Origin of the sequence: Corynebacterium sp. HMSC05C01, assembly GCF_001807155.1 — a bacterium.
GTDB classification, from domain to species: Bacteria; Actinomycetota; Actinomycetes; order Mycobacteriales; family Mycobacteriaceae; genus Corynebacterium; species Corynebacterium coyleae.
This window is the reverse complement of the sequence record NZ_KV787954.1, coordinates 1-51214: the sequence shown is the minus strand read 5'-3', so window position 1 is coordinate 51214 and position 51214 is coordinate 1. Positions and strand designations below refer to the sequence as shown.

The 51214-nt window shown below is 63.3% G+C and carries 47 protein-coding genes, 1 tRNA gene, 1 other RNA gene and 1 pseudogene; 23 read left to right on the top strand and 27 right to left on the bottom strand.

Annotated features, from left to right (window positions below):
* The 8 genes from sucB to HMPREF3145_RS05010 form a co-directional block, all read left to right on the top strand.
* On the top strand, nucleotides 1–1288 hold a 1288-nt coding region (sucB, locus tag HMPREF3145_RS12005), incomplete at its 5' end, for a 2-oxoglutarate dehydrogenase, E2 component, dihydrolipoamide succinyltransferase (RefSeq protein ID WP_246817512.1).
* A gap of 73 nt (nucleotides 1289–1361) precedes the next feature.
* Nucleotides 1362–3062: a dihydroxyacetone kinase family protein gene (locus tag HMPREF3145_RS05040; protein ID WP_246817510.1), complete on the top strand. Its 1701-nt coding sequence runs from the start codon at nucleotides 1362–1364 to the stop codon at nucleotides 3060–3062.
* Between the two features lie 97 nt (nucleotides 3063–3159).
* Entirely contained in the window at nucleotides 3160–6012 is a 2853-nt protein-coding gene (gcvP, locus tag HMPREF3145_RS05035) for an aminomethyl-transferring glycine dehydrogenase (protein ID WP_070422156.1), read from the top strand.
* A gap of 17 nt (nucleotides 6013–6029) precedes the next feature.
* Nucleotides 6030–7133 (top strand): glycine cleavage system aminomethyltransferase GcvT, encoded by a 1104-nt coding sequence (gcvT, locus tag HMPREF3145_RS05030; protein WP_070422155.1) that lies wholly within the window; start codon nucleotides 6030–6032, stop codon nucleotides 7131–7133.
* A 2-nt stretch (nucleotides 7134–7135) separates the two neighbouring features.
* Nucleotides 7136–7522, top strand: a complete 387-nt coding sequence (gcvH, locus tag HMPREF3145_RS05025) for a glycine cleavage system protein GcvH (protein ID WP_070422154.1) — start codon at nucleotides 7136–7138, stop codon at nucleotides 7520–7522.
* Between the two features lie 33 nt (nucleotides 7523–7555).
* A complete protein-coding gene (gene lipB, locus HMPREF3145_RS05020; protein WP_070422153.1) occupies nucleotides 7556–8341 on the top strand; it encodes a lipoyl(octanoyl) transferase LipB in 786 nt (261 codons plus the stop codon).
* Between the two features lie 5 nt (nucleotides 8342–8346).
* The gene (lipA, locus tag HMPREF3145_RS05015) at nucleotides 8347–9390 is read left to right on the top strand and encodes a lipoyl synthase (protein WP_070422152.1); all 1044 of its coding nucleotides are present in this window, start codon (nucleotides 8347–8349) and stop codon (nucleotides 9388–9390) included.
* A gap of 43 nt (nucleotides 9391–9433) precedes the next feature.
* Nucleotides 9434–10225, top strand: a complete 792-nt coding sequence (locus HMPREF3145_RS05010) for a DUF4191 domain-containing protein (RefSeq protein WP_070422151.1) — start codon at nucleotides 9434–9436, stop codon at nucleotides 10223–10225.
* 28 nt (nucleotides 10226–10253) lie between these two features.
* Here HMPREF3145_RS05010 and HMPREF3145_RS05005 read toward each other — a convergent pair whose 3' ends face one another.
* On the bottom strand, nucleotides 10254–10733 hold the full coding sequence (locus HMPREF3145_RS05005) for an RDD family protein (protein WP_070422150.1): 480 nt from the start codon (nucleotides 10731–10733) through the stop codon (nucleotides 10254–10256).
* Nucleotides 10734–10778: 45 nt separating this feature from the next.
* Between HMPREF3145_RS05005 and glnA the strand changes: the two genes are divergently transcribed.
* The 3 genes from glnA to HMPREF3145_RS04990 all read left to right on the top strand — a co-directional run bounded on the left by glnA (nucleotide 10779) and on the right by HMPREF3145_RS04990 (nucleotide 14189).
* Entirely contained in the window at nucleotides 10779–12245 is a 1467-nt protein-coding gene (gene glnA, locus HMPREF3145_RS05000; RefSeq protein ID WP_209272854.1) for a type I glutamate--ammonia ligase, read from the top strand.
* 212 nt (nucleotides 12246–12457) lie between these two features.
* Nucleotides 12458–12988 carry a VIT1/CCC1 transporter family protein gene (locus HMPREF3145_RS04995; protein WP_208856598.1) on the top strand — a complete coding sequence of 177 codons (531 nt, stop codon included), beginning with the start codon at nucleotides 12458–12460 and terminating at the stop codon, nucleotides 12986–12988.
* A gap of 214 nt (nucleotides 12989–13202) precedes the next feature.
* On the top strand, nucleotides 13203–14189 hold the full coding sequence (locus HMPREF3145_RS04990) for a TDT family transporter (RefSeq protein ID WP_083279394.1): 987 nt from the start codon (nucleotides 13203–13205) through the stop codon (nucleotides 14187–14189).
* Here HMPREF3145_RS04990 and HMPREF3145_RS04985 read toward each other — a convergent pair.
* Nucleotides 14186–14749, bottom strand: a complete 564-nt coding sequence (locus HMPREF3145_RS04985) for a glycoside hydrolase family 25 protein (RefSeq protein ID WP_070422148.1) — start codon at nucleotides 14747–14749, stop codon at nucleotides 14186–14188. The genes HMPREF3145_RS04990 and HMPREF3145_RS04985 overlap by 4 nt on opposite strands.
* Nucleotides 14746–15270: an NUDIX hydrolase gene (locus tag HMPREF3145_RS04980; protein WP_070422147.1), complete on the bottom strand. Its 525-nt coding sequence runs from the start codon at nucleotides 15268–15270 to the stop codon at nucleotides 14746–14748. Before HMPREF3145_RS04980 ends, HMPREF3145_RS04985 begins: the two co-directional genes overlap by 4 nt.
* A gap of 27 nt (nucleotides 15271–15297) precedes the next feature.
* Between HMPREF3145_RS04980 and HMPREF3145_RS04975 the strand changes: the two genes are divergently transcribed.
* Nucleotides 15298–16062, top strand: coding sequence for a hypothetical protein (locus HMPREF3145_RS04975; RefSeq protein WP_141740820.1), 765 nt, complete (start codon nucleotides 15298–15300; stop codon nucleotides 16060–16062).
* Here HMPREF3145_RS04975 and HMPREF3145_RS04970 read toward each other — a convergent pair whose 3' ends face one another.
* The 6 genes from HMPREF3145_RS04970 to HMPREF3145_RS04950 form a co-directional block, all read right to left on the bottom strand.
* Complete coding sequence (locus HMPREF3145_RS04970; RefSeq protein WP_246817509.1) at nucleotides 16063–17136, bottom strand: S1 family peptidase; 1074 nt, start codon at nucleotides 17134–17136, stop codon at nucleotides 16063–16065.
* Nucleotides 17137–17145: 9 nt separating this feature from the next.
* Nucleotides 17146–17304 (bottom strand): hypothetical protein, encoded by a 159-nt coding sequence (locus tag HMPREF3145_RS11815; RefSeq protein ID WP_168161888.1) that lies wholly within the window; start codon nucleotides 17302–17304, stop codon nucleotides 17146–17148.
* A 16-nt stretch (nucleotides 17305–17320) separates the two neighbouring features.
* Nucleotides 17321–18760 carry a threonine synthase gene (gene thrC, locus HMPREF3145_RS04965; protein WP_070422145.1) on the bottom strand — a complete coding sequence of 480 codons (1440 nt, stop codon included), beginning with the start codon at nucleotides 18758–18760 and terminating at the stop codon, nucleotides 17321–17323.
* A gap of 323 nt (nucleotides 18761–19083) precedes the next feature.
* Nucleotides 19084–19350: a hypothetical protein gene (locus HMPREF3145_RS04960; protein WP_070422144.1), complete on the bottom strand. Its 267-nt coding sequence runs from the start codon at nucleotides 19348–19350 to the stop codon at nucleotides 19084–19086.
* 35 nt (nucleotides 19351–19385) lie between these two features.
* Nucleotides 19386–22394 carry a bifunctional [glutamine synthetase] adenylyltransferase/[glutamine synthetase]-adenylyl-L-tyrosine phosphorylase gene (locus HMPREF3145_RS04955; protein ID WP_070422143.1) on the bottom strand — a complete coding sequence of 1003 codons (3009 nt, stop codon included), beginning with the start codon at nucleotides 22392–22394 and terminating at the stop codon, nucleotides 19386–19388.
* Complete coding sequence (locus HMPREF3145_RS04950) at nucleotides 22394–23728, bottom strand: glutamine synthetase family protein (RefSeq protein WP_070422142.1); 1335 nt, start codon at nucleotides 23726–23728, stop codon at nucleotides 22394–22396. Before HMPREF3145_RS04950 ends, HMPREF3145_RS04955 begins: the two co-directional genes overlap by 1 nt.
* Before the next feature lie 142 nt (nucleotides 23729–23870).
* Between HMPREF3145_RS04950 and HMPREF3145_RS04945 the strand changes: the two genes are divergently transcribed.
* Nucleotides 23871–25472 carry a CYTH and CHAD domain-containing protein gene (locus tag HMPREF3145_RS04945; protein WP_070422141.1) on the top strand — a complete coding sequence of 534 codons (1602 nt, stop codon included), beginning with the start codon at nucleotides 23871–23873 and terminating at the stop codon, nucleotides 25470–25472.
* A 28-nt stretch (nucleotides 25473–25500) separates the two neighbouring features.
* On the opposite strand, the gene HMPREF3145_RS04940 is transcribed toward HMPREF3145_RS04945, so the two are convergent.
* Nucleotides 25501–25707: a hypothetical protein gene (locus tag HMPREF3145_RS04940; RefSeq protein WP_070422140.1), complete on the bottom strand. Its 207-nt coding sequence runs from the start codon at nucleotides 25705–25707 to the stop codon at nucleotides 25501–25503.
* Nucleotides 25708–25791: 84 nt separating this feature from the next.
* Between HMPREF3145_RS04940 and HMPREF3145_RS04935 the strand changes: the two genes are divergently transcribed.
* Nucleotides 25792–26973, top strand: coding sequence for a galactokinase family protein (locus HMPREF3145_RS04935; protein WP_070422139.1), 1182 nt, complete (start codon nucleotides 25792–25794; stop codon nucleotides 26971–26973).
* Nucleotides 26974–26987: 14 nt separating this feature from the next.
* On the opposite strand, the gene HMPREF3145_RS04930 is transcribed toward HMPREF3145_RS04935, so the two are convergent.
* The 10 genes from HMPREF3145_RS04930 to HMPREF3145_RS04885 form a co-directional block, all read right to left on the bottom strand.
* On the bottom strand, nucleotides 26988–28373 hold the full coding sequence (locus HMPREF3145_RS04930) for an RNB domain-containing ribonuclease (protein ID WP_070422138.1): 1386 nt from the start codon (nucleotides 28371–28373) through the stop codon (nucleotides 26988–26990).
* 26 nt (nucleotides 28374–28399) lie between these two features.
* An RNA gene (rnpB, locus tag HMPREF3145_RS04925) (RNase P RNA component class A) lies at nucleotides 28400–28801 on the bottom strand.
* Between the two features lie 61 nt (nucleotides 28802–28862).
* Entirely contained in the window at nucleotides 28863–29231 is a 369-nt protein-coding gene (locus HMPREF3145_RS04920; protein WP_070422137.1) for an RbsD/FucU domain-containing protein, read from the bottom strand.
* Nucleotides 29231–30154, bottom strand: a complete 924-nt coding sequence (locus HMPREF3145_RS04915) for a D-ribose ABC transporter substrate-binding protein (protein ID WP_070422136.1) — start codon at nucleotides 30152–30154, stop codon at nucleotides 29231–29233. The genes HMPREF3145_RS04920 and HMPREF3145_RS04915 overlap by 1 nt, the downstream gene beginning before the upstream one ends.
* 45 nt (nucleotides 30155–30199) lie before the next feature.
* On the bottom strand, nucleotides 30200–31171 hold the full coding sequence (locus HMPREF3145_RS04910; RefSeq protein WP_070422135.1) for an ABC transporter permease: 972 nt from the start codon (nucleotides 31169–31171) through the stop codon (nucleotides 30200–30202).
* Complete coding sequence (locus HMPREF3145_RS04905) at nucleotides 31168–32715, bottom strand: sugar ABC transporter ATP-binding protein (protein WP_070422134.1); 1548 nt, start codon at nucleotides 32713–32715, stop codon at nucleotides 31168–31170. Before HMPREF3145_RS04905 ends, HMPREF3145_RS04910 begins: the two co-directional genes overlap by 4 nt.
* Nucleotides 32712–33728 carry a LacI family DNA-binding transcriptional regulator gene (locus tag HMPREF3145_RS04900; RefSeq protein WP_070422133.1) on the bottom strand — a complete coding sequence of 339 codons (1017 nt, stop codon included), beginning with the start codon at nucleotides 33726–33728 and terminating at the stop codon, nucleotides 32712–32714. Before HMPREF3145_RS04900 ends, HMPREF3145_RS04905 begins: the two co-directional genes overlap by 4 nt.
* Before the next feature lie 220 nt (nucleotides 33729–33948).
* Nucleotides 33949–35109 carry a bifunctional RNase H/acid phosphatase gene (locus HMPREF3145_RS04895; RefSeq protein ID WP_070422132.1) on the bottom strand — a complete coding sequence of 387 codons (1161 nt, stop codon included), beginning with the start codon at nucleotides 35107–35109 and terminating at the stop codon, nucleotides 33949–33951.
* A complete protein-coding gene (locus tag HMPREF3145_RS04890; protein WP_070422131.1) occupies nucleotides 35110–35799 on the bottom strand; it encodes a zinc ribbon domain-containing protein in 690 nt (229 codons plus the stop codon).
* Nucleotides 35800–35809: 10 nt separating this feature from the next.
* The gene (locus HMPREF3145_RS04885) at nucleotides 35810–36946 is read right to left on the bottom strand and encodes a Nif3-like dinuclear metal center hexameric protein (RefSeq protein WP_070422130.1); all 1137 of its coding nucleotides are present in this window, start codon (nucleotides 36944–36946) and stop codon (nucleotides 35810–35812) included.
* 36 nt (nucleotides 36947–36982) lie between these two features.
* Between HMPREF3145_RS04885 and HMPREF3145_RS04880 the strand changes: the two genes are divergently transcribed.
* The 5 genes and pseudogenes from HMPREF3145_RS04880 (at nucleotide 36983) to HMPREF3145_RS04860 (ending at nucleotide 40815) form a co-directional block, all read left to right on the top strand.
* Nucleotides 36983–37618, top strand: a complete 636-nt coding sequence (locus tag HMPREF3145_RS04880; RefSeq protein WP_070422129.1) for an HAD hydrolase-like protein — start codon at nucleotides 36983–36985, stop codon at nucleotides 37616–37618.
* On the top strand, nucleotides 37605–38072 hold the full coding sequence (locus HMPREF3145_RS04875; protein WP_070422128.1) for a low molecular weight protein-tyrosine-phosphatase: 468 nt from the start codon (nucleotides 37605–37607) through the stop codon (nucleotides 38070–38072). Before HMPREF3145_RS04880 ends, HMPREF3145_RS04875 begins: the two co-directional genes overlap by 14 nt.
* Before the next feature lie 6 nt (nucleotides 38073–38078).
* Complete coding sequence (locus HMPREF3145_RS04870; RefSeq protein ID WP_224213669.1) at nucleotides 38079–39044, top strand: SURF1 family cytochrome oxidase biogenesis protein; 966 nt, start codon at nucleotides 38079–38081, stop codon at nucleotides 39042–39044.
* 30 nt (nucleotides 39045–39074) lie between these two features.
* Nucleotides 39075–39470, top strand: coding sequence for a hypothetical protein (locus HMPREF3145_RS04865; RefSeq protein WP_141740819.1), 396 nt, complete (start codon nucleotides 39075–39077; stop codon nucleotides 39468–39470).
* Nucleotides 39471–39730: 260 nt separating this feature from the next.
* Nucleotides 39731–40815 (top strand): annotated as a pseudogene (locus tag HMPREF3145_RS04860) (IS1249 family transposase).
* Between the two features lie 294 nt (nucleotides 40816–41109).
* Here the strand turns inward: HMPREF3145_RS04860 and HMPREF3145_RS11665 are convergent.
* The 3 genes from HMPREF3145_RS11665 to HMPREF3145_RS04850 form a co-directional block, all read right to left on the bottom strand.
* Entirely contained in the window at nucleotides 41110–41721 is a 612-nt protein-coding gene (locus HMPREF3145_RS11665) for a hypothetical protein (RefSeq protein ID WP_141740818.1), read from the bottom strand.
* Between the two features lie 281 nt (nucleotides 41722–42002).
* Nucleotides 42003–42078: transfer RNA gene (locus tag HMPREF3145_RS04855), tRNA-Val, on the bottom strand.
* A 64-nt stretch (nucleotides 42079–42142) separates the two neighbouring features.
* A complete protein-coding gene (locus HMPREF3145_RS04850; RefSeq protein WP_070422126.1) occupies nucleotides 42143–42592 on the bottom strand; it encodes a DUF3052 domain-containing protein in 450 nt (149 codons plus the stop codon).
* A 150-nt stretch (nucleotides 42593–42742) separates the two neighbouring features.
* On the opposite strand from HMPREF3145_RS04850, the gene aceE reads away from it, so the two are divergent.
* On the top strand, nucleotides 42743–45538 hold the full coding sequence (aceE, locus tag HMPREF3145_RS04845; protein WP_070422371.1) for a pyruvate dehydrogenase (acetyl-transferring), homodimeric type: 2796 nt from the start codon (nucleotides 42743–42745) through the stop codon (nucleotides 45536–45538).
* Between the two features lie 377 nt (nucleotides 45539–45915).
* Here aceE and HMPREF3145_RS04840 read toward each other — a convergent pair whose 3' ends face one another.
* Together HMPREF3145_RS04840 and HMPREF3145_RS04835 are read right to left on the bottom strand one after the other, a co-directional pair.
* Nucleotides 45916–46773 (bottom strand): alpha/beta fold hydrolase, encoded by an 858-nt coding sequence (locus tag HMPREF3145_RS04840; RefSeq protein WP_083279393.1) that lies wholly within the window; start codon nucleotides 46771–46773, stop codon nucleotides 45916–45918.
* Nucleotides 46770–47579 carry a YPDG domain-containing protein gene (locus tag HMPREF3145_RS04835; RefSeq protein WP_070422124.1) on the bottom strand — a complete coding sequence of 270 codons (810 nt, stop codon included), beginning with the start codon at nucleotides 47577–47579 and terminating at the stop codon, nucleotides 46770–46772. The genes HMPREF3145_RS04840 and HMPREF3145_RS04835 overlap by 4 nt, the downstream gene beginning before the upstream one ends.
* 17 nt (nucleotides 47580–47596) lie before the next feature.
* On the opposite strand from HMPREF3145_RS04835, the gene HMPREF3145_RS04830 reads away from it, so the two are divergent.
* Together HMPREF3145_RS04830 and HMPREF3145_RS04825 are read left to right on the top strand one after the other, a co-directional pair.
* Nucleotides 47597–47872, top strand: a complete 276-nt coding sequence (locus HMPREF3145_RS04830; protein WP_070422123.1) for an acyl carrier protein — start codon at nucleotides 47597–47599, stop codon at nucleotides 47870–47872.
* Nucleotides 47869–48669, top strand: coding sequence for an HAD-IIA family hydrolase (locus HMPREF3145_RS04825; protein WP_070422122.1), 801 nt, complete (start codon nucleotides 47869–47871; stop codon nucleotides 48667–48669). Before HMPREF3145_RS04830 ends, HMPREF3145_RS04825 begins: the two co-directional genes overlap by 4 nt.
* Nucleotides 48670–48680: 11 nt before the next feature.
* On the opposite strand, the gene HMPREF3145_RS04820 is transcribed toward HMPREF3145_RS04825, so the two are convergent.
* Nucleotides 48681–50072, bottom strand: coding sequence for an NAD-dependent succinate-semialdehyde dehydrogenase (locus tag HMPREF3145_RS04820; protein WP_070422370.1), 1392 nt, complete (start codon nucleotides 50070–50072; stop codon nucleotides 48681–48683).
* Entirely contained in the window at nucleotides 50062–50271 is a 210-nt protein-coding gene (locus HMPREF3145_RS04815; protein WP_141739398.1) for a hypothetical protein, read from the bottom strand. The genes HMPREF3145_RS04820 and HMPREF3145_RS04815 overlap by 11 nt, the downstream gene beginning before the upstream one ends.
* 463 nt (nucleotides 50272–50734) lie before the next feature.
* On the opposite strand from HMPREF3145_RS04815, the gene HMPREF3145_RS04810 reads away from it, so the two are divergent.
* Nucleotides 50735–51214 carry a hypothetical protein gene (locus tag HMPREF3145_RS04810; protein WP_070422120.1) on the top strand — a complete coding sequence of 160 codons (480 nt, stop codon included), beginning with the start codon at nucleotides 50735–50737 and terminating at the stop codon, nucleotides 51212–51214.

The following is a 51214-nucleotide window of genomic DNA, read 5'->3' as shown; positions in this document are numbered from 1 at the left end:
GGTCGACGAGCCGCTGCTCGAGGTCTCCACCGACAAGGTCGACACTGAGATCCCGTCTCCGGTCGCTGGCACCATCATCGAGATCCTCGCTGAAGAGGACGACACCGTAGAGGTCGGCGACGTCATCGTGGTCATCGGTGACGCTGACGCGGCTGCTTCCTCCGACGACTCCAACGAAGACGAAGCCGAGGTCGAAGAGGCTGAAGAAAAGGCCGAGGAGAAGGCTGAAGAGAAGAAGCCGGAGCCGAAGGAAGAGCCGAAGCAGGAGGCTCCGAAGGCTGCTTCCACCGAGTCCAAGAACGCTTCCGCGAAGGTGAACAACGGCGACAACGTCCCGTACGTCACCCCGCTGGTGCGCAAGCTGGCTGAGAAGCACGGCGTTGACCTGAACACGGTTGAGGGCACTGGTGTTGGTGGCCGCATCCGTAAGCAGGATGTCCTGGCTGCCGCTGAGGGTGGTAAGGCTGAGGGCACCACCGCTGCGTCTGCGACGAAGGAGCAGACGCAGCAGCCGAAGGGCGAGCGCGCTAACTGGTCCACCAAGTCTGTGGATCCGGCGAAGGCGGAGCTCATCGGCACCACCCAGCGTGTGAACCGCATCCGCGAGATCACCGCTGCGAAGATGGTCGAGTCGCTGCAGACCACTGCTCAGCTCACCCACGTGCAGGAAGTCGACGTCACCCGTGTGGCGGAGCTGCGCAAGAAGGTGAAGCCGGCGTTCGTCGAGAAGCATGGCGCAAACATCACGTACCTGGCCTTCTTCATCAAGGCCACGGCAGAGGCGCTTGTGTCCCACCCGAACGTGAACGCTTCCTACGACGCGGATGCGAAGGAGATCACCTACCACGAGGACGTCAACATCGGTATCGCTGTTGATACCCCGATGGGGCTCCTGGTGCCGGTGATCAAGCAGGCGCAGAAGAAGAACCTTGCGGAGATTGCGAAGGCGATCACCGACCTGGCCGAGCGCGCACGCAACAAGAAGCTGCGTCCGGACGACCTGTCTGGCGCAACCTTCACGGTGACCAACATTGGTTCCGAGGGTGCGCTGCTGGATACTCCGGTGCTGACACCGCCGCAGGCTGGCATTCTGGGTACGGCTGCGATTGAGAAGCGCCCGGTCATCGTGACCGAGGATGGCATTGACTCCATCGCGATCCGTCAGATGTGCTACCTGCCGTTCACCTACGATCACCAGCTGATCGACGGTGCGGACGCTGGTCGTTTCGTCACGACCATCAAGGACCGCATCGAGGAGGGTGACTTCGAGGCTGACCTCGATATCTAACCTCTAGCAGGCGAAAGCCCGGCACTGATTTATGTCAGTGCCGGGCCTTCTTTTTATGTTTACACTGGCGCGCATGACAGGCACATTCAAATCTTTCCGCAACAACACTGAACATTTCATGCGCGAGGCACTCGGCGGCCTTGTGGCCGCGCATCCTTTTGCGGAGTGGCACAACGAGGGGTTCGTGGGGCTTTTGCGTGACGACGACTCCCCCGCCCGCGTCGCCGTCATCTCCGGCGGCGGGTCGGGTCACGAGCCGATGCACGCCGGGTTCGTCGGCGAGGGGATGCTGGACGCGGCTTGCCCGGGGCTGCTGTTTACGTCCCCGAACGCGGTGCAGATTGGCGCGGCAACGGAGTGGGCAGATCGTGGCCGTGGTGTTGTGCATGTGGTGAAGAACTACACGGGCGACGTCATGAACTTCACCGTGGCGGGCAACCACGCCGATGCGGAGGTGAAGCAGGTGTTGGTGGCTGACGATGTGGCCACTGAGATCGATAACGATGACTCGCCGGGGAGGCGGGGTACGGGGGCGACGGTGATCGTCGAGAAGATTGCGGGTGCTGCTGCGGCTCGTGGCGACGACCTCGGCGCCGTTGCGGAGGTTGCGCAGCGGGCGGCGGATCAGTCGCGAAGCATGGCGGTGGCGCTGCAGCCTGGCCACTCCCCGACGAGTGACCGCGCGACGTTCGACCTCGACGAGGGGCAGATTGAGGTCGGTGTTGGTATTCACGGTGAGCCGGGTGTGGAGCGTCGTGATCAGGCGGGGTCGCAGCCGTCGGCAAAGGCGTTGGTCGAGGAGCTCCTCGATGCGGTGCTGGCCTCGCTCAAGGACAACGGCGTTGAGGTGGATGACGCCATGCTCTTTGTCAACGGCCTGGGTGGCACAAGCGAGCTGGAGCTCGATCTGGTCTTCGGCGAGGCGCTCAAACAGCTGTCGGATCGTGGCGTGACGGTGCGTCGCGGAATGCGTGGCTCGCTGGTGACGTCACTGAACATGGCTGGTATTTCGCTTACGGTGACGGCGCTCGACGATGAACTCATCGACTTGCTCGACGCTGAGACACAGGCGCCGGCGTGGCCTGGTCTGGCGCGTGACCCGCAGTATGCGGACGCCACCATGACGGACGACGAGCAGCAGCCCGATAACGGTGGGGAAAACGTATGGCTTTCGGCCTTTGTGGAGCGCCTCTCAGCCGCATACGACGATCTCACGGCACTGGACCGCGAGGCAGGCGACGGCGACTTCGGCCAGAACATGGAGGCGGCCTTCGGCGACGTGGCTACCCCGATTCGGGGCAACGACCCTGAGGTGCTGAACTTCTTCGCCCACCGGATGTTGGTTCGTGCGGGTGGTACCTCTGGTGCGGTGCTTGGCACGTTCTTCCGCGAGATGGCTGACGTGTTTGAGCGCGCCAATGTGGATTCGCGGGACGCGGACGGCGCTGCGTTTGGCAAGGCGCTGGCTGAGGGCCTGCGAGACGGTGTGGCGGCCATCACCGAACTTGGTGGCGCGAAGGAGGGCGACAACACGCTTATCGACGCGCTCGTGCCCGCCGCAAAGGCCGCCGAATCGCTCGATGGCGCTGCCACTGTGGAGGACGTTCTTGAGCACGTATTCGCAGCTGCCGTCGAGGGCGCAAAGTCCACCCGCGGTATGCAGGCGAAGAAGGGTCGGGCCTCCTACCTGGGCGAAAGCGCAAAGAATGTGCCGGATCCCGGCGCGATTGCGGTGACGTGGTTGCTTGGTGCAGCGGACGTGAGGGAGTTCTAACCCCGATAGACTGCTTTGTCTTATTGGTGGGTGTCACGGACGTGTTTGCCCGCTATGCTTGGGCGTGCTCGTACGCCCCGAGATAAGGAGCCTTCAGTTGGATTACATTTCCCGTCATATTGGCCCAAACCAGGATGAACAGCAGCAGTTGCTGGACGCGCTGGGTTACGAAAGTATCGATGCGCTGATTGCTGCAGCGGTGCCAGGCGGGATCCTGGCTGAGCAGCCGCTTGATCTGCCGGATGCGCTTACGGAGTACGAGGCTCAGGCTCGTCTGCGTGAGTTGGCTGGCAAGAACAAGGTCTTGCGCGCGTTCTATGGCCAGGGCTTTAACTCGACTCTCACGCCACCGGTGATTCGTCGTGGTGTGGTGGAGGATGCTGGCTGGTACACCGCGTATACCCCGTATCAGCCGGAGATTTCTCAGGGGCGCCTGGAGGCGCTGCTGAATTTCCAGACCATGGTGCAGGATCTGACTGGTTTGGATATTGCGAACGCTTCGCTTCTCGACGAAGCCTCGGCCGCCGCGGAAGCAGTTGGCCTGATGGCTCGTGTGGTGAAGAAGGGTCGCCGTGTGCTGTTGGATGCTCGTTTGCATCCGCAGGTGATCAACGTGGCTGCAGAGCGCGCCCGTGCGATTGATCTTGAGGTTGAGGTTGTTGACCTCACCGAGGGTGTTGTCGGCGAGGACCTGGTGGGCGCGGTGTTTGCCTACCCGGGTACCGAGGGCGACGTTGCGGATCCGCGTCCGGTGATCGAGGCGATCCACGAGCGTGGCGGCCTGGTTGCGGTTGACGCGGACATTCTTGCGCTGACGCTGTTGGAGTCCCCTGGTGAGTTCGGTGCGGATATCGCAATCGGCACCACCCAGCGCTTGGGTGTGCCGCTGTTCTACGGTGGCCCGCACGCCGCCTACATGGCTGTGCGCGAGAAGTTGCAGCGTCAGATGCCGGGCCGCCTCGTTGGCGTGTCCAAGGATGCGGAGGGCTACCCCGCATACCGCCTGGCGTTGCAGACGCGTGAGCAGCACATTCGCCGTGAGCGTGCGACGTCCAACATCTGTACTGCTCAGGCACTGCTGGCGGTGACGGCGTCGATGTACGCGGTCTACCACGGTCCGGACGGGCTGACGCAGATCGCTCGCGCGATTCACCAGCGCGCGACGGATTTTGCTGCCGCTCTTGAGAAGGCTGGCGTGAAGGTCAAGCATGCTGAGTTCTTCGACACTGTTGCGGTGGAGGTTGAGAGGGCGCGTGGCGTCGTCGACAAGCTTGCGCAGGCCGGCTACCTTGTCCGCGCGATCGACGACAAGACTGTCGGTGTGTCCTTCGGCGAGGACACCACGGATGCGGATGTTGCGGCGCTGCTGGCCGGCTTCGGCGCTGAGGCTGCAACCGGCGAGTCTCGTATCCCGGCGGCACTCGCACGTAAGACCGAGTTCCTCACCCACGAGACGTTTAACCGCATCCACTCTGAAACCCAGATGATGCGCTACATCCGCGAACTCGGCGACAAGGACCTGGCGCTGGACCGCACGATGATCCCGCTGGGTTCCTGCACGATGAAGCTCAACCCGACCGCGGGCCTTGAGGCGATTACCTGGCCTGATTTTGCCAACGTGCACCCCTTCACCCCGGACGAGTACACCGAGGGATGGCGCGAACTTATCGACGAAATCCGCTCCTGGCTGGTCGAAATCACCGGCTACGCCGAGGTGTCCGTCCAGCCGAACTCCGGTGCGAACGGCGAGTTGGCCGGTCTGTTGGCGATCCGTCGCTACCACGTGGCCAACGGCGACACCGAGCGCGATATCTGCCTGATTCCAGCGTCGGCGCACGGTACGAATGCGGCGTCGGCGACGCTGGCGAACCTGCGGGTGGTCGTCGTCAAGACTGCTGCCGATGGTTCCATCGACATCAACGACTTGGACGAGAAGCTGGCCAAGCACGAAGGCCACGTCGCAGCCATCATGCTCACCTACCCCTCCACGCACGGCGTGTACGAGGAAGACGTTCGCGTGGTCTGTGACAAGGTGCATGCGGCTGGCGGCCAGGTCTACATCGACGGCGCGAACATGAACGCCCTGACCGGCATCGCCCGCCCGGGTGACTTCGGCGGCGACGTGTCTCACCTGAACCTGCACAAGACGTTCACCATCCCGCACGGTGGCGGTGGTCCGGGCGTTGGCCCGATCGGTGTGGCCGAGCACCTCATCCCGTTCCTGCCGTCCAACCCGAACGTGCCGCTGGAGCAGGCCGCTGCGGAGATCGACGGCTCGGCTGGCGTGCCGGTGGCCTCCACCCTGTTTGGCTCGGCTGGTGTGCTGCCGATTTCCTGGTCCTACATCGCCATGTCCGGTGCGGAAGGACTGCGCAGTGCCACGGCACACGCGGTGCTGAACGCGAACTACATTGCGAAGGAACTCAACGACTCCTTCCCGGTCCTCTACACCGGCAACAACGGGCTTGTCGGCCACGAGTGCATCCTGGACCTGCGCGAACTCACCGATCAGTCCGGTGTGACCGCCGCCGATGTGGCCAAGCGCCTCGTGGACTACGGCTTCCACGCCCCTACCCTGGCATTCCCGGTTGCGGGCACGCTCATGGTGGAGCCGACCGAGTCCGAGGACCTGGCTGAGATCGACCGCTTCATCGAGGCAATGCGCTCCATCCGTGCGGAGATCCAGGAGATCATCGACGGCAAGATCGAGTACGAAAAGTCCGTGGTCCACAACGCGCCGTACACCGCGCACAGCGTGGCCCGTGACGAGTGGCCGTACGAGTTCACCCGTGAGCAGGCCGCCTACCCGGTGGATCGTCTCGTCCACCAGAAGTACTTCCCGCCAGTGCGTCGTGTTGACGAAGCATTCGGCGACCGCAACCTCCAGTGCGCATGCCCGCCGCCGGAGGCCTTCGATATCACCGACGACACTAACGGCACCGACAACTAGGAGTAAGGAGAACACCCATGCCACAGACTCCCCTGTTTGCTAAGCACGAGGCGCTCAACGCCTCCTTCACCGACTTCGGTGGCTGGACCATGCCGCTGAAGTACGCCTCCGAGTTGGAAGAGCACCGCGCGGTGCGCAACGACGTTGGCATTTTCGACCTGTCCCACATGGGCGAAATTGACGTCAAGGGCCCGGATGCTGCAGCGTTTTTGGACTACGCGTTGATCTCCAACATGTCCATCCTGAAGGTGGGCAAGGCGAAGTATTCGATGATTGTCGATGAAAACGGCGGCATCCTCGACGACTTGATCACCTACCGCTTCGACGACGACCACTTCATGGTTGTGCCCAATGCTGGCAACACCGCAGCCGTATGGGCGGCGTTCGAGGCACGCAAGGGGGACTTCGACGTCGAGCTGCGCAACGACTCCGAAGCCACCGGCCTGGTTGCCGTCCAGGGTCCGCGCTCCCTCGAGGTGCTCAACCCGCTGCTGGACGGCGATGCTGGCGCGCTTGAGTACTACTCCGGCGCTTGGTTCTCGCTTCGCTCGAACGACACAACAGTCGACGATGCGAAGCGAGTCGACGTGTTTGTCGCCCGCACCGGTTACACCGGTGAAGACGGCTTCGAACTGTTCTGCGCGGCCGAAGACACCGTTGCCGTGTGGGACGCCGTCATCGGCTCCGGTACCCCGTGCGGTCTGGCTGCACGTGACTCGCTGCGTCTCGAGGCATCCATGCCGCTCTACGGCAACGAATTGACCACCGACATCACCCCGGTGGAGGCCGGGATGGGCCGTGCGTTTGCAAAGAAGGAGGCGGACTTCGTCGGTAAGCAGGCGCTCACCGGTCGTGAACCAAGCGTCGTTATCGCTGGTCTGACGTCTGAGCAGCGCCGTGCCGCACGTCAGGGCGCCGAGGTGTACCTGGCGGGTACTGAGGACAAGATCGGCGTGGTCACCTCTGGCCAGCCTTCGCCGACGCTGGGCTACCCGGTCGCACTCGCACATGTGGATCCGGCACACACGGAAGTGGGCACCGAAGTGGAAGTTGATATCCGCGGACGCCGCTACCCGTTTACTATTGCAGCAACCCCGTTTTACACCCGAGAGGACGCATAACTATGGCTCTGAAGCAGGATTTCTACTACTCCGAGGACCACGAGTGGATCAACGCCACCCCGGACACCGCCGTTGGCCAGACCGTACGCGTGGGCATCACCCACGTCGCTGCTGACCGCCTCGGTGAGGTTGTGTTCGCGGAACTGCCGCAGGTCGGCGACACCGTCACCGCAGGCGAAACCTGCGGTGAGATCGAGTCCACCAAGTCGGTCTCTGATCTGTACTCCCCGGTCACCGGCACGGTCACCGCTGTCAACGAGGACATCGACGGCGCGTATGAGGCCATCAACAACGACCCGTACGGCGAAGGCTGGCTCTACGAGGTTGAGGTCGAAGAGGTCGGCCCGCTCATGACCGCCGACGAGTACGGCGCCGCTAACGGCGTGTAGTACACATCTCTGCCGGGGACTAGGGTTGGGCGCATGACTGCGCCACGTGACCCGTTTTTCCCCGCCGAGAAGTCCATCCGAGCCTCAGACTCGCCCATTGACGTGCGCGAGCTGGGGCTCGTGGACTATCAGCAGGCCTGGGACCTTCAGGCCGAGATTGCCGCGCAGCGCGCCAAGGACGAGGTGGGCGACACCATCCTGGTGTTGGAGCACCCCTCCACATTCACTGCCGGCAAGCGCACCCAACCAGAGGATATGCCGGATGCTTCCTACCCCGTCCCGGTTGTGACGGTGGACCGTGGCGGTCGCATCACCTGGCACGGCGAAGGCCAACTCGTGGTGTACCCGATTATTAAGTTGGCCGAGCCGGTAGACGTCGTCGATTATGTGCGCCGCCTCGAAGAAGCCCTCATTCAAACCGTGCGGGCAGCCGGGGTGACCACCGCAGGGCGTATCGACGGCCGCTCGGGCGTCTGGGTACCCGCTGAAACCAAGGCGGCCTCCCCTGAGGCCTCGACACGTGAGCGCAAGATCGCAGCACTTGGCATCCGTATCACCCGTGGCGTGACCATGCACGGGCTGAGCCTGAACTGCGACAACACCCTCGAACACTACGAACACATCGTCGCCTGCGGTATCGACGACGCCGACGTGACCACCATGTCGCTCGAACTCGGACGCGACATCTCGCCTGCCGATATGGCTGGCCCTGTCGTGCCCGAACTCAAGCGAGCTTTGGCTGGTGAACTGGTGGTTGCGGACCATACGTTTGCCACTCGGCCGGACCCGTCGAAGGGTTTGACAAAACATGTACGGTAGGGGGCGTGACTGTAGCACCAGAAGGACGCAAGCTGCTGCGCGTTGAGGCGCGCAACTCGCAGACACCAATTGAGAAGAAACCACGCTGGATCCGCAACTCTGTAAAGACCGGTCCCGAATACGAGGACATGAAGCAAAAGGTCAAGGGAGCGGGGCTGCACACCGTGTGCCAGGAAGCCGGCTGCCCCAATATTCACGAGTGCTGGGAATCGCGTGAGGCAACGTTCCTCATCGGCGGATCGCGTTGCTCGCGCCGTTGCGATTTCTGTGACATCGCCTCCGGCAAACCGGATCCGTTGGACCGCGACGAACCGCGTCGCGTGGCAGAAGAGGTTAAGAGCCTCAACCTGAACTACTCCACCATCACCGGTGTGACCCGCGACGACCTCGAAGACGAGGGCGCATGGCTCTACGCAGAGGTCGTTCGCAAGATCCACGAACTCAACCCACACACGGGCGTGGAAAATCTCACCCCGGACTTCTCCGGCAAGCCGGATCTGCTCCAGGAAGTGTTCGAAGCACGCCCTGAGGTCTTCGCCCACAACCTGGAGACTGTCCCGCGCATCTTCAAGCGCATCCGTCCGGCGTTCCGTTACGAGCGATCTCTGGACGTTATCCGCCAGGCACGTGACTTCGGTTTGATCACCAAGTCCAACCTCATCCTCGGCATGGGTGAGACCCGTGAAGAGGTCCTGGAGGCACTCAACGACCTTGTTGATGTCGGCTGCGACATCATCACCATTACGCAGTACTTGCGCCCAGGTCCGACGTACCACCCGATCGATCGTTGGGTGAAGCCGGAAGAGTTCATCGAGTACCGCGACGCTGCTTACGAGATGGGCTTCGGAGCTGTCATGTCCGGCCCGCTGGTCCGCTCCTCCTACCGTGCAGGCAAGCTCTACGTGGAAGCAATGAAGCACCGTGGGCTCGAACTGCCGGAGAACCTGAAGCACCTCGCGGAAACGTCTCAGGGTGAGACCGCGCAGGAAGCCTCGTCGCTGCTGAAGAAGTACGGCGCGTCTGAGGACCACCCTGTAGAGACCCGTTAGGGGTCTTTGGCCCGCGTCTTAGCTGTGGCATACAGTATTGGCCATGGCTAAGACGCAGGACAAGGCAGCCGCAAAGGCTGCGAAACAGGAACAACGCGCGGCGAAGCGCGCGAAGAGCAAGGCAACGCGCGGGCAAATCGTCCAGGCGTTTAATATTCAGCGCAAGCGCGACAAGGCGCTTATCCCGATCATGCTGGCCTGTGTGCTCGGCGTCGGGTTGCTATTCTTCCTCCTCGGCCTGTGGTGGGGCATGAAGTGGCTCTGGCTCGTCTTCGGCCTCGTTCTGGGTGCCGTGCTGGCAATGTTTGTCTTCTCCCGCCGCCTGGAGCGCTCCATGTACGAAGAGGTCGGCGACACCCCAGGCGCTGCCGGCTGGACGCTGGAGAACATGCGCAACACGATGGGCATCGTGTGGCTGACTAAGACCGGCGTGCAGGCGAATACTTCCATGGACACCGTCCACCGCGTGGTGGGCAACCCGGGTGTGGTCCTGGTCGGCGAGGGTAACCCGAACCGTTTGAAGGCCCTGATGTCCAAGGAGCACAAGCGCGTCGACCGTCTGCTGGCTGGTGTACCGATCTACGAGGTGTATGTCGGTGAAGGCGAAGACCAGGTGCGCACCCGCGACCTGCAGAAGCACCTGCTGAAGCTGCCGAAGAACTACCAGAAGAACGAGGTATACAACCTCGCAGCGAAGTTGGACGCAATGGATTCACGCGCACGCAACGGCCAGATGCCGGGCCTGCCGGGTGGTCCACTGCCAAAGCAGGCACAGAACATGGCGGGTATGAACCGCAAGATGCGCCGTATGCAAGAGCGCAAGGGCGGAAAGTAACCCCCGAATCCCCCCGATGATCCGCTCGCTACCTGGAGCGGATCACTGTTGTGGTGGTGGCGCGGTCATGCATGCCGCGCCCGTCGGCGTCGACAAGCGCTGCGGGCAACACGAAGCCGGTGAGGACGGTGCGCAACGCTGCGCGCCACAGTCCCACCGGCGCTTCTTCGTCTACACGCGCCACCCCCATGCCGAGCGCAGCCATACCTGGGGTGCGGGCGAACAACCAGCCTCCCAGGATTCCCAGCACGATCCACAGCAGGTAGGTCAGCGTGTACTTGTCCCCCAACGCTGAGGTGTTCTGGGTGATCAGGGATGCGGCGATCGCGCAGATTGTCCAGTCGATGAGCACCCCGCCCATGCGTCGCGCCACCGATGCTTGCGAGCCGGCACCTTTCTCCGGCATGCCGAGGAACTCCCCCGGATAGGACGGCAGATGGTCCTCGCCGTTGAATTGATTAGGGATTTCTGGGCCGTTGCGCCAGTCAGGTCGTCGATTAGCAGCCATACTCTATGAGCCTAGCGGTGTACAGGTCTACACTTGTAACCGCTTATGACAGCCGACCGACGAGGAGTACCGCCCGTGTCCTTCGACAACATCGAAGACGTTAAAAAGTTCATTGTCGACGAGGGGGTGGAATTCGTTGACGTGCGCTTCACCGACGTGCCCGGCATCGAACACCACTTCTCCATCCCGGCCTCCATGTTCGACGAAGACGTGATGGAAGAGGGCCTCGCTTTCGACGGCTCCTCCATCCGCGGCTTCACCACGATCGAAGAGTCCGACATGACGCTCATGCCGGACCTGGCCACCGCGAAGCTCGACCAGTTCCGTGGCTCGAAGACGCTAAACGTGAAGTTTTTTGTCAACGACCCGTTCACCCACGAACCGTTCTCGCGCGACCCGCGCAACGTAGCCAAGAAGGCCGAGGAGTACCTGCGCTCCACCGGCATCGCAGACACCTGCTCGATTGGCGCCGAGGCCGAGTTCTACCTGTTCGACTCCATCCGCTACGAGGTGGACGCCCATACTGCGTTCTACGAGATCGACGCGGAAGAAGGCTGGTGGAACCGTGGTGCCGAGGCTGACGTCGATGGCGGCCCGAACCTGGGCTACAAGAACCGTGTGAAGGGTGGCTACTTCCCCGTCCCGCCGCACGACAAGACCGTCGAGGTGCGCGACGCGATGGTGCGCAACCTGGCTGAATCCGGTTTTGAGATCGAGCGTTTCCACCGCGAGGTGGGCAACGGCGGCCAGCAGGAGATCAACTACCGCTTCAACACCCTGCTGCATGCGGCGGATGATCTGCAGGACTTCAAGTACATCGTGAAGAACACTGCCACCCAGTTCGGTAAGACCGTCACGTTCATGCCGAAGCCGCTCGCTGGTGACAACGGCTCGGGCATGCACGCCCACCAGTCGCTGTGGAAGGACGGCGAGCCGCTGTTTTACGACGAGTCCGGCTACGGTGGCCTGTCCGACATCGCCCGCTGGTACATCGGCGGCCTGCTCGAGCACGCAGGTGCCGTACTCGCCTTCACCAACCCGACGCTGAACTCCTACCACCGCCTAGTGCCGGGCTTCGAGGCCCCGATCAACCTGGTGTACTCCCAGCGCAACCGTTCCGCTGCCATCCGCATCCCGATCACGGGTGCGAACCCGAAGGCGAAGCGCATCGAGTTCCGCGCACCGGACCCGTCGGGCAACCCTTACCTCGGCTTCGCAGCCATGCTCATGGCAGGTATCGACGGCATCAAGAACCGCATCGAGCCGCACGCCCCGGTGGACAAGGACCTCTACGAACTGCCACCAGAAGAGGCCAAGGACATCCCGCAGGCACCGACCTCGCTTGAGGCTGCCCTGCAGGCGCTTGAGGCTGACCATGACTTCCTCACCGAGGGCGACGTGTTCACCGAGGATCTCATTCAGACCTACATCAAGCTGAAGTACGACAACGAGATCACCCCGGTGCGCCTGCGCCCAACGCCGCAGGAATTCGAGATGTACTTCGACTGCTAAATCAGAGGCAAAACAGCGGCTCGATGGTGGCTGAAATAGCCTCGTTCTCCGCTAAGCCTTAGATAACTTTGTATAGCCTGACCTGCGGAAGGTCAGGCTATACATGCTTGCGCAGGCAAAACAATGGGTTCATAGTGGGCGCTATGACTGATCTGATGGCACGCCCCAATGACTGCTCCGCCGACTGCCCGGTGGTGTACGACCTGCACCCGATGCAGCACGTTGAGCCTGGCACCAGCGAGCGGCTCAACCGCCTCCGCGCGGCCGTCCTTGGCGCGAACGACGGCATTGTCTCCACGGCGGCTGTCGTCGTGGGTGTAGCGGGCGCGACCGCGAATCAGACGACGATTGCCATGTCCGGTTTGGCCGCCGTCGTTGGTGGTGCTGTGTCGATGGCGCTTGGCGAATACGTCTCGGTGTCGTCGCAACGCGACTCGGAGCGCTCCATGGGCTTTGCGGAGCACCAGCAGGTCAATCCATGGTCAGCCGGTATCGCGTCGTTCCTGTCGTTCATCTTGGGTGCGGTGCTGCCATTTGTGACCGCGATACTGGCGCCGGAGTCCGTCCGCATTGTGTCGATCTTCGCTGTGACGCTCGTTGCGCTTGCACTCACCGGCGCACTGTCGGCAAAGCTTGGCGATTCCCCGGTGCTCCGCCCGGTTCTGCGCATCGTCGTCGGTGGAACACTCGGCCTAGCGATGACTTTTGCGGTGGGTTCGCTCTTCGGCGCCGCTGCACTTTAGTGTCCAGAGTGGCGGTAGCGATTTGGATCGTATCCGTTTGACGTGGGAAAACACCCAAACCACACAACTCCACACAAAGTACACAACTCCACACAAACCACATAACTTCACATAACATCGGTAGTGTCGCCGACATCCTGCGCGTGCCAGAGGATGAGTATCCCGAACTGCCGAATGGCCAGGTACAACAAAAGGGATTACCATACATGGGGTGATGAACAAGCTCCGCCAACTTCCTCCGGCCGGCCCCGCATGGGGCGGCAGCCTCATGGGTACGTCGATCGTGTCGCGACTGCTCGTCGAAAAGAACATGATGCTTGGCGCGAGCATCTTCGCAGCGATCGCCTCCGCAATCCTCGTTGTATTGGTGGTTGGCTTTGTCACATACCGCCAGCCGAGCTTCAAACGCACCTCAATGGCGGAATGGTCGATGTTCTTCATCGGAATCCTCGCGCTCGGCGCCGCACTGTCTGGGTTGACGGATGTGCCGGTGTACCGCCTGGTCGGCTTTTGGATCGGCGCGCCCGTCACCACCTTGACCTGGGCGATCCAACTCACGCGATTCGAAGGAAAACCACGGTTTACGTGGGGGCTGCCGCTTGTCGGCCCGATGATCTCCGCGTCTGTGGCCGGCTGGCTGGCCCGCGACTACGGGCAGATTTACCACGTCATGGGCACAGTGTTTTTCTTCATGTCGCTGCTGACCGCAGTGCCGGTGTTCATGCGCGTCTACTGGGCTGCCTGGCACGGTGAGGTTGATCTGTCGGGCCCGAACTCTGCGACCGCATGGGTGCCGCTCGGCGTGATCGGCCAATCCACTACCGCGTTGCAGATCCTCTACCCCGGCTACTTCTCGGTCCACTACGGCTACGTGGCGCTTATGTTGTCCATCCCGCTGGCCATCTACGCCATGGTCACCTTCTACCCCAACGTCGCACGCTGGGCGCAGTACTCCCCCGCCTGGTGGTCGTGCACCTTCCCGCCGGGCACGGTGAGCATGGGCGGCCACCAAGTTGCCTTGGTCAACGGATCGCAGTGGCTGGACGCCGTTGCCTTGGCAATTCCGTTCCTGCTGCTCGCTCACTGGACGGTGTGCTCGAGCAGGTTTATCAGTTGGGTTATCGAAGGTCGCCGGGACAACAACTCGCAGTCGACGCAGACGCCCCAGACCTCGAAGGCTGCGCGCCAGATGGCGGCCTAGCGCGCCACGTTAAGGTCGACCTCGATCCCGCCAACGCGCCCGCGGGAGGTGAACTGCCACACCGCGGGTTCCGGGAACCCGAGCGGGCGCGGCCACTTCCCCAACTGCGCCGGGTCCGTCACGGTGTTGTCGCCCCAGTGCGCGAGCCACAGTTCCCCAAACTGTGCAGGGCTGGCCAGCCCCATGTGCCGGCGCCAGTACCAGGCGTTGGTGTAAACTCCGGCCACTTCCACGCCAGCTTGGGTGAAGCACTCTACAGCGGTGTGGACGTCGTCAAGCGTAAGCCCCGCGGGTGACTCCACGTCGAGCCACATGGGCAATTGCGTATCGACGAGCACCTCACACGCCACCTCCACCTGCTGCTCGATCGTCGTGCCCTCTGAGGGGGCGCGGAGAAAGTGGTAGATGGAGGTGTCGCAGCCGGCGGTGGTGGCGTCGAGAAGCAATTGCTCAAAACACGGGTCGCGGTAGGTGCCGTCCGTGGTGCGGATGATGGCGAAGTCGAAGCCGGTGAAGTCGAAGCCTCGTTGGTATTCGGAGACGTCGACGCCGAATCTCACCGCTTCTTCAGCCCCATGCGCGGGGTGAAGCTGCCTGGGTGGCGGCGCTGCGCTGCGGCATCGGCGATGGTCAGGCGCCACTTCGGGTCGGTCACCGGCATGTTGGAAATCGGGAACCAGCCGACCTCGATCGACTCGTCGTCACCGACGATGGGCACGGCGGTGGGGTCTGTAGCCTCGCAACGAATCTGCACCGACATGTACGTCGCCTTATCCCCGTTGTCGTGCGTGACCGGGCCAACCACGCCAACGCCGAGGATTGCCGCCGGCTCGACTTCCACACCGGTCTCCTCGAGCACTTCGCGCACCGCGGCCATGTGAGGCTCTTCGCTCGGGTCCGCGATGCCGGTCACCGGGGTCCAGTTCCCATTGTCGGCGCGGCGCACGAGCAGCACGTCTGGCACCGCCCAGTCGGAGGTGTCGGCCGAGTCGCGCAACACCACCGCGCACACGCTTGGCACCCACATCAGGTCGGTGCCGATCTTTTTACGGGTCTCCACAATGAACTCCGGGATAGGCATGGGTGCGAGTGTACAATCCCTTCCGATATGAGCACTTCCGTGACCGAACCCGAACAGCCCACGCGCACCTTCCTGCAGCGCGTGCCCACGCCGGTGTTTGTCACGGTCTACGGCGCACTCGTCGTCGCCGCGGTGGTGGGGGCCGTGTTCGGGCTGCGATACACCGCAGACGCGGAAAGCACCGAGGCGTCCCTGCCACAACCGGTGCGCCCGTTTAACCCGGCCCCGGCCGATCCTTCCAATGTGGCGGCGAGTGTGCGCCCCCACCTGATCCAGAACCTGCAGGTAGGCAAAACCAACACTGGTGTGATGGCGCGTGGCGATCTCGCCGAGTACGTCATGAGCGATTCCACCGAGTTCGCCGGCCACGTCTCACGCCTGCTCGAGCAAAACTGCCTGGACACGCTCGAGCTGACCACCCCAGACGGCATGCGGGTGAACTTCTGGGGCTTTTGCTTTGCGACGATACCCGCTACCACCATCCAAAACACCTTCGATTTCGCGGTGGCCCAAGGCGCTGACTCCGCGTCCTTCGCCGTCTACCCCGCCCAGAACAACTTCCACGAAATCAGGTTGATCTGGACCGACGCGGAAGCAACCGGCTACGACGCGAAGCAACTCGAGCGGCAGTGGAAGCAACTCAACCGCCCCGACGAGATCGACCGCATCGCGTTCTTCGGCTACTACGACGACGAGGTCATCGTGGTGGATAACGACAAGAAGGACGGCAGGTCCACCAAGACGTTCCCCGCCGGTGAGGCGTTCAACGAGAAGTGGGGCCTCGAGCGCTAACTACCAGCGCTGGGGCACGAGATCTGCGTCAGGCACGACGTGGTTGATCACGGCCATCACCTGGTTGATGTTGGAGTAGCTCATCAGCAGCGGATCTTCCATGCCTTCGAAACACTCCTCCCCCGCACGGCCAGCCTCGGTGCCTGAGACCACTCCGATGACCGTGGCCCGGCCGTTGATCTCGGTGAACACCGGCCCGCCCGAGTCGCCCGAAGCGGCGCAGACGGAGGCGATGTCGCCGTGGGTTTGGGCCTCGGCGTCGTCGTCAAGGTTCACGATCTGCACACGCTGGGTCGCCTCAAACTTGCCGCAGGTGTAGCCGGTGGTCGCGCCGGTTTTGCACACGCGGTCGAGATCGTGCAGGTCCTTGGCGATACCGGTTGCGATCGGAGCACCAACGACATCCATGAACCGCTCGGCATCGGTGATCTCGATGATGCCAACATCGATACCTCTCGTTTCCTCATTCGCGTCGCCGTACATGCCGGAATAGATGAACTTGCCCACCTCGTGCGCGTAGTCGAAGGCGGTCTCCGCATTCGTCGGCCACACAAGGTCACCCGCACGCCCGCAGTGGCCCGCAGTCACGGCATAGGCTCGGCCGTCAGCGCCAGTAAACGAGAACGCTGCAGTGCACGACTGAGCGGTGAAGTGCTCACCCGGCTCCGGGTAATGGTCCGTGGACTGAATGCGCGTACCCGGCGCCCACGGCGCGAACGCAGGCACGAGCACATTGCTCTCCTCCACCGGTGCAGGCGGAGCCTCATCCGGCGTTTGCACACGCTCAAGCGCGTGGCGCTCCTCCACCGTGGGAGTTGGGAATTGGCTCGTGGTCAGCCCGAGCCACACCACCATCGCAACAGCAGCAAGCGTTGCGACGATCACCGTAATCCACCCACCGGTCCGCAAACCCGTACGCCGCTGAGTGGGCGGCGCAGACAGAGCAGGCTGCGCGGGCGTGCCGGGCACGCCGGGCACGCCGGGCATGTCCGGGAACTGCCACTGCTGGCCATCCTCCGGCTGGTAGCGCCGCGCCAGGTTGTCGCCGCCTGCCTGATGTTCAGGGAAGGTCAAGCGCGAGCCTTACTTGTCGGCGTCGGAGTTTTCGGCGTCGGTGTCGTCGTCAAGAAAAAACTTGTCACCCTTGGCGGCTTCCTCGGCCTGGATCTTGATGTCGCGCAGGAACTTCTCCGGATCGAACTCCGTGTACTGCTCAGGACCTGCGAACTGCTCTTGTGCCATCGGTGGGGATCCTTTCCTAGACGTCCGTGCGCTCGATTGCGTCGGCGATGAATGCCTTGACCTGCTCGGCGTCATTCGGCAGATCCACAACATGGCGCTCGGCGTCCATAATCGCGGCGAAGCGCTCCGGCACCTCCGGAAGCTCGCCAATTGCCTCCACAATGGTATCCGCGAATTTCACCGGCAGCGCAGTCTCCAGCACAACAATGGGAGTTTCTACGCTGTCTGCCAGCTGCTGCGCCACGAACACGCCGTCGGCGGTGTGCGGGTCAATAACCACGCCGTACTCGTCCTTGATGCGCTTGATCGTGGCAATGCGGTCCGCATGCGTCGAGGTGCCCGAGCCGAAACCGTACTTGTCGGTGATGCGCTCAAGCGTATCGGTGTCCAGCGCGAAGCCGCCCTCTTTGACCTTGGTGCCGAAGAGCTCGCGGGTGGTGTCCGCGTCGCGGTCCAGCGCGTCGAAGATCATGCGCTCAAAGTTCGACGCCTTGGAAATATCCATCGACGGCGACGAGGTGGCGTACGTGTCGGCTGCGGAACGCGGGCGGTAATCACCGGTGGTGAAGAACTCGTGCAGGACGTTGTTCTCGTTCGTCGCCACGATCAGGCGATCAAGCGGCAGCCCCATCTGCTTGGCAATGTGGCCTGCGCACACGTTGCCAAAGTTACCGGTAGGCACGCAGATCGAAACCTGCTCCTCGTTCGTCTTCGTCGTCTTGAGGTATGTGGCGATGTAGTACACCACCTGCGCAAGCAAACGCGCGAAGTTAATGGAGTTGACCGCGCCGATCGAGTACTTCGACTTAAACTCCGCGTCCGCGCTGACTTCCTTGACCACGTCCTGGCAATCATCGAAAACGCCGTCGAGCGCGATGTTGAAAATGTTCGGGTCATCCAGGCCGAACATCTGGGCCTGCTGGAACGGGGTCATACGCCCGGCCGGGGTGAGCATGAACACGCGGATGTTGTCGCGGCCACGCATGGCGTACTCGGCCGACGAGCCGGTATCGCCCGAGGTCGCGCCCAGAATATTGATCTCTTCGCCGCGGCGCCCGAGTTCGTACTCGAAGAGCTCGCCGAGCAGCTGCATCGCCATGTCCTTAAACGCAGCGGTCGGACCTTCGGAGAGGTGCGCGATGTGCAAGCCGTCGTTCAGACGCGTAACCGGCACGATCTCCTCGTCCGCGAACACCGGGGTGCGGTACGCACGCTTGGCAATCGCCTCAAGGTCCGCTGCCGGGATGTCATCGACGAACAGCTTCAATACCTCTGCGGCAAGTGCGGCGTAGCCGTCGTTGGCCAAAAGGGTGCGCCACTCGTCGAGAAGCGCCGGCGAAAGTGTCGGGTACACCGCCGGCATAAACAGCCCGCCGTCCGGACTTAAGCCGGTGAGCAGGATGTCAGTGAAGGAACGGGCCTGGGCAGTTGCGTCGCGCGTCGAAATGAAGTCCACGCCGGGCAGTCTACGTGATCGGTGTATGCCCTTGGTCGGAATGGGCATTTACGTTCAGCGTCGGCAGGCCCGGAAAGCCGCACTTTGGTGCGGTCGTGGGGCCTCGATTCGTTCATATGCAGGGCTCGATATGCGTAACTGCAGGTCAGCGCAAAATTGGGAAAACGGCCCGAAAGGTATCTCCAAAGCCGTGACCAGGACTTACGCATATCGAGCCCTGCATATGAACGTTGGAGGGGCGGTGGCGCGTTAGCGGTGCCGGGGCGCCGGGGGCGGTGGCGCGTGAGCGCGCACCGGCGGGGTGCTGCGGCGGTGCCGGGGTGCTAGTGGCGCGGGGGCTCCTGGCGGCCGGTGAGGATGTCCACGACGGAGCGGATTGCGGCGTCGCCAAGCGGTGCCACCGAGCGCTCCTTCGGCTGCTCCGGTGTGGATGCCCGGCGCGGGCTCGGCTCGACGGTGACGTTAAGCGTCGTGTCGTCGAGTTCGAGCTTTGCGGACGGGTCGATGCCGGCGACGCGGGCGGCGTCGACGAGTGCGACGAGGTCGGCGAAGGTTGCGTTGTCAAGGTCGATAGTCATGTTCACTGCCATGCCCACAGAGCTTATTGATTCCGCAACCGCCGCGCCTAGTCGAATTCCAAGGACTGCTTTTCGCCCCAGAACACTTCCTCCACCACGCGGTGGGCGCGCCGGGTGATACGCAGGTAGTCCTCGAGGAACTCTTGCTGGTCGTCGGGGTCGTATCCGGCAGAGCCAGCGACCTGAGCCAGTTGCGGGCCCGGTGCGGGGAGCTGGTCCTCACGCTTGCCGGAGACGAGCACAATGGCGTTGCGGGCGCGGGTCGCGGTGAGCCACGCGGTGCGCAGGGTTCGCGCCTTGTCGGCGGAAAGCACCTCGGGGTCGTCGAGCTCCACGAGGAAGTCCAGTGCGTCAAGTGTGGACGGGGTGCGCAGTTCGTGATGACGATGCGCGTGCGCCATGGTGATCAGTTGGACGGTCCACTCCACATCGGCAAGTGCGCCGCGGCCAAGTTTGGTGTGGGTGGCCCGGTCGGCGCCACGGGGCAGGCGCTCGTTATCCACGCGGGCTTTGATGCGGCGGATCTCGCGAATATCGGCAGGTGTTGCGCCGGCCTCGGGGTAGCGGAACTCGGCGATGGCCGAAAGGAAGCGCTCCCCTACCTCGCGGTCGCCGGCGACGACGTTGGCGCGAAGGAGTGCTTGGTGCTCCCAGACTTCGCCCCACTCGCGGTAGTAACGCACGTAGGAGGCAATGGTGCGCGTCACCGGTCCGGAGCGACCCTCGGGGCGCAGACCCAGGTCCACCTCCAGCGGCGGGTCGCCGGATGGTTTGGACAGGCGGGTACGGATCTGGTCGAGCACCTTCGTGGCCCAAGCGATGGCTTCTGTTTCGTCGACGCCGTCTGCTGGTTCGGTGACCACCATGACGTCGGCGTCAGAGCCGTAGCCCAACTCGGCGCCGCCAAGCCGGCCCATCCCGATCACTGCGATTCGTGCGGGGGCCTCGTCGAGACCAGCGGCGGCAGTGGTCGAATACACCTCTGCCTGCAGCGCGGCCTCAAGGACCGCGTCCCACACATACGTCAGTTCCAGACAGACCTGGCGTACCTCCATCAGGCCCAGCAGATCAGCCGCAGCGATACGGGCCAACTCGGCCCGGCGCAGGGAACGCGCCACCGACACCGCTTTCTCCGGGTCGGCTTGGTGGCGCTTCGCCGAGGCAATGATCGCCTTATGCACCTGATCCGGAGCCACCTCAAGCAGGCGCGGACCGGCGGAGCCATCCCCAAGCAGTTTCACCACGTCAGGTGCGGAAATGATCAGGTCGGAGGTGTACGGGGAGGTGCCGAGGATGTGCATGAGGCGTTGGGAGGCCACGCCTTCGTCGCGAAGCATGCGCAAGAACCAACTGCGATCCACCGCTGCCTCGGAGAGTTTGCGGTAGTTGAGTAGGCCCTGGTCGGGATCGGCGGTGTCGGCCAGCCAGTGCATGAGTGTGGGCAGCAGGATCTCCTGCAGTTTCGCCTTGCGGGAGGTGCCCTTGATCAGCGCGGTCAGGTGGTCAAACGCGCGCGCCGGGTGGCGGTAGCCCAGGGCTGCCAACTGGTCCTTCACACCGGCGGCGGAAAGTGTTGCTTCACCGACGGTGAGGTCCACCACGGCGTCCAGCAGCGGGCGGTAGAAGAGACGCTCGTGCAGCGTGGCCACCTCGTGGCGGATGGCCTTGAGATGCCGGTTCATCGCCTCAGGGGCGGTACCGCGTGGCCCGGCTGAGAAGCCTGCGGCGCGGGCGAGCCACCGGTTGCGCTTCTCGTCATCGGCATCTGGCAGTTGGTGGGTGCGCTTGAACCGCTGCAGTTGGAGACGGTGCTCGAGCAGGCGTAAAAACTCGTAGGCATCGGTGAGCACTTTGGCGTCCTCGCGGCCCACGTACCCGCCCTTGGCCAGGTCGGCGAGGGCTTCGAGGGTGTTGCGGGCGCGCAGGGTGTCGTCGATACGCCCGTGCACGAGTTGGAGCAGTTGCACGGCGAACTCAACGTCCCGCAGCCCACCGGGGCCGAGCTTGAGTTCACGGTCGCGCACGTCTGCGGGCACGTTTTCCAGCACGCGGCGGCGCATGGCCTGGACGTCTTCGACGAAGGAGTCGCGCTGGGACGCCTCCCACACCAGCGGCGACAACGCGTCCGAATACGCCTGGCCCAGGTCCATCGATCCGGTCATCGGACGGGCCTTGAGCAGTGCCTGGAACTCCCAGGTCTGCGCCCACTTTTTGTAGTACGCCACGTGCGAATCAAGCGTGCGCACCAGGGCTCCGGCTGCCCCTTCGGGCCGCAGGTTCGCGTCCACTTCGAAGAAGCAGGCGGAGCCGATGCGCATCATCTCGCTGGCCACGCGCGTGATCTTGGTGGTCACAGGCTCGGCGACGAACACGACGTCCACATCCGAGATGTAGTTCAGCTCCCACGCGCCGCACTTGCCCATGGCGATCACGGCCAGGTCAGCGTCGATGTCCTCGTCGCCGTAGACTTCCCGCACCGCGACCGCAAGCGCAGCCGTCAGCGCCGCGTCCGCCAGGTCCGTGAGCCGGTCCGTGGTGTAGGCGTACGTCATCGGCTCGCCCTCGCCGAAGCCCTTCACCGCGGCGAAAGTGCCGGCCAGGTCTGCGGCTGCAACGCGCATCACGAGGTTGCGGTGGGCTGTACGGAGCTTTTGCTTTGCGACGCCAACCTCACCCACCTCAGCCCTATACAGGCCCGGCCCGTCCGCATCCACGCCAACCGCGCCGAGCATGGTGCGGAACATGTCGGGGCGGGACGGGAGGTCGTCGCAAAGCAAACGCCACTGCTCAGGGTTGGCAATGAGGTGATCCGACAGCGCTGTCGAGCCGCCGAGCAGCGCGAAGAAGCGCGTGCGGAAAATCGAGTTCGCGCGCAGTTCGGCAAGCAGCTCGTCCCACGAATCCAGTGCCTCATGCAAGCGGTAAGCGTTGTTGAGCGCCAGATCCGGATCCGCGGCACCCGCCAACGTGTAGCCAAGCTCCTCGGCATCAAAACCGAGCTCGGCTAAGTCCTCGGCGGCGCGCGGGCTGGTCAGGCCAAGTTTCGCGGGCTTCACTACAGATCAATCCCGGTTTCGATCTCCCACGGGGTGATCTTCGAGGTGTACTCGTGCCACTCCTGCCATTTTGCACGTAGGAAGAATTCGAAGACCTGCTCGCCAAGCACCTCGGCCATGAACTCGGAGCGCTCCAGGTGGCGCAACGCCTGATCGAGCGAGGTCGGCAGGTCCCGGTACCCCATGGCGCGGCGCTCGCGGCGGGTCAGCGCGAACACGTCGTCGCGTGCTGGCTCGTCGAGCTCGTAGCCTTCCTCGATCCCCTTCAGGCCAGCGGCGAGGATGGCTGCGTATGCCAGGTATGGGTTGCAGGCCGAATCCAGCGAGCGCACCTCCGCCCGGCGCGATTCCGCCTTGTGCAGGCGGTAGGTGGGCACGCGCACCATCGCGGAACGGTTCGAAATGCCCCAGGTCGCGGCGGTGGGTGCCTCGGAGCCGAACTGGAGGCGCTTGTACGAATTCACCCACTGGTTGGTCACCGCGGAGATTTCGCTGGCGTGCTCGATGATGCCGGCGATGAACTGGCGGCCGGTGGCAGACAGGCTGATTTCGTCATCAGGATCGTGGAACGCGTTAGTGTCGCCTTCGAACAGGGAGAAGTGCGTGTGCATCGCCGAGCCTTCAAGGTCCGCGAACGGCTTAGGCATAAATGTTGCGTGCACCCCGTTGATCTCCGCGACGGTCTTGACCAGATAGCGGAAGGTCAGGATGTTGTCCGCCATGGTCAGCGCGTCGGTGTGGCGCAGGTCGATCTCCTGCTGGCCTGGGGATCCCTCGTGGTGGGAGAACTCGGTGACAATGCCCATGTACTCCAGCGCGGATACCGCCATCCGACGCAAGCGCGGGGCCTCGTTGCGTTTGGCTTGGTCGAAGTAGCCGCCCTTGTCCGCAGGGGTTGGTGGCTGGTCGCCCTGGCCGGGTTTGACCACGTAGAACTCGATTTCGGGGCTAGCCAAAAACTCGAATCCCATGTCGCGGGCGTTATTCATCTGGCGGCGTAGTACCTGGCGCGGATCTGCAAACAGCGGACCGCCGTCGGGCATGGTGATGTCGCAAAACATGCGAGCGGTCTGTAGGCCGGAATCTTCGTCAAACGGCAACGGCTGGTACGTCGACGGGTCCGGGCGCAGCAACGTGTCCGATTCAGAGACCCGCGAGAAGCCTTCGATGGAAGAACCGTCAAACCCCACGCCTTCCTCGAAAGCACTCTCGAGTTCCGCAGGCGACATCATCACCGTTTTCAGCGAGCCGAAAATATCGGTGAACCATAGGCGGATAAAGGCAATGTCTTGCTGCTCGACGAGTCGCAGCACGTTGTCGGTTTGGGCGCTCATGGCACATAACTGTAGCGGGCGCCGCGATTCGAAAACGGGCCAAGCGCAAATCGGCGTGCGCGCTAGACTCGGAGGCATTACATGCGCTGAAACTGCGTCGATCACATGTCGAACCCGCGTCGGTGAGGAGAACACACGCACCATGTCCGAACAGGCTGAACAGACACCCCAGAACTTCCTTGAGGTGGAGATCAAGTTGGCGGTGGACGAGGACACCGGCATTCCAGATCTCATCCAACTGCCGGGGGTGACGTCGATTGAGTCCACGCAGGAGCACAACCTGTCCGCGGTCTACTACGACACTGCGGATCTACGCCTGACGCGTTCCAAGATCACGCTGCGTCGCCGCACCGGCGGTTCGGATGACGGCTGGCACATGAAGTTGCCGCAGGAAGGTGGCCGCAAGGAGGTGCGCATGCCTCTCGACGACCCAACGACCGTGCCCGAAGCCCTCCTTTCGGAAGTTCGTGCCATTGTGCGCACGGAACCGCTAGAGCCGATCGCCCAGGTGGATAACCGCCGCGTAGAGATCACGCTTGCAGGCGAGGGCGGCCCTGTTGCGGAGTTTTGCGACGACCACGTCACCGCCTGGTCGCTGCTTCCAGGTGGTGAGCGCACGAACTGGCGCGAATGGGAGCTCGAACTCGCCGACGCCCTTGCGGACACCGAGGCGGGCGATGACCTGATTACCCAGGCAGGGTCTTTCCTGATCTCTGCGGGCGCGCGCAAGTCCTCCTCGCCGTCGAAGTTGGCCACGGCGCTTGGGGATTCGATCAAGTCCGCTCCCCTGCCCCCACACGTCCAAGGCGAAGTTGAGGAGGGGACGCCGGCTGCGGCGGTGGTGTCGTCGCTACGCAAACAGCGCGATGCGATCGTCGGTTGGGAGCCACGCGTGCGTGCCGATGACTTCGATTCCGTCCACCAACTGCGCGTGGCCACCCGCGAGATGCGTTCCCTGCTGGAAACGTTCGAGGGCATCCTCGAAGGCGAAGCGCTTGCGACGTTGGAGGACGAACTGAAGTTCTCCGCCGGCGTGCTCGGCATCGCCCGTGACGCTGAGGTTGTGGAGGAGCGTTTCCTCGCCCTGCTGGATTCCGACGAGTCTGGGCTTATCGACGACACCGCGCGCACCCACATCGAACACGACATGCGCCGCGACTACGAGGCCGCCCACGCCGACATTGTGGAAATGCTGGACTCCGAGCGGTTCATGTCGCTGCTGGATGCCGTAGATGCGTTGCTTGCGGAGCCGCCGGTGGCGGTTACTGGCGGCGCTGGGGATGCCGATGGTGCCAAGTCGGAGAAGAAACAATCCAAGGAGGTCCTCTACGACCACCTCAAGCGCGGCTACAAGAAGTTGAAGAAGCGCCACAAAAAGGTCGCCGAATACTACGACGACACCACCCTGCCGCTGCACGAGCGCGAGGAGTACGTCCACGACGTGCGCAAGGCCGCGAAGAAGCTGCGCTACTCCGCAGTCGCAGCCCAGGAAGCTGGTCTGAAGGCAGGGCGTTTGGCCAAGGCGTGCAAGGCGCTGCAAAGCCAGTTGGGTGACTTCCAGGACGCGGTGACCTCACGCGACCGCATCGAGCGTCTTGCACGACAAGCCCGCGAGCGCGGCGAGGACACCTTCTCCTACGGCATGCTCTACCAGCGCGAACTCGACCGCGGCGAGGCGTCGCTTCGCGATTACGACGACACCGTGCGCGAAGTGCGCAAGGCGTTTAAGAAGATCAAGCCGTAACACCGGCTAGACCGGCTGGGCACGGGGCTTACTTCTCCCAAGAAGGGGTCTCGCCCCAGTCATCGTCGGCTTCGTCGGCGGCATCCGCTGCTTTGTTGCGCTGCGCTGCAATCGCCAGGGCGTTTTCAGCTTCCTCGCGCGTGGCGTACGGGCCCATGCGGTTATCCCAGGAGGCTTCCTTGCCCTGGGTGACCTCGCCGGTAGACGGGTTGTAGTAGTACTGCTCGTCAGCCATGATCTGCTCCTTTATGTTCGTTGCTTTTACCGCCCCTACCCTACCGAGACGGTTGGTAGTGTGGTGGCCGTTAAGGAGCGTGTAATGGCAGCATTTCAAACCCCCAAAACTTCCCCCGCCCAGCGCGTCCGCGCAGCTCACCCAGGTGACGGACATGTGGCGTCCGCACCGGCGACGTGGGTGTTGATCGGCGAGAACGTTGACCACTTTGGTGGCGTGACGTTGGCTGGGACGGCGTCGCTACGTGCGGCTGCGGCGGCGAGCCCGCGTGACGACGACACCATCGCCCTGACCGCCCGCGGCCCCTTCGGCGACTTCACCGCCAAAACAACCCTGGCCGCGCTGCACGAGGACGAGATTGAGGACCCGCTCGCACGACGCTGGACTGGGCTGGTGCAGTCGCTGATCCAACGCCAGGTTCTCTCCCGCGACACTGCAGGCCTGGACATTACGGTGGAGTCCGACGTGCCGCTCGGTGCCGGTCTTGGCTCACTGTACGCCGCCGACGCCGCGATCGCGCTGGCGTTGGCGGGCGGTCACGGCGACATCGATACCGCACCCTTCCGCACCCGGCTCGCGGAGATCTGCTCGCACGCCGTAGCCACCTACTCATCGCTGGCGGTGCTGCGCGCTCGCCACTCCGTGGCCCTGCGTGGCGGTGGCACAGGCGTAAGTGTTCTCGACTACGCCGACGGGTCACTGACCGAAGCGCCCCACCCCGCCCGCCACGGCGTGCGCGTGTTCTCCCTGGCCAAGGAATTGGGCAAGCCGTACGACGTGCAGACTAAGGCGATTGCGCACCGCCGCGAGTTTATCGACGCCGCCTGCTCCAACTTCGGCGTCGAATCCCTTCGCCAACTGCCCGACGCCACCAACCGCGTCGTCCAGTGGGTCGAGGCACGCCGCTCCGTTGGCGACGAGACCGCACCCGATCCCGACGTCGCCCGCCAGTGGGTGCAGTTCTGCGAAACCGAAACGCTTCGCTCCCTCGCCGCCGCCAAGGCGCTGCGCTCCCGGCGCGCCAACGAGCTGTTCACGCTGCTGAACTCCCCGTCCGAGGCCCACGACCTGACCACCCCGGACGCGCTGGTCGCCCTGGCGCGCGAGCGTGGTGCCGTCGCTGCCCGCCCAGCCGCCACGGGCACCTCCGACGCGGTGATCGCGTTCGTGCCGGTGCAAGACGCCGACACGTTCGCCGCCACCATGGCGAAGGACCTCGAGGTCGTGGAGATCATCCCGGGTGAGGTCGCCCGCCTCGAGGTGTAAGCGCTAGTCCAGCGCTAGTCCGCGGGCCAGGCGAAGCCGACCTCGCGGGCGTCGATGTCGGCGTGGACGAGTGAGAACTTCGTGGATACGCCTTCCTCGGGCGCACCGGCGGAGGGTGCGAGCACTGGCGGGTCGACGATGAACACGCGGGACTGCTCCTCGCCAGATTTGAGCGTCACACCGTCGAAGTTGTGGCCCACCCACGGCTCGAGCACCGTCGCTTCGGTCAGATGCAGGCAGGCTTTTTCCACCGTGTTGGCGAGCTGCGAGGAGCGGCCCATGGTTTTCAGCATGCGTCCGGCGTCGCGGGTGACCCACTCCGGCACGGGTGTGCCGGCGCAGATGGCAAGGCAGACTTCGGTGGCGAAGCGGTCGATAAGCCTGCGCAGCGGCGCCGTAACGTGGGCGTAGTAGCCACCGATCCCGGCGTGGACCTCGGGAACGTCCTCGGACAGGTCAACGTAGCCGGAGCCGCGCAGGAGTTTCTGGGCTTCGCGCATGACGGCCATGCCGTGCGGGGTGTCCGCGTCCACGCCGGCAAGGAACTCACCGATGTCGCCGGTGACGTCGAAGCCGAGGTTGCGTGCCTCGCGGCGAAACTCGGCTTCACTTTCCGCAGACGCCGGCTGGAGGGTGCGCAGGAAGCCCACCCCGGCGTCCACCATCATCTGTCCTGCGACCATGCCGGTGAGCAGGGAGATCTCCGAGTTGTAGTCCATGATCGGGTGGCGCGGCTCAATGGCGAGTTCGTAGGCGTCTCCGTCGCGGGCCACGCGCACGGACGGCACACGCAGGTTGATCGCGTGCCTGCGTAGCGACGACTGCTGACGCAACCGGCCAACCTCCGGCAACAGCGCAATCGAGGGGTGTATTGAGCCATCCTCCAGGGAGGCGTGCACGCCCTCGTAGTCCAAACGCGCCACCGAGTGGACGAGTGCGCGCTCGACGTGGGCCGAGTCGACCTCCCCTTCCCCGTCCAGGTCGAAGGTCCACAGCACGGCGGGCCTATCCGCGTCCGGCAGCAGCGACGCCGACCCTTCGGAGACTTCCTCCGGGTGCAGGCGTGCCGGCTCGTCGGGCAGATAGATCGTCTGGCCGCGCTGCAGCGACTCCTCGTGCACAGCGGAGTCACTGTCCACGAACGCCGCCACGTCCGCAATCGCATACCGCACCCGGTACCCGCCACCGGCACGCTGCTCCACGAACACGGCCTGGTCCAAATCTTTAGAGCCGGCCGGGTCGATGGTGACAAAGGGGATATCGCGGGCGTCGATACGCACATCTGCGAAACGGTCCACCAACTCCGAGGCCTCTGCGTGCAACGATGGCGCAAAGTCGGTGGGCACGTCGAATTCGCGCGCAATGGCGCGGAAGTTCAGGGGTGCGGCGTAGAGCTTCATAAAACGCCATCGTGCCACGAAGTGGGCGAATGAGTCGGCCTATGAGCCGGATTCTGTCCCCCGCAAGCGGAGTGGCGACCATCCATCTGGGTCACCCATCGCTGGGTGCCTCAAGCAGCTACCTTCGGACTGGGCGGGCAGCCTCATCACATCCGACGACCTCTGCGCACGCGCAGGGGTTCTTGCCTTGCTCCCGGTGGGGTTTACCTGGCCACACGTGTTGCCACGCATGCCGGTGCGCTCTTACCGCACCCTTTCACCCTTACCCCGCACAAGGCGGGGCGGTCTACTCTCTGTTGCACTTTCCCGCGGATCGCTCCGGGTTGCTGTTAGCAACCACCGTGCCGTGTGGAGTCCGGACTTTCCTCGACGTGCGCCTGCCTCAATGCTGAGGTGGTTCGCGCCGCCGCGGCCGCCCGGCCGGCTCATTCGCGGTCTAAAGCATACGCCTTTAGGGCGTGAGAGCGGAACCGCCACAAACACGCCGGGTTAGAACGGGACCCCGCTGCGGAAGATGATGTTGGCGTACGGGGTCGTCTCCCCCGTGCGGACCACGAACTTGCAGTCCGCAAGGGCCTGTTTGAGGTGTTCGTGGTCGACGCGGGTGGGGTCGTCGCAAAGTAATGCGACCTCATCGGGCGCTTGCGTAGCGACGACCGCACCTTCCACCACAACCTCATCCAGAATCGCTTCGACGACATCGGCAAAGCGGGGCACGCCGAAGACCAGCGCGAGGTCCACGACCTCTACCCCGGCGGGGATGGGCAGGCCGCAGTCCGCCACGGCGAACGTGTCGGTGTGGCCGAGGCCGTTGATCGCGCGGGCCAGTTGGGCGTTGAGAATGCCTGTCTTGCGCATTACTCGAAGTCGCCTACGTTTTCCTTGGTCACGGTGACAACGTCGACCGGGACGATGGCGGTGGCGTCTTCGTCGCGAAGCAGCTTCGCTGCCTCCTCAACCGCCCGGGCGCCGAGCTCACCCGGCTGCTGAGCGATGGTGGCGTGCATGCGGCCGTCGGTGACTGCCTTGAGCCCGTCGATGGTGCCGTCGAAACCAATGACCTTCACATCTTTACCGGCACGATCACCAAGCGCCTCGATAGCGCCGAGAGCCATCTCGTCGTTCTCCGCGAAGATGGCCTTCACGTTCGGGTACGCCTGCAGCAGGTTGGTGGCCACGTTCAGGCCTTCGGTGCGGTCGAAGTTAGCGGTCTGCTCGCCGACAACCTTGATGTTCGGGTAGTTGGCAATGCCCTCCTTGAAGCCCTTGCCGCGGTCGCGGGAGGCAGAGGAACCGGCGATGCCCTGCAGGATCAGGATCTCGCCTTCTTCGCCGATGGCCTTGGCCAGCTCGTCGGCTGCCTGCTTGCCGCCGGCGACGTTGTCGGAAGAGATGAAGGAAGCAACGTCGCCGCCGTTGGAGGAGCGGTCCACGGCGATGACCGGGATGCTGGCGTTGTTCAGGGCCTCAACGGCCGGGACGACGGCGTCGGAGTCGGTCGGGTTGACGATCACGGCGTCGGTGCCGGAGGTGATCGCATTGTTGAGCTGGTCGATCTGGGTCGCAGCGTCATCGGAAGCATCCTGGACGTTCAGGGCGATGCCGAGTTCGTCGGCCTTCTCCTGGGCGCCGTCGCGAAGCTGGACGAAGAACGGGTTGGTCTGGGTGGACAGCGCCAGGGTGACCGCGCCCTCGTCGGCGGAGTCACGGTTGCAAGCGGACAGGGACAGGGTCATCGCCGCAGCAGCAACGATGGCGGTGGCCTTACGAGCGAAAGACATTTCGGGTACTCCTTGAAGTTGTGAACAGGGGGTCTTGTTCAGGGGTTAAACGGTGGTCTTTTTGCGCAGCACGTCGAAGCCGACGGCTGCTGCGATGACCACGCCGATGACAATCTGCTGCCAGAACGAGCTGACGTTCAGCAGGTTCAGGCCGTTGCGGATCACGGCGAGCAGGATCGCGCCGACGAGCGTGCCGGTGGCCTTACCGGTGCCGCCGGCCAGCGACGCGCCACCGATGACCACGGCGGCGATCGCGTCGAGTTCGTAGCCCACACCGGCCTGCGGCTGCGCCGACGACAGGCGGCCAGCCATGACCAAACCGGCAAGCGCGGCGAACAGTCCGCTGAGCGCGTACACAGCGACGAGCACCCGCTTAACCGGAATGCCGGATAGGCGCGCGGCCTCCTCGTTGCCACCGATTGCGTACATGGAACGGCCCAGCACGGTGCGCGAGAGGATGAACCAGCACAGCACGCCGGCCAACAGCATCATCAGAATCGGGATGGGGAACTTGCCGGCATTGGAGCCAAGCCAGTTCACCTCGTCGGCAGTAGCCATCGGCGAGCCCTGGGAGATCACCAAGGTCGCGCCACGGGCAATGGACATCATGGCCAGGGTGGAAATAAACGCCGGGAGTTTGCCGTAGGCGGTGGCGATACCGCTGACCGCACCTGCCGCGAAACCGGTGAGCAGGCCCGCAATCAGCGTGATCCAACCGGGCCAGCCTGCCTCGACGAAGAAGTGGGCCGAGACCATGGCACTGAGTGCCGCCACCGCGCCGACCGACAAGTCAATGCCCGAGGTGACGATGACGAACGTCATGCCGAACGCCAAAATCGCCACGGTGGCGGCCTGCACGCCCACGTTGATCAGGTTGTTCACCGTGAGGAAGTGCGGGGTGGCGATGAACAGCGCGATGCACAGCACGATCAGGCCGACGAGCGCGCCGTTGTTCATGATCCAGTTGATGACGCGCTGGCGAGTACTCAAGCGCTCATCCGTAGTCGTTCCCGTCATGCGCGGGCCTCCGTTTCTGTAAGCGGCGTTTCTGTAAGTGGTTCGACGTGGTCTTCGACGTGGGACACCGCCAGCGCCATAATCTCGTCCTGGGTGGCACCCGCGGGCAGTTCGCCTGCGATGCGGCCGCCGGACATCACCAGGATGCGATCCGACATGCCAATAACCTCAGGCAGTTCCGAGGACACCATGAGCACCGCGCCGCCGGCCTGGGTGATGTCGTTGATGATGTTGTAGATCTCCACTTTGGCGCCGACGTCGACACCGCGCGTGGGTTCGTCGAGAAGCAAAATGTTCGAGCCCGCCAGCACCCAACGACCGAACACGGCCTTTTGCTGGTTGCCGCCGGACAGGTTGCGGATCTCCTGGTCGATGCCGGCCATGCGCACGCGCAATTGCTTGGCGACGTCATCCGCACGCTTACGCTGACCACGCACATCCGCAATCCCCGCACGTGACGACGACCGCAACGTGGCCAGCCCAATATTCTCCCCCACCGTGGCCCCAAGCACGAGGCCTTGCGCCTTGCGGTCCTCCGGCACGTGGCCGATGCCGCGCTTGATCGCCTGAGCGACGGAGCCGGACGGGAGTTGTTCGCCGTTGATGGAAACGGTGCCGGAATCGACGTGGTCGGCACCCGCGATGGCGCGCACGACCTCGGTGCGGCCCGCTCCCACAAGGCCTGCCAGGCCGACAACCTCGCCGGCACGGAGCTCGAAGGAGACGTCCTTAAACTTGCCTTCCGTGGTGAGGTTTTCCACGGTCAGCAGCGGTTTGCCGATCTCTTTATCCACCTTCGGGTACTGGTCCTCAATGTCGCGGCCGACCATGTAGCGCACGAGTTCCGCCTCTGGGGTGGTGGCGGGGACCTCGGCGACGAAGTTGCCGTCGCGAAGCACCGCCACACTGTCGGCGATACGGGCGATCTCGTCCAGGTGGTGCGAGATAAACACCATGCCCACCCCGTTGGCCTTCAAGTCGTCGACCACCATGAACAACTGGTCGACCTCGTGGCCGGTAAGGGCCGCGGTGGGCTCGTCGAGAATCAGCACACGCGCATCCATGGACAGTGCCTTCGCGATCTCAACCAACTGCTGGCGCGCAATACCGAGCTCGCCGACCGGCGTGTCCAGGTCCACCTTCAGGCCGATGCGGTCGATGGCTTCAGCGGCGATGCGGCGCATCTCCTTGAAGTTCACCAACCCCATCCGGCGCGGCGTGCGCCCGAGCGTGATGTTTTCTGCCACCGACAGCGTCGGCACCAGGTTTAACTCCTGGTGGATCGTGGCAATACCGTGCGCTTCTGCGGCCTTGGTGTCGGGCAGGGTGACCGGTTTATCGTCGATAAGAATGCGCCCCGAGGTGGGCTGATACACGCCCGACATCATCTTGATCAGCGTCGATTTACCCGCGCCGTTCTCGCCGAGCAGCGCAAGCACGCGACCCGGCTCGACGGCGAGCGAGACGTTATCAATCACGTTGATCGGCCCGAATGACTTCGAAATGCCGTCCAACCGGATCAGGGGTTTTACCGCTGTGGTCATCTGCTGCACCTCCTTGAAGTGAAGTTGAAATTGCTGGATTCTCGGATAGTCAATGTGGTGGGTAACACCTCGTGCTGCGAGGTCGGCTCCCCGCGGATCAGCGCGGCGATCTTCTCCCACGCACGTCTGCCGACGTCCTCCACATGCTGCTCAATCACCGTCAACGGAACGGGCTGCATCTGAAACGCCGGCTGGTCATCAAACCCAACCAGCGCGAGGTCCTCGCCCAGACCGATCTTGTGGTCCAGCACGTACTGCAGCGCCCCGACCGTCATCATGGAATCCCCCGCGATAATCGCCGACGCGCCACGCTTGAGCAGGTCCGCGGCACCCGCGAAGCCCTCCGCGCTGCTGTAGCCGCCGCGGAAGATCAGACCGTTCGTCTCTGGGGTGTCGCGGATGGCGTCGTGGAAGCCTTCCAGGCGCTGCAGCCCCGTCGACGTACTCGACGGGCCCGCGATATAGCCGATCTGCGTATGCCCGTTGTCCTTGAGGTGCTGGACGGCCTTGCGGATGGAAGGTCGCGCGTCCGTAATCACCGACGGCACCTCCAGCCCCGGCAGCACCCGATCCACCTGCACAATCTTCTGGCCCCGATCCAGCAGCGACTGCACCATCGGCGCGCTGTGCATCGACGGCACGATGATCGCCCCGGCCAGCTGCTGGCCGCTAAAGGTCTGCAACGCGGCGTCGAGTTGGCCGGCGTCCTCGTTGGTGGTGGCGATCATCACCGAAAACCCATCGGTGTCCGCTGCCTGCTGAATCGACGCCGCCATCTGCGCGAAGAACGGATTGACCAGGCTCGGGATGGTTAGCCCCACCGCGGTCGACGCTGCCGAGCGCAACCCCCTCGCCTGCAAATTCGGCACGTAATTCAACTTCGCCGCCGAATGAAACACCCGGTCCCGCGTTTGTTTCGAGATCGCCGGGTTTCCCGCCAGCGCCCGCGACACCGTGGACGGCGACACGCCCGCGTCGAGCGCAACCTCGCGCAACGTGGCCCGTGCTGCCATGGGTCCCTCCGTGTGTGTCCGGATCGTGTTGGGTGCTAGTGATGTGTGCAAACGTTTGCACCATGTGCAGAACAACCTAAACTGCAGCTGAGCGTCAGGTCAATAGCGCCACACCCCCAACACACCCCCGAACGTTGGACTGCCGGCGCCATTTCGTGTGGTTTTGCGGCGGTGTTGGTGGCCGCCGCGGTCGCCCCCCAGTCCGTAGCCCCAGTCTCCTCTACCCGCGGTGGTGGGCGACGTCGTTGACACAGCGAACCACACCGAATTCACCGAAGTAGTCCACGACAGAGATGCTGGCAAGATCCAAAAACAGGTGCTTGAACAGTTCGGCGTTCGCGCCGAGAGCCTGGCGGACCATGGATTTGATCGGGGTCATGTGGGTCACCACCAGCACGTTCTGGCCCTCGTAGCGCTCCTGAATTTTCAGTCGGGCGCGGGTGACGCGGCGGTGGAAGGCTGTCAGCGACTCACCGGCAGGGGGCGCGTTGTTTGGCGATTCCTGCCACGTCGCATACGTCTCCTCCCCCTTCGCAATCGCCTCGTCGCGGGTCAGGCCCTCGTAGTCGCCGAAGTCGAGCTCGCGGAAGCCCTCGTCAGTACGAACTTCAAGGCCAAGCACCTCGGCGGCGAACTGCGCGGTTTGCTGAGCGCGCGCTTGCGGGGAGGCAACGATGGCGTCGATGCGCCCGAACGTGCGCAGCGCCTCGGCGGCACGCTTCGCCTGTTCGCGGCCAGTATCAGTGAGGTCCGGGTTGGAAACGCCGGAAAAACGCATCTCAGCCGAGTGTTGCGTCTGCCCGTGCCGCAGCAGAATGAACCGCGTTCGCGGTTCGGAGTTTCCAGCCCAGTGGCCAGCGGCATCGCGCTTTTTCTTTTCGACGACCGGCCCCTCCGCCGGCTTCTCCTCTTGGGCCGAAGCCTTGCCACCGCCGCCCCACACGCCGGTGCCCTTCACAATCCCCGGCTTGTCGCCACGCGCGGCCGCGTCCATGGCCACGTTGGACAACTCGTCGGCCTTCTTGTTCTTGGCGCGCGGAACCCAGGTGTAGGTGACCTTCTCAAAGGAGGAGGCGAGGTCGCGGGCTTCCCGGGCGAGTTGTTGCATGTCCGGGTGTTTGATTTTCCACCGGCCGGTCATTTGCTCGACAACGAGCTTGGAGTCCATGAATACATCCACCCGCGTGGCGCCGACCTCGCGGCACGCCTCCAGCCCGCGGATCAGTCCGTAGTATTCGGCGACGTTGTTGGTGGACTTTTTGCCCACCACATACGCGATCTCACCGAGGGTTTCGCCGTCGGCGTCGTAGACCACGGAGCCGGATCCGGCGACCCCCGGGTTTCCGCGGGAGCCGCCGTCGCAGTACATCTTGACCTGCATTTACACCTCGTCGGTGGCCGGGTTCACGCGCACCAGCAGGGTGCCGCAGTTCGGACAGGCCGGCAGGGTGTCCTCCGGCTCGGCGAGTACTTCGGCGCGCTCGGACGGCGGGAGTTGGATGAAGCAGCCGCCGCAGGCGCGGCCGTTGAACTTGGCGGCGCCGATGTCGTCGTACGCCTTCAGCACGTCCTCCGGCAGGCGGGAACGCAGCGCGTCGGTGTCCACCGCTTCTTCTTCCGGCAACGCATCGACGGCGCGCTGGGCGGCCTCGACCTTGCGGTTGAGTTCATCGACGCGGGCGGCGTGAATGTCGCGGTTGTTGCGCAGCGCAGCGATCTCGTTGTGGGCTTCCTTGAGTTCGTAGAGCAGGTCCGCGATGCGCGACTTCGCGGCGTAGCGGTCGTGCTCCAGGTCCTTGCGACGCTCCGGGTCGGTCTCTGCACTGAGCTGGCGCTTGTCGTCGAGTTCGCGCTTCTTCAGTTTCCGCTCGTCTTCCTGGATGCGCAGGATTTCTAGTTCCATGTCATCCACGGCCAGTTGGGCGGAGGCGGAAGCCTCGGTCATGCGCGTGCGTTCGTCGAGAAGCTTCTGTAGCTCTTGGACTTCGGGACGAACGCGCGTCTGGCCCTTGGCGGCGTCGGCGAGCGCGAGCTCCAGGAGGACGGGTTGCAGGTCTTGGGATAGGTGCATCGGTACTCCTTTAGTTCGCGGGGTGCGCGGACACGGTCCAGGGATCCGTGCGGATGTGCAGGATCTCGGTGTCCACGCCTAGAGGGGCCACGATACTCTCTGCCTGCTCGGTCCAGGGAAACTCGCTGGCCCAGTGGGCGGTATCGATCACGGCAGGCCCACCGGCGCGCAGGTGCTCGTCGACCGGGTGATGGCGCAGATCGGAGGTGACATACACGTCCACACCGAGTTTGGACACATCCGAAAGGAACGAGTCGCCGGAGCCAGACGACACCGCGACCTTGCGCACTATCTGGTCCGGATCGCCGGCGGCGCGCACGCCCCACGCGGTTTCCGGCAGCGCGTTGGCCACCTGCTGGGTGAACTCGCGCAGCGTCATCGGCTCCGGCAACTCGCCCACGCGCCCCAGCCCGGTGGCCGTGGACAAATCCCCGGTGTGCTCGATCTGGACGATGTCGAACGCCGGCTCCTCGTAAGGGTGGTTCGCGCGTAGCGTATCGACGAGCCCACGCCGCAGCCTCGCCGGCGCCACGAACTCCACACGCATCTCCTCGGCGGTGAAGTGCTCGCCGACGGTGCCGTCGGTCGGGTCGGCGCCCTCGACCGGGGTGAACTCGCCGGTGCCCTCAGTGGTGAAGGCGCACTCGCGGTAGTTTCCAATCTCGCCCGCGCCGGCATCGAACAGGGCGCGCTTCAACGCGTCGGCATCCGCGGGTGGGACGTGGACGCCCCAGCGGTCGGTGGCGTTAAGAAGCACTGGCTTGATCGGACGGCCGGGAGGGATGCCGACGAGTTCGGCGAGTTTGTCCGACACACCCGGGCGCGCCGAATCGGCGTTCGTGTGCGCAGCGAACAGCGCGCAGCCGCCAGCCAGCAACGTGTGAATGACCTTGCCCTTCGGGGTATTCGCCGCCACTGAATGCACACCACGCAGCAGCAACGGATGGTGCACAACCAACAGTTGCGCACTCTGCGCCACGGCCCGTTCGGCGACCTCCAGCGTGCAATCCAACGCGAACGCAACCTTGGTCACCTCAGCATCCGGGTCGCCGCAGACCAGGCCAACTTGGTCCCAACTTTCCGCCAGCGCCGGCGGGTAGGCAGCCTCGAGGGCATCAACAACGTCTTGCACAGTCACAGCAGTCATGGCAGCCAGCCTACAAATTTGGAACAGTGGTGAGGTGTGAACACCACATTGCTTTTCGACGTCGACGGCACCCTCATCGACTCATTCCCCGGCATCCGCCACGGATTCCTCCTCGGATTAGAGGCCGTGGGCTGGGATAAACCGGACGAGGAGTTCATCAAACGCATCCCCGGGACACCGATGCCGGAATCGATGCGCGCGCTCGGCATGTCGCCTGACCAGGTCGAACAAGCCATGCAGGCCTACTCCGCCTACATGTCCACCGAAGGCTGGCAACGCTTCGAGGTTTTCGACGGCATGGCCGACCTGCTGGCCAGGTTGAAGGGGGAAGGTTTTGGGGTGTGCACGGCGACGTCGAAAAGCGAACGCTTCGCGCGAGCCGCCCTCGAGCGCGCAGGGATGCTCGAACACATCGACTTTTTGGGCGCTGCATCTAACGACGGCGTACGCGCCAAGAAGGCCGACGTGATCCGGTACGTGCTGGACAACGTCGCGCCAAAACGTCCCCTGATGATTGGGGATCGCACCCACGACTTCACCGGCGCCGCCACCTTTGACATCCCGAGTGTTGCCGTGACCTGGGGTTACGGTGCCGCACCCGAATGGGACGAGGCGACCTACGTAGCATCGGACGCACGCGAGTTGGAAAGGATCATCCGTGCTGCATATTGATTTCGTCTGCACCGGCAACATCTGCCGCTCCCCGATGGCCGAGGTCATCGTGCGCTCCAAGTTGGAGGACGCGGGACTGGGCGATGCGGTGCGCGTGTCGTCGTCAGGCATCGGCAACTGGCACGTCGGCCACAAAGCCGACGAACGCGCCCGGCGCGAACTGGCCAACCACGGCTACGACGGCGAAGCCCACCGCGCCCAACAGTTTGGCTACGAGCAGGAGCAAGCCGACCTGATCGTCGCGCTGGACACCAACCACGTGTCGGAGTTGGTCGTGCGCGGCGTGCCCGAAGACAAGGTCCGTCTGCTGCGCTCCTTCGACCCCGCCGCACCTGAGGGCGCTGGCGTTGCCGACCCGTACTACGGCGGGCCCGAGGGCTTCACCGTGGTGCGCGAGCAGATCGAAGCCGCCGCCGACGGCATTATCCGCTGGGTGCGCGATCAGCTAGGCTAAGTGGGCGTGAATGCCAACAAGTCCTCCCAAAAGCCGTGGTGGCGCCAACTGCTCAACCCCGGCTGGATCATCGCGGCGATCGTCGTCGGCATTTTCTCCTACTTTGCCTTCACGTTCCTCGCGCCCTGGCAACTCGGCAAGAACGAACAGTTAGTCGAACGCAACGAACACATCTCCGCCGCGTTCGACCGCGACCCGGAACCGCTGGTGGACCGCCTGCCCGGCACCACGCTCGCACCCGCCGACGAATGGTCACGTGTGGTCGCCACCGGCCACTACACGGGCAACGACGTGTTGCTTCGCCTGCGTTCCGTCGACCGCACCCCTGCGTTCCAGGTGCTCACGCCGTTCACGCTTGACGACGGCCGCACCATCCTTGTCAACCGCGGCTGGGTCCCCGCCGAAGGCTCCACCGGTGTGCCGGACATCGACGCGGCTCCTACCGGCGACGTCACCATCACTGGCATGCTGCGCGCCGCCGAAGCGACCCACCCGACCGCGCCCATCCACGACCAGGGCTTCGACATGGTCCACTCCATCAACCCCACCCAGGTTGGGGAGCTGACCGGAGTCGACGCGGGGGCGGTCATGGTCGAGCCGTACCTCCAACTACTCTCAGACCAACCCGGCACCCTCACCGCCATCCCCCTGCCCCAACTCGAAACCGGCAACCACCTTTCCTACGGCCTCCAGTGGATCCTGTTCGGCGTCGCCGCCCCCGGCGCCCTGCTCTACTTCCTGTTCTCCGAAAGCCGCGAACGCCGCCGCTACGCAGAGGAACAGAAGCAACTGCTTAACGACGACACCGTGTCCGGCAGCGGCCCCGAGCCTTCCCCTGTCCCCGGCGAAGAAACCGCCCCGGCGCCGTCCGCTCAGACCCCGACTGCGGCTCCTACGCGTTCCCGCCAGCGCTACGGTTCTTCCCGCACCAACCCGTGGGCCAAGGCTTACGATAAGGAACAAGAACGCTAACTCTGTCCCATGGTCTCTGAAGGGGTTTTGATGTCGCTCGATTCCGTCCTCCGCACCCTCGCCGACGCCGGCGTCGTCCCTGCCCCGGGCGTCGAACCAGCCGATATTGAAGACGCCGCCTTCGACCACGCCGTCGCCTTCGCCAACCGCCCCTTCGCAACCTTGTCGCTTCTCACCGACCCCGAAGGCCAGCCCCTTTTCGCCCTGTCCGACGGCGGTACTTTGCCAGCCCGCGCCGGCTTAGCCTGCGCCGCGCTTGACCACTCTCTCCACGACATCTCCATCGTCCCCGACTCCCCCACCGCCACCACCGGCTCCGCTCGGGTGCAGTTCTCCGAATGGGACGTCGCAGACGTGGAGTTCGACGGCAACACCCCGGCGTTCGAACTGGGCATCCTCGCCGCCATCGAGAACCGATCGCTCTAGGTACCGGTTCGGGTTAAGCGACAAAATGTGTGTCTGGATTCGTCGATTTGTTTGAGATGATCGGGAGTTTTCCTGAAAGTATATGCTCCTGGGGCTTATATCCGCGCCATGGTGACGAAAAACCGGGGGGTGACAGCAGTGTGTGGTAGGGGCTGGTGTTGGCTTGATCAATGCCGAAGAACAGACCACGCTGCCAATGCGGTGGGGAAATGAAACGCAACGGTAAGACCTCCGCCAACCGCAGCCGGTGACGGTGCAAAATGTGCGGCGCTTCCACCACCAAGCAGCTCCCCGATATCACCAACTCCGCTGCCTTCGCAGCATTTATCACCCACCTCACAACCGGTGCGAGCTTGGAAACCGCTGCCGCCGGAGCAGGATGTCATCCGCGTACGCTGCAACACCGGTTTGAACACTTCTGGCTAGTTGATGTCCCCGATCCCACGATCGGGCACGAAGGCTGGGTCTACGACCAGGTCTTTCTTGACGGCACCTACACCGCCGGCGGATGCTTGATTGTTGCTGCCACCTTGGATCACGTCATCGCTTGGCACTGGTGCACACGTGAAACCACCCGCGACTACCAACGACTGCTCGAACGTATCCCCGCGCCCCTGATCCCTGTCATTGACGGCGGCCAAGGCGCTGCCAGCGCAATCAAGGCATGCTGGCCCACAACGAAAGTGCAGCGCTGCCTCGTCCACGCCCAACGCGTGGTGCGCCGGCACACCACCGCACGTCCCCGCACCGATGCAGGACGAGCGATTTACCAGATCGCGCTCAACCTCACGAAGATCACCGATCTTGACGAGGCGGCCGCGTGGGGTGCGCAACTGCACGAATACGGCACTATCTACCGTGACTGGATGAACCAGAAAACGTTCACAACCGACCCGGCGACACGGCAACGCGCCTGGTCATGGACTCATGAACGCACCCGCAAGGCCTACAACAGCCTCAACCACCTATGGCGGGGCAACTTACTGTTGGTCTACCTCGCCCCACCCGACGGTGTGCTCGACGCCAGCCGGATCAAAGCCACCAAACAGCCGGAAGGCGGAATCAACGCCCAGTTGAAACTGCTGGCCCGCACCCACCGGGGAAGATCCGGGAACATCAACGCCGCATGTTGGATTGGTGGCTCTACCTAAAAACGGAACTGCCTGACGACCCCGTTGAGATCGCCGGGCAGCCCAACTGGGGTCAGGACTAACTGGCCAAAGTATCCCCCTGACCCGAAACGAGAACCAAGCCGACCACGAAACTTCGACGACCAGCCTTCTACGAGGGCGCTATCGACACCAACTACACCCACTCAATCGGCATCCAAAAAGGCCACATCTAACCCTCGCGACACGCCGAGCTAGACACCCTTTTTGACCCTTAACGCTCAAATAGTAGTTATAGAGTAGCGGCTCACGCAGGAAGCAAGAATTTGAATATACTAGCCTCTGTCTCGTTTACGGTATCTCACCAAGACTACGTACAAAATGCCCGCTAGAGCACCTGTAATCGATAAAATGGGACCTACGGACAAAATCGGATTAGACCACGCAGAAAGTGCTACCTGAATAATACTCAGGATAACACCTATAGCGATAATGATACCGATGACAACACGTAGCAAGCGCATTTATACCTACTGTGACCAACAAATTCCACCAGGGAAAAGTCTAATTCCTCGATTCCACGAACCGCAGATGCCTAAAATGCCAGATTCCGCCGCTAAGACTCCAGCAATAGCGCCAGCAAGAACCCCGCCTACACCTGTTTCTGCAGTAATTAACGCAGCTAACGCGGCAACACCAGCGCCAGCGGCGTACGCATTCTGGAGTGCAGATGCCGCGCAGCTATTTAGCAAGACACCGGGTGGTAGCTTTTGGAACCCATTCCGTCCTTGACATGCATCGTAAAACTGAATAGCCGGTTCGATAGCATCCGCTTCGCGTTCAAGAATCGCTAGGTCTGATTCGTCCGCGTCAACATTCCAGCCTTGCGCAAGAAGAGTTCCTGAGAACTCATTCAGTACACCAGAATCCACGTCTGGATCCGACTGAGCTGCTCGATAATCAAACCGTGCATGTTCAAAATCAACATACCTGTCCATCGCCCTAAAAGATGCCTCTTCAGCCACGGTGAGGTTCGAATCCTCGGCAAATAACATCTGCGCCTCGGCGACGTCAATTGGCTTTGCCGTTACCGTCGTAGGGGAGGAGATTCCTAGCGCCGATACCGAAAGTGCAACTGCCAATGCCCTTCTAAAGAGTAGGCGCATTCCTAACCTCTTTCTAAGAATATTCTGCGAGAGCTTGCTCTGTCGAGATGTCCTGTGAGCTCTTGCTCACTTAAGACGCCTTGTGAGATGACGGTAACATATTCTTTCGCCCAATGAACGGCAGAGCATTAATGAGAATGTCACGCCGATAGCAGACACACTTTTTGAGCCTTAACCCCATTTTGAGCCTTAACCCACCCCAGCCTGCGGACTCACACCAAGCTACGAAAAGGCCCCTCCGAAGAGGGGCCTTGACCTGGTGCGCCATGACGGGCTCGAACCGCCGACCTACTGGGTGTAAACCAGTTGCTCTTCCAGCTGAGCTAACGGCGCGCTGCCCGGTAACACTACCAAAGCACGACCGGAAAAGGAAAACCTGCAGGCTAAGCGCCAAAAACTACCGTTTCGAGGCGGCGAGGCAGGAGCCCTGCCAGTCACCGAAGCGGTCGGCCTTGGTCTGCAGCAGACCGGCCAACTGGGCAGACTCTGCGATCAGGCCCGGTGCGACAACACCCGGGAAGCCGGCGCCGGGCGTCATCAGCCAGATGCGGCCACCGGAGCCGAGGTTGCGGGTGGCATCGACGAGTTCATCGACAAGGTCACCGTCGCCTTCACGGAACCAAAGGAGGACGAGGTCGCAGGGTTCGAGGGTGTCGTCGTCAAGAAGCATTGCTCCGATGGCATCCTCGATGGCTTCCGAGATGGACGAATCCGCATCCTCGCCCCAGCCGATCTCCTGAACGACAAGGTCGGGGCCAACCCCAAAACGGTCGGCGTAGGTGTCCACTCCTGTGGCACTCAAGTGTCTAAATCCTCCAGTTGTAGTTGTACGAATGCACGACAGCATACCGCCCCACCGTGCTCAATGGCGACAAACCAACAATTAGTCTCACCAAAAGCCATCCGATGTAAGAACTAGCGACCAAAAGAACGTATCCTTGTCGGTGTATTGCCCCGATGAACCCAGGAGGTTGAAGTGGCCGAAAAGGACACCGAGATGATCGATGGTCGCGTGAAGAACGCAAACGACGTCGATACGAATATCCTGTCGCTGCGCGAAGGCGTAGCTTCCTACCTGCATGACGCGGACCCGGAGGAAACCCAAGAGTGGATGGACTCCCTCGACGGCCTGCTCGAGGAGTCCGACCCGGAGCGCGCCCGCTACCTCATGCTTCGCCTCATTGAGCGCGCCAACGCCAAGCGCGTACCGCTGCCGGCGCTGTCCTCCACCGACCTGGTGAACACCATCCCAACCAAACTCGAGCCAGAATTCCCTGGCGACGAGAAAATTGAGAAGCGCTACCGCCGCTGGATGCGCTGGAACGCCGCCGTCATGGTGCACCGCGCACAGCGCCCGGGCATCGGCGTCGGCGGCCACATCTCCACCTACGCCTCCGCGGCAGCCCTCTACGAAGTTGGCTTCAACCACTTCTTCAAGGGCAAGGACGCACCACAGGGCGGCGACCAGATCTTCTTCCAGGGCCACGCCTCCCCAGGCATGTACGCCCGCGCCTTCCTCGAAGGCCGCCTTTCCGAAGACGACCTGGACGGCTTCCGCCAGGAACACTCCCGCAAGCAGGGCGGCCTGCCGTCCTACCCGCACCCGCACGGCATGCCGGGCTTCTGGGAGTTCCCAACCGTGTCCATGGGCCTTGGCCCAATGAACGCCATCTACCAGGCACGCTTTAACAAGTACCTGCAGGACCGCGGCATCAAGGACACCGACCAGCAGCACGTCTGGGCATTCCTTGGCGACGGCGAAATGGACGAGCCCGAATCCCGCGGCCTCATCCAGATGGCTTCCCTCTACGGTCTGGACAACCTCACCTTCGTGATCAACTGCAACCTGCAGCGTCTCGACGGCCCAGTGCGCGGCAACGGCCAAATCATCCAAGAACTGGAGAGCTTCTTCGTCGGTGCCGGCTGGAACGTCATCAAGGTCGTCTGGGGCCGCGAGTGGGACGAACTGCTGGAAAAGGATGAGGACGGCGCACTCGTCCACATCATGAACACCACCAAGGACGGCGACTACCAGACCTTCAAGGCCAACGACGGCGCCTACGTCCGCGAACACTTCTTCGGCCGCGACGAGCGCACCAAGAAGCTCGTCGAAGACATGACCGACGAAGAGATCTGGAACCTGCGCCGCGGCGGCCACGACTACCGCAAGGTCTACGCCGCCTACAAGCGCGCCTTGGAGACCAAGGGCAAGCCGACCGTCATCCTCGCCCACACCGTCAAGGGCTACGGCCTCGGCCACAACTTCGAGGGCCGCAACGCAACCCACCAGATGAAGAAGCTGGCCCTGGAAGACCTGAAGCTCTTCCGCGACAAGCAGCAGATCCCGATTTCCGACGAAGAACTGGAAAAGGATCCGTACCTGCCGCCGTACTACCACCCGGGCGAGGACGCCGAGGAGATCAAGTACCTCAAGGCACGCCGCGAGGAACTCGGCGGCTACCTGCCGGAGCGTCGGGAGCAGTACACCCCACTCGAGCAGCCTGACTTTGAAAAGACCTTCAAGGCCCTGTTCAAGGACTCCGGCAAGCAGGAAGTCGCCTCCACCATGGCGCTCGTGCGCACGTTCAAGGCGATCATGCGCGACAAGGAGATCGGCAAGCGCATCGTCCCGATCATCCCGGACGAGGCCCGTACCTTCGGCCTCGACTCCTGGTTCCCGACCCAGAAAATCTACAACCCGCACGGCCAGAACTACGTGCCGGTCGACCACGACCTGCAGCTGTCCTACCGCGAGTCCACCGATGGCCAGATCCTGCACGAAGGCATCAACGAGGACGGCTCCTCCGCATCCTTCATCGCAGCAGCAACGTCGTACGCCACCCACGGCGAGCCGATGATCCCGATGTACATCTTCTACTCGATGTTCGGCTTCCAGCGCACCGGCGACAACTTCTGGGCCGCCGGCGACCAGATGGGCCGCGGCTTCATCGTCGGCGCAACCGCCGGCCGCACCACCCTCTTCGGAGAGGGCCTGCAGCACATGGACGGCCACTCCCCGATCCTGGCATCCACCAACCCGGCCGTCATCCCGTACGACCCGGCGTTCGCCTACGAGATGCCGTACATCATCTCCAAGGGCATCGAGCGCATGTACGGCCAGGGCGCGGACAAGGACGAGGACGTGATGTACTACATCACCGTCTACAACCAGCCGCACCACCAGCCGGCACGCCCGGACAACCTCGACGTTGAGGGCCTGCACAAGGGCATCTACCTTTACGACGAAGGCAAGGACCTCGAACACAAGGTCTCCCTGCTCGCCTCCGGCGTGGGTATGCAGCAGGCACTGCGCGCCCAGGAGATCCTGCAGGAGAAGTACAACGTCGGCGCCGCGATCTACTCCGTCACCTCCTGGACCGAACTCGCCCGTGAGGGTCAGCGCAAGGCTGCCGAGCAGCTCCGCAACCCGGGCGAAGAGGTTGAAGAGGCATTTGCGACCAAGCAGCTCAAGCAGACCGAAGGCCCGTACATCGCGACCTCCGATTTCGCTTCCGACCTGCAGGAGCAGATTCGCGCCTACGTCCCGGGCCAGTACATCGTGCTTGGTGCCGACGGCTTCGGTTTCGCCGACACCCGCGAAGCCGCCCGCCGCTTCTTCAACATCGACGCCGAGTCCATGGCCGTCGCCGCCCTGATGGGCCTGGCCAACGAAGGCAAGATCGATCGCGATGTTGTGGCGAAGGCTGCAAAGGATCTGAAGATCGACGATCCGACCGCCGCGAAGCCGACCCTCGACTCCGACGACGAGGGCCCGGAGAACGCCGCCGAGTAGTTCTCTGACCTCCACCGCCCCGGCCTGTTTTCATTGGCTGGGGCGGTTTTCGTTGTGTGAGGTGGCTCGTCTTTCCGCCTGCCACCCTTTCCGAAAATAGTTCCCCGGCCGGGAACTTTCTTCGGTTTTGGAACTCTCCGCGGCTGCGTTTCCCCAGGTCGCCGATTTTGTGAGCCGCGCGGAGCCAAAATAGTTCCACAAATCGGCGCGGACCCGGGAATTATTTTGGCCAGGAGCAGATGCTCCTGACAGACTTCACATCGGCGCCCACCTCAAAACCCGCTGACCTGCGACGATTCCCGGCGCTGACAGATTCTGCCGGAATGTGTCAGAAACCTCGGCGGCTGGTGGCTGTCGCAGGCGCGGTCGCGCCTGCCCTACCCTCGCGCCAGGGCGATGACGCGCTCGATGGCGGCGGTGACGGCGCCGGGGGCGTCGAGAGGCGGCATGTGCCCTGACTCGGGCAGGATTTGGAAGTAGGCGCCCGGCCAGATCGCGGCGAGTTCGGCGGATTGGCTGACGGGGGCGACGTTGTCGCGGTCGCCGACGAGGATGTAGCCGGGGATGGTGGCCAGGACGGCGGCGGCGCCGCGTTCGGAGTGGGTTTGGAGGTCGTCGAAGAAGCCTCGATAGGTGGCGAGCGGCGTGGCTTTGATCATGCGGGCGTGGAATGTGATCAGGGACCACGGCACGGGCCGGAAGTAGAACCAGCGTGCGAGGATCGGGGCGATCATGTCGGTGACCAGGCGTCGGATGCCTTCGGCGGCGTGCGGCAGCCTATCCACAAACCACCCGAGCGACCGGCCGAATCCCCCACCGAGGAGGCGTGGTAGGCCGCGGGCGGTGAAGGGGTCGACGGTGCTGGAGATTTGCACGGATCCGACCCAGTTGAACTGGTGGCGGCGCATCAGGGACAGGGAGATCGGACCGCCGAGGGAGTGTCCGACGGTGATGAGGGGGTCGTCGATACCGAGGTGGCGTAGGACGGCGGCGATGTCGTCGGCGGCGGCGTCGATGGTGAGCAGACTGGGGTCGGTGTAGCCGGTTTTGCCGTGGCCGCGGACGTCGACAAGGATTTGGCGCACGCCGGAAATGGCTTCGACCTGCAGTTTGTATTCGGCGGCGGCGATGTTGAAGCCGTGTGCGTAGACGACGGTCAGGCCGGCGTCGCGGGGGCCGACGTCGTAGTAGTGGATGGTGATGCCGTCGCGGTCAAGGGTGCCGGTGCGCATCATAATCCGAGTTGTCCCAGGTAGGGCATGGCGGCGAAGCCGATGCCGACGATGACGGCGAGGATGCCGAAGACCAGCGCGACTTTTTGCAGCGGTGTCGATCCCGCAGGCGCAGGCGCGGGCGTTTGCTTCTCGACGACCCCACGTCCCGTATTCGTCACCCTCGCCGTCGTCGAACGCTTCGAGCCGTCGGCGAACGTGGCGGTCACGTCAAGGTTCGCGCTGTCGTAGGAGTCCTTGGGCAGGGTCACGGTAATCGCCCCGGTCTTCTGGTCAACCGAGTCGTAGGTGCCCTTGACCTCCCACGTCGCGTCGTTAGGAAGGTCCAGGTGGCGGACGTTGGTCGGGGTGAGCGTTACGGTTTGGCCGGGGTCGGCCTCGGCGGAGTCGTATTCCGGATCGTACAGAAACGCGTGGTCCGGGATTAAGGTGACCTCGGGGAAATAGAGGTCCGTCGAGTTGTCCGGAAAGTGCACCCGCACCGGAATCTGCTGCGTGTTCTCGCCGCGCTGCACCGGCGTATCGCCATTCAGGTTGAGGTTGACCCGGAGTTTGTCGTCCACCTTGTCCACCTGAAAGCGGTGGCGGATCGTGTTCTCCCCGGTCAGGCTCCACCGTGCCCCCTCCGGCACGTCCTTCAACTCCAGGTAAACGGGGTTGGTGTAGTAGTCGCCCGGCGGGCCGTACACGTGCGATGTCTCCGGCGCGAAGTACGGCTTGTACGTTTCCGCCATCGTTGCGGCGCCGGCGACGGGGGCGACGAGGCTGGTGATCACAACGGCTGCTGCCGGAACTGCGAGGCGGTGCATGGGCCTATCATAACGGCATGGAACTTTCGCAGCGCTTGGATCTCGGCGGCCTCCAACTCGAGGAGGAAACCCCGGCAGACACGTTCGCTCGTCTCGCGGGATTGGTTGAGGAGGTGACGGGGGTCGTCGTCAAGCAAAGCTCGCGTTTCGACGACACCGCCATCGCCTCCCTCGACCGCATCGAACTCGCCGTGCGGATCGAAGAGAACTTCGGCGTGCGTATCGACGACACCGTGCTCACCGACCACCCCACCGCCGGCGAACTCGCCGACTACCTGGAGGAACACGAATGATTTCATACCTGACCGACATGGACGGCGTGCTGCACAAAGAGGGCTCCGTCATTCCCGGCGCGAAGGAGTTCATCTCCACCCTGCGCGATGAGGAAATCGAGTTCATGGTGCTGACCAACAACTCGATGCAAACCCCGCGCGACCTCTCCGCGAAACTGCAGCGCATGGGCCTGGACATCGAACCGGAACGGATCTGGACCTCCGCGACGGCGACCGCGAAGTTCCTCTCACAGCAAGCCGGTGAGGCCTCCGCGTACGTCATCGGCGAGGCCGGCCTGACCACGGCCCTGCACGAAATCGGCTGGATTCTTACCGACGCGGACCCCGACTTCGTCGTACTCGGCGAAACCCGCACCTACTCCTTCGAAGCGCTCACCACCGCCTCGAACCTGATCCGGCGCGGCTCCCGCTTCATCGCGACGAACCCCGACCTGACCGGGCCTGGCCCGCGCGGCGTCGTTCCAGCAACCGGTTCCGTCGCCGCCATGATCACCGCCGTGACCGGCATGGAGCCCTACTACGTGGGCAAACCCAACCCCGTCATGATGCGCTCGGCGCTGAACAACATCGGCGCCCACTCCGAAAACACGGTCATGATCGGCGACCGCATGGACACCGACGTGAAATCCGGCCTCGAAGCCGGCATGCGCACCGTACTTGTGCGCTCCGGCATTAGCGACGACGCCGAGATCGCCCGCTACCCCTACCGCCCCACCGCCGTCTTCGACTCGGTGGCTGACCTGGTGGATCGCATCCACGACCCCTTCGGCGACGGCAAGTACACCGACGCCGACTAGGGCGCGCTTCCTTACACCGCCGAGTCGGAGCCGGCGATGTAGAAGCGCTGCTTGTTCACAAACTCGTCCATGCCCAGTGGGCCCAGTTCGCGGCCCAGACCGGAAGCCTTCACACCGCCGAAGGGCAGTTCGGCGCCGCGGGCCTGCGGGATGTTGACGTGGATCATGCCGGTGTCCACCTTGTCGGCAACGCGCTTGGCGCGCTCGACGTCCTCGGACATCACGGCGCCGCCGAGGCCGTAGCGGGAGTTGTTGGCCACCTCGATGGCCTCCTCCTCAGAGGACACCTTGTATACCTCGGCAACGGGGCCGAAGAACTCCTCGTAGTAGGAGTCGGAACCGACCGGGATGTCGGTGATCACGGCCGGGGTGATGTAGGCGCCCTTGCCGGTGACCTCGCCGCCAACGCGCAGGTTCGCGCCTTCAGAGACGGCGATCTTCAGCTGCTGGGCGAGGTTTTCGGCGGCGTCGCGCGAGGACAGCGGGTAGTAACGGCCCTTCTCCGGGTTGAGCGGATCGCCCGCTTCGCACTTGGAAGCGAGGGAGACGAGTTCGTCGACGAATTCGTCGTAAATGTCCTCCATCACGATCATGCGCTTGTTGGAGGTGCAGGCCTGGCCGGTGTTGCCGATGCGCTTGTTCCACGCGGTCTTCGCCGCGGCGGGGATGTCGGTGGAGTCGAGCACGATGTAGGCGTCGGTGCCGCCCAGCTCGAGCACGCACTTCTTCAGTGCCTGACCGGCCTGGGAGGCGATGGCACGCCCGGCGCGCTCGGAGCCGGTGAGGGAAACGCCCTGGACGCGGTCGTCGTTAATAATGCGCGAGATTTGCGAATGCTTCGCGTACAGATTCGTGAACAGCCCCTTGGGCGCGCCGGCCTCGTCGAAAATCTTCTGGATCGCCTCCGCCGAACGCGGGCAGATCTCCGCGTGCTTGACCAGCACGACGTTGCCGGCCATCAGCGCGGGCGCGGCGAAGCGCGCGACCTGGTAATACGGGTAATTCCACGGCATGATGCCCAGGATCACGCCGAACGGAACCTTGCGCATAATCGACGTGCCGCCACGCTTGTTCGGGATCTCATCGTCAGCCCCGAACTCGGCGCCGTTGTCGGCGTAGTAATTGAAAATCTCGACTACGTCGTCGATCTCACCGTCGCCCTGATCGACCGGCTTGCCCATCTCTTCGGCGATGATGCGGGTGAGTTCGTCGCGTTTGTCGTCGAAAAGCTTCGCGACCTTCCGCAGCACCTCCGCACGCTCCTCAAACGACTTCTCGCGCCACTGCTTAAACGTGTCGTTTGCGGTGGTCAGGGCGGTGTCGAGGGCGTCGTCGCTAATGAAATCGTACGTTGCGACAATCTCGTTGTTCTTCGGATTTTGTACTCGATATTTAGTAGACATGCGCCCCATGGTACGAGCGCTGCGTCAGCCTCGCCACGAAGTTCTCCTCCGCCGCCAACCGCTCAATCGCGCGCCGAAACGGCTCAATCTCCGCCTCCGTGGCGCGGATCGTTTCGCTGCACGAGTACGTGCGATCCGGCCGCCGCTGCCAGCGCGTGAACCAGACCTCGCCCGGCTCACCCTCGGGCAATAAGAGCATTTGCTTCTCGACGACCCCACGCACCCGCCCCAACATCCCCTCAATGTGGAGCGTCCACGTGAGTCGATTGCGTGTCGGACGGCACGCGCGGGGCGCAGCCAGTGTTGTCGTCATCGGTGGGGACCCTTCTGTGCGTTGCACTGCTTGCTGCACTGCTGCGGCAGTGCTTGTTCGGCACACTCCTGCCCCGGTGACTAAGCGGGTCTTTAATCCACCTGCTCCGGTGACTAGTCGGATGAAGGTGGCTGAGTGCGAGACGAGAGGTTCGTCTTCCCCAACGGCCTCTGGTTGCTCGTGGACGATCTTGCGTCACACGAGTTGACCTGGGCAACCCTCAACCGCCGGTTGATCCCCCTGTTTATTCGACCTTTGGTTGAGGTTGAGCAAGTAGATCAAAACCAACTATGCACTCTAAGATGAGAACCCCCCAGAAAGTACACATCAAAAATTAAGGTATGGACTTATGGAGCCACTGCCCGCCCCTGAAAAAATTTCGATACAAAATGAATTCAACGACCGAAACGCACCCCATCCTGAAAATAGAACTCTACCCGAGTTTTTCGGGGCTACCGCCGTTACTGGAGCTATAGCAGTAATTTCGCTTCTTCCGGTCGGCTTTACCGCAATCTCCACATATGACGATCTTGCGAATCTCTCAATGGACTTGGGCAGCAACAGCCCCATCTCCCTCGGGGCATTCCTTACCGGTGTAGTTGCGTTAGTTGGTCTTTACTTCGTAATTGAAAAGGACCCTGAAAGGTATTTCAAGGACTCAAGCGGCGAAACCGTTCAAAGCGTAACCATCTTCGTAATTTTGGGCGTGGGTCTACTTAACATTTACTGGGAATACCTTAGGGTCCTCGCCCAACGTGCAATCGCCAACACTTGCGATCCCAAACATTGCACGCAAGATCTGGGGTGTCATGATTCCGGTGGACGGTGA

What these genes read in the sequence shown, in the direction of transcription:
- HMPREF3145_RS05040 (WP_246817510.1), top strand. Translation starts at nt 1,362, where the DNA reads ATGACAGGCACATTCAAATCTTTCCGCAACAACACTGAACATTTCATG.
- gcvT (WP_070422155.1), top strand. Translation starts at nt 6,030, where the DNA reads ATGCCACAGACTCCCCTGTTTGCTAAGCACGAGGCGCTCAACGCCTCC.
- gcvH (WP_070422154.1), top strand. Translation starts at nt 7,136, where the DNA reads ATGGCTCTGAAGCAGGATTTCTACTACTCCGAGGACCACGAGTGGATC.
- lipB (WP_070422153.1), top strand. Translation starts at nt 7,556, where the DNA reads ATGACTGCGCCACGTGACCCGTTTTTCCCCGCCGAGAAGTCCATCCGA.
- HMPREF3145_RS05010 (WP_070422151.1), top strand. Translation starts at nt 9,434, where the DNA reads ATGGCTAAGACGCAGGACAAGGCAGCCGCAAAGGCTGCGAAACAGGAA.
- HMPREF3145_RS05005 (WP_070422150.1), bottom strand. Translation starts at nt 10,733, where the DNA reads ATGGCTGCTAATCGACGACCTGACTGGCGCAACGGCCCAGAAATCCCT.
- glnA (WP_209272854.1), top strand. Translation starts at nt 10,779, where the DNA reads ATGACAGCCGACCGACGAGGAGTACCGCCCGTGTCCTTCGACAACATC.
- HMPREF3145_RS04995 (WP_208856598.1), top strand. Translation starts at nt 12,458, where the DNA reads ATGCAGCACGTTGAGCCTGGCACCAGCGAGCGGCTCAACCGCCTCCGC.
- HMPREF3145_RS04990 (WP_083279394.1), top strand. Translation starts at nt 13,203, where the DNA reads ATGAACAAGCTCCGCCAACTTCCTCCGGCCGGCCCCGCATGGGGCGGC.
- HMPREF3145_RS04980 (WP_070422147.1), bottom strand. Translation starts at nt 15,270, where the DNA reads ATGCCTATCCCGGAGTTCATTGTGGAGACCCGTAAAAAGATCGGCACC.
- HMPREF3145_RS04975 (WP_141740820.1), top strand. Translation starts at nt 15,298, where the DNA reads ATGAGCACTTCCGTGACCGAACCCGAACAGCCCACGCGCACCTTCCTG.
- HMPREF3145_RS11815 (WP_168161888.1), bottom strand. Translation starts at nt 17,304, where the DNA reads ATGGCACAAGAGCAGTTCGCAGGTCCTGAGCAGTACACGGAGTTCGAT.
- HMPREF3145_RS04960 (WP_070422144.1), bottom strand. Translation starts at nt 19,350, where the DNA reads ATGGCAGTGAACATGACTATCGACCTTGACAACGCAACCTTCGCCGAC.
- HMPREF3145_RS04950 (WP_070422142.1), bottom strand. Translation starts at nt 23,728, where the DNA reads ATGAGCGCCCAAACCGACAACGTGCTGCGACTCGTCGAGCAGCAAGAC.
- HMPREF3145_RS04945 (WP_070422141.1), top strand. Translation starts at nt 23,871, where the DNA reads ATGTCCGAACAGGCTGAACAGACACCCCAGAACTTCCTTGAGGTGGAG.
- HMPREF3145_RS04940 (WP_070422140.1), bottom strand. Translation starts at nt 25,707, where the DNA reads ATGGCTGACGAGCAGTACTACTACAACCCGTCTACCGGCGAGGTCACC.
- HMPREF3145_RS04935 (WP_070422139.1), top strand. Translation starts at nt 25,792, where the DNA reads ATGGCAGCATTTCAAACCCCCAAAACTTCCCCCGCCCAGCGCGTCCGC.
- HMPREF3145_RS04930 (WP_070422138.1), bottom strand. Translation starts at nt 28,373, where the DNA reads ATGAAGCTCTACGCCGCACCCCTGAACTTCCGCGCCATTGCGCGCGAA.
- HMPREF3145_RS04920 (WP_070422137.1), bottom strand. Translation starts at nt 29,231, where the DNA reads ATGCGCAAGACAGGCATTCTCAACGCCCAACTGGCCCGCGCGATCAAC.
- HMPREF3145_RS04915 (WP_070422136.1), bottom strand. Translation starts at nt 30,154, where the DNA reads ATGTCTTTCGCTCGTAAGGCCACCGCCATCGTTGCTGCTGCGGCGATG.
- HMPREF3145_RS04910 (WP_070422135.1), bottom strand. Translation starts at nt 31,171, where the DNA reads ATGACGGGAACGACTACGGATGAGCGCTTGAGTACTCGCCAGCGCGTC.
- HMPREF3145_RS04905 (WP_070422134.1), bottom strand. Translation starts at nt 32,715, where the DNA reads ATGACCACAGCGGTAAAACCCCTGATCCGGTTGGACGGCATTTCGAAG.
- HMPREF3145_RS04900 (WP_070422133.1), bottom strand. Translation starts at nt 33,728, where the DNA reads ATGGCAGCACGGGCCACGTTGCGCGAGGTTGCGCTCGACGCGGGCGTG.
- HMPREF3145_RS04895 (WP_070422132.1), bottom strand. Translation starts at nt 35,109, where the DNA reads ATGCAGGTCAAGATGTACTGCGACGGCGGCTCCCGCGGAAACCCGGGG.
- HMPREF3145_RS04890 (WP_070422131.1), bottom strand. Translation starts at nt 35,799, where the DNA reads ATGCACCTATCCCAAGACCTGCAACCCGTCCTCCTGGAGCTCGCGCTC.
- HMPREF3145_RS04885 (WP_070422130.1), bottom strand. Translation starts at nt 36,946, where the DNA reads ATGACTGCTGTGACTGTGCAAGACGTTGTTGATGCCCTCGAGGCTGCC.
- HMPREF3145_RS04865 (WP_141740819.1), top strand. Translation starts at nt 39,075, where the DNA reads ATGTCGCTCGATTCCGTCCTCCGCACCCTCGCCGACGCCGGCGTCGTC.
- HMPREF3145_RS04850 (WP_070422126.1), bottom strand. Translation starts at nt 42,592, where the DNA reads ATGCTGTCGTGCATTCGTACAACTACAACTGGAGGATTTAGACACTTG.
- aceE (WP_070422371.1), top strand. Translation starts at nt 42,743, where the DNA reads ATGATCGATGGTCGCGTGAAGAACGCAAACGACGTCGATACGAATATC.
- HMPREF3145_RS04840 (WP_083279393.1), bottom strand. Translation starts at nt 46,773, where the DNA reads ATGATGCGCACCGGCACCCTTGACCGCGACGGCATCACCATCCACTAC.
- HMPREF3145_RS04835 (WP_070422124.1), bottom strand. Translation starts at nt 47,579, where the DNA reads ATGCACCGCCTCGCAGTTCCGGCAGCAGCCGTTGTGATCACCAGCCTC.
- HMPREF3145_RS04830 (WP_070422123.1), top strand. Translation starts at nt 47,597, where the DNA reads ATGGAACTTTCGCAGCGCTTGGATCTCGGCGGCCTCCAACTCGAGGAG.
- HMPREF3145_RS04825 (WP_070422122.1), top strand. Translation starts at nt 47,869, where the DNA reads ATGATTTCATACCTGACCGACATGGACGGCGTGCTGCACAAAGAGGGC.
- HMPREF3145_RS04820 (WP_070422370.1), bottom strand. Translation starts at nt 50,072, where the DNA reads ATGTCTACTAAATATCGAGTACAAAATCCGAAGAACAACGAGATTGTC.
- HMPREF3145_RS04815 (WP_141739398.1), bottom strand. Translation starts at nt 50,271, where the DNA reads ATGCTCTTATTGCCCGAGGGTGAGCCGGGCGAGGTCTGGTTCACGCGC.
- HMPREF3145_RS04810 (WP_070422120.1), top strand. Translation starts at nt 50,735, where the DNA reads ATGGAGCCACTGCCCGCCCCTGAAAAAATTTCGATACAAAATGAATTC.